At 45.7% G+C, this 57,671-nt stretch carries 58 protein-coding genes (1 of these 58 only partly in view); 26 read left to right on the plus strand and 32 right to left on the minus strand.

Annotated elements, in window-relative coordinates; genetic code table 11:
- A protein-coding gene (locus tag PBN151_RS02785; RefSeq protein WP_072727552.1) for a hypothetical protein crosses the window boundary here: on the minus strand, positions 1 to 218 show its 5' portion. The gene continues 271 nt to the left of window position 1, outside the view; the window shows 218 of its 489 coding nt (coding positions 1-218); the start codon lies at positions 216 to 218; its stop codon lies beyond the left edge, outside the window.
- A gap of 246 nt (positions 219 to 464) precedes the next feature.
- Here PBN151_RS02785 and PBN151_RS02790 point away from each other — a divergent pair, with 246 nt between their 5' ends.
- Positions 465 to 1,868: a chymotrypsin family serine protease gene (locus PBN151_RS02790; protein ID WP_175560587.1), complete on the plus strand. Its 1,404-nt coding sequence runs from the start codon at positions 465 to 467 to the stop codon at positions 1,866 to 1,868.
- A 256-nt stretch (positions 1,869 to 2,124) separates the two neighbouring features.
- Complete coding sequence (locus tag PBN151_RS02795; protein ID WP_072727554.1) at positions 2,125 to 2,685, plus strand: RNA polymerase sigma factor; 561 nt, start codon at positions 2,125 to 2,127, stop codon at positions 2,683 to 2,685.
- Positions 2,686 to 2,726: 41 nt separating this feature from the next.
- On the opposite strand, the gene PBN151_RS02800 is transcribed toward PBN151_RS02795, so the two are convergent.
- The gene (locus tag PBN151_RS02800; protein WP_072727555.1) at positions 2,727 to 3,881 is read right to left on the minus strand and encodes an epoxide hydrolase family protein; all 1,155 of its coding nucleotides are present in this window, start codon (positions 3,879 to 3,881) and stop codon (positions 2,727 to 2,729) included.
- Between the two features lie 243 nt (positions 3,882 to 4,124).
- Here PBN151_RS02800 and PBN151_RS02805 point away from each other — a divergent pair, with 243 nt between their 5' ends.
- Positions 4,125 to 4,688, plus strand: a complete 564-nt coding sequence (locus PBN151_RS02805; RefSeq protein ID WP_072727556.1) for a CGNR zinc finger domain-containing protein — start codon at positions 4,125 to 4,127, stop codon at positions 4,686 to 4,688.
- A 94-nt stretch (positions 4,689 to 4,782) separates the two neighbouring features.
- On the opposite strand, the gene PBN151_RS02810 is transcribed toward PBN151_RS02805, so the two are convergent.
- The gene (locus tag PBN151_RS02810) at positions 4,783 to 6,042 is read right to left on the minus strand and encodes a serine hydroxymethyltransferase (RefSeq protein ID WP_072727557.1); all 1,260 of its coding nucleotides are present in this window, start codon (positions 6,040 to 6,042) and stop codon (positions 4,783 to 4,785) included.
- A gap of 191 nt (positions 6,043 to 6,233) precedes the next feature.
- On the opposite strand from PBN151_RS02810, the gene pdxR reads away from it, so the two are divergent.
- The gene (pdxR, locus tag PBN151_RS02815; protein WP_072727558.1) at positions 6,234 to 7,664 is read left to right on the plus strand and encodes a MocR-like pyridoxine biosynthesis transcription factor PdxR; all 1,431 of its coding nucleotides are present in this window, start codon (positions 6,234 to 6,236) and stop codon (positions 7,662 to 7,664) included.
- A gap of 76 nt (positions 7,665 to 7,740) precedes the next feature.
- On the opposite strand, the gene PBN151_RS02820 is transcribed toward pdxR, so the two are convergent.
- From PBN151_RS02820 to PBN151_RS02845, 6 genes are all read right to left on the minus strand, one after another.
- Positions 7,741 to 8,484, minus strand: a complete 744-nt coding sequence (locus PBN151_RS02820) for a YggS family pyridoxal phosphate-dependent enzyme (protein WP_072727559.1) — start codon at positions 8,482 to 8,484, stop codon at positions 7,741 to 7,743.
- Between the two features lie 13 nt (positions 8,485 to 8,497).
- Complete coding sequence (locus PBN151_RS02825; protein ID WP_021254134.1) at positions 8,498 to 9,034, minus strand: pyridoxamine 5'-phosphate oxidase family protein; 537 nt, start codon at positions 9,032 to 9,034, stop codon at positions 8,498 to 8,500.
- Positions 9,035 to 9,285: 251 nt separating this feature from the next.
- The gene (locus tag PBN151_RS02830; protein ID WP_021259638.1) at positions 9,286 to 9,858 is read right to left on the minus strand and encodes a hypothetical protein; all 573 of its coding nucleotides are present in this window, start codon (positions 9,856 to 9,858) and stop codon (positions 9,286 to 9,288) included.
- A gap of 2 nt (positions 9,859 to 9,860) precedes the next feature.
- Complete coding sequence (locus tag PBN151_RS02835; RefSeq protein ID WP_072727560.1) at positions 9,861 to 10,193, minus strand: PadR family transcriptional regulator; 333 nt, start codon at positions 10,191 to 10,193, stop codon at positions 9,861 to 9,863.
- 200 nt (positions 10,194 to 10,393) lie between these two features.
- Complete coding sequence (locus PBN151_RS02840) at positions 10,394 to 11,284, minus strand: GNAT family N-acetyltransferase (protein WP_072727561.1); 891 nt, start codon at positions 11,282 to 11,284, stop codon at positions 10,394 to 10,396.
- Positions 11,285 to 11,450: 166 nt separating this feature from the next.
- Entirely contained in the window at positions 11,451 to 12,206 is a 756-nt protein-coding gene (locus PBN151_RS02845) for a cyclase family protein (RefSeq protein WP_139295256.1), read from the minus strand.
- A 270-nt stretch (positions 12,207 to 12,476) separates the two neighbouring features.
- On the opposite strand from PBN151_RS02845, the gene PBN151_RS02850 reads away from it, so the two are divergent.
- Positions 12,477 to 12,950 carry a GNAT family N-acetyltransferase gene (locus PBN151_RS02850; protein ID WP_072727563.1) on the plus strand — a complete coding sequence of 158 codons (474 nt, stop codon included), beginning with the start codon at positions 12,477 to 12,479 and terminating at the stop codon, positions 12,948 to 12,950.
- 334 nt (positions 12,951 to 13,284) lie between these two features.
- Here PBN151_RS02850 and PBN151_RS02855 read toward each other — a convergent pair whose 3' ends face one another.
- Together PBN151_RS02855 and PBN151_RS31725 are read right to left on the minus strand one after the other, a co-directional pair.
- A complete protein-coding gene (locus PBN151_RS02855; RefSeq protein WP_072727564.1) occupies positions 13,285 to 13,614 on the minus strand; it encodes a DUF6054 family protein in 330 nt (109 codons plus the stop codon).
- A 138-nt stretch (positions 13,615 to 13,752) separates the two neighbouring features.
- Positions 13,753 to 13,941 carry a hypothetical protein gene (locus PBN151_RS31725; protein WP_227774320.1) on the minus strand — a complete coding sequence of 63 codons (189 nt, stop codon included), beginning with the start codon at positions 13,939 to 13,941 and terminating at the stop codon, positions 13,753 to 13,755.
- Here PBN151_RS31725 and PBN151_RS02860 point away from each other — a divergent pair.
- Entirely contained in the window at positions 13,923 to 15,950 is a 2,028-nt protein-coding gene (locus PBN151_RS02860; RefSeq protein WP_227774322.1) for an ATP-binding protein, read from the plus strand. The genes PBN151_RS31725 and PBN151_RS02860 overlap by 19 nt on opposite strands.
- Positions 15,951 to 15,978: 28 nt before the next feature.
- On the opposite strand, the gene PBN151_RS02865 is transcribed toward PBN151_RS02860, so the two are convergent.
- Entirely contained in the window at positions 15,979 to 16,167 is a 189-nt protein-coding gene (locus tag PBN151_RS02865) for a hypothetical protein (protein WP_072727566.1), read from the minus strand.
- Positions 16,168 to 16,380: 213 nt separating this feature from the next.
- On the opposite strand from PBN151_RS02865, the gene PBN151_RS02870 reads away from it, so the two are divergent.
- The 4 genes from PBN151_RS02870 to PBN151_RS02885 are packed head-to-tail and all read left to right on the plus strand — an operon-like array spanning position 16,381 to position 19,167.
- Entirely contained in the window at positions 16,381 to 17,298 is a 918-nt protein-coding gene (locus PBN151_RS02870; protein ID WP_072727567.1) for an ABC transporter ATP-binding protein, read from the plus strand.
- Positions 17,295 to 18,044, plus strand: a complete 750-nt coding sequence (locus PBN151_RS02875; RefSeq protein ID WP_072727568.1) for an ABC transporter permease — start codon at positions 17,295 to 17,297, stop codon at positions 18,042 to 18,044. Before PBN151_RS02870 ends, PBN151_RS02875 begins: the two co-directional genes overlap by 4 nt.
- A gap of 13 nt (positions 18,045 to 18,057) precedes the next feature.
- Complete coding sequence (locus PBN151_RS02880; RefSeq protein ID WP_072727569.1) at positions 18,058 to 18,789, plus strand: ABC transporter permease; 732 nt, start codon at positions 18,058 to 18,060, stop codon at positions 18,787 to 18,789.
- Positions 18,790 to 18,813: 24 nt separating this feature from the next.
- The gene (locus PBN151_RS02885) at positions 18,814 to 19,167 is read left to right on the plus strand and encodes a YxeA family protein (RefSeq protein ID WP_072727570.1); all 354 of its coding nucleotides are present in this window, start codon (positions 18,814 to 18,816) and stop codon (positions 19,165 to 19,167) included.
- A 200-nt stretch (positions 19,168 to 19,367) separates the two neighbouring features.
- Here PBN151_RS02885 and PBN151_RS02890 read toward each other — a convergent pair whose 3' ends face one another.
- Both PBN151_RS02890 and PBN151_RS02895 read right to left on the minus strand, forming a co-directional pair.
- Positions 19,368 to 20,768: a sensor histidine kinase gene (locus PBN151_RS02890; RefSeq protein ID WP_072727571.1), complete on the minus strand. Its 1,401-nt coding sequence runs from the start codon at positions 20,766 to 20,768 to the stop codon at positions 19,368 to 19,370.
- On the minus strand, positions 20,761 to 21,498 hold the full coding sequence (locus PBN151_RS02895; protein WP_072727572.1) for a response regulator transcription factor: 738 nt from the start codon (positions 21,496 to 21,498) through the stop codon (positions 20,761 to 20,763). The genes PBN151_RS02890 and PBN151_RS02895 overlap by 8 nt, the downstream gene beginning before the upstream one ends.
- A 285-nt stretch (positions 21,499 to 21,783) precedes the next feature.
- Here PBN151_RS02895 and PBN151_RS02900 point away from each other — a divergent pair, with 285 nt between their 5' ends.
- Complete coding sequence (locus tag PBN151_RS02900) at positions 21,784 to 22,338, plus strand: DJ-1/PfpI family protein (RefSeq protein ID WP_072727573.1); 555 nt, start codon at positions 21,784 to 21,786, stop codon at positions 22,336 to 22,338.
- A gap of 177 nt (positions 22,339 to 22,515) precedes the next feature.
- Here PBN151_RS02900 and PBN151_RS02905 read toward each other — a convergent pair whose 3' ends face one another.
- Positions 22,516 to 23,988 (minus strand): stalk domain-containing protein, encoded by a 1,473-nt coding sequence (locus PBN151_RS02905; RefSeq protein ID WP_072727574.1) that lies wholly within the window; start codon positions 23,986 to 23,988, stop codon positions 22,516 to 22,518.
- Between the two features lie 195 nt (positions 23,989 to 24,183).
- Positions 24,184 to 24,570: a winged helix-turn-helix transcriptional regulator gene (locus PBN151_RS02910; protein ID WP_072727575.1), complete on the minus strand. Its 387-nt coding sequence runs from the start codon at positions 24,568 to 24,570 to the stop codon at positions 24,184 to 24,186.
- Between the two features lie 146 nt (positions 24,571 to 24,716).
- Between PBN151_RS02910 and PBN151_RS02915 the strand changes: the two genes are divergently transcribed.
- Complete coding sequence (locus tag PBN151_RS02915) at positions 24,717 to 25,529, plus strand: alpha/beta fold hydrolase (protein WP_072727576.1); 813 nt, start codon at positions 24,717 to 24,719, stop codon at positions 25,527 to 25,529.
- Positions 25,530 to 25,616: 87 nt separating this feature from the next.
- Here PBN151_RS02915 and PBN151_RS02920 read toward each other — a convergent pair whose 3' ends face one another.
- The 4 genes from PBN151_RS02920 to PBN151_RS02935 all read right to left on the minus strand — a co-directional run bounded on the left by PBN151_RS02920 (position 25,617) and on the right by PBN151_RS02935 (position 32,204).
- Complete coding sequence (locus PBN151_RS02920; protein WP_139295257.1) at positions 25,617 to 27,329, minus strand: fibronectin type III domain-containing protein; 1,713 nt, start codon at positions 27,327 to 27,329, stop codon at positions 25,617 to 25,619.
- A gap of 219 nt (positions 27,330 to 27,548) precedes the next feature.
- The gene (locus PBN151_RS02925; protein ID WP_072727577.1) at positions 27,549 to 30,131 is read right to left on the minus strand and encodes a metallophosphoesterase; all 2,583 of its coding nucleotides are present in this window, start codon (positions 30,129 to 30,131) and stop codon (positions 27,549 to 27,551) included.
- The gene (locus tag PBN151_RS02930; RefSeq protein ID WP_072727578.1) at positions 30,115 to 31,407 is read right to left on the minus strand and encodes a class I SAM-dependent methyltransferase; all 1,293 of its coding nucleotides are present in this window, start codon (positions 31,405 to 31,407) and stop codon (positions 30,115 to 30,117) included. Before PBN151_RS02930 ends, PBN151_RS02925 begins: the two co-directional genes overlap by 17 nt.
- Positions 31,407 to 32,204, minus strand: coding sequence for a nucleotidyltransferase domain-containing protein (locus PBN151_RS02935; RefSeq protein ID WP_072727579.1), 798 nt, complete (start codon positions 32,202 to 32,204; stop codon positions 31,407 to 31,409). The genes PBN151_RS02930 and PBN151_RS02935 overlap by 1 nt, the downstream gene beginning before the upstream one ends.
- A gap of 298 nt (positions 32,205 to 32,502) precedes the next feature.
- Between PBN151_RS02935 and PBN151_RS02940 the strand changes: the two genes are divergently transcribed.
- Positions 32,503 to 33,813: a helix-turn-helix transcriptional regulator gene (locus PBN151_RS02940; RefSeq protein WP_072727580.1), complete on the plus strand. Its 1,311-nt coding sequence runs from the start codon at positions 32,503 to 32,505 to the stop codon at positions 33,811 to 33,813.
- Entirely contained in the window at positions 33,800 to 34,606 is an 807-nt protein-coding gene (locus tag PBN151_RS02945; RefSeq protein ID WP_072727581.1) for a WYL domain-containing protein, read from the plus strand. Before PBN151_RS02940 ends, PBN151_RS02945 begins: the two co-directional genes overlap by 14 nt.
- 79 nt (positions 34,607 to 34,685) lie before the next feature.
- On the opposite strand, the gene PBN151_RS02950 is transcribed toward PBN151_RS02945, so the two are convergent.
- Complete coding sequence (locus PBN151_RS02950) at positions 34,686 to 35,264, minus strand: tubby C-terminal domain-like protein (RefSeq protein ID WP_072727582.1); 579 nt, start codon at positions 35,262 to 35,264, stop codon at positions 34,686 to 34,688.
- Between the two features lie 193 nt (positions 35,265 to 35,457).
- Positions 35,458 to 37,449, minus strand: a complete 1,992-nt coding sequence (locus tag PBN151_RS02955) for a methyl-accepting chemotaxis protein (protein ID WP_072727583.1) — start codon at positions 37,447 to 37,449, stop codon at positions 35,458 to 35,460.
- Between the two features lie 535 nt (positions 37,450 to 37,984).
- Here PBN151_RS02955 and PBN151_RS02960 point away from each other — a divergent pair.
- Genes PBN151_RS02960 through PBN151_RS02980 form a run of 5 tightly spaced genes read left to right on the plus strand, consistent with a single transcriptional unit; the run spans position 37,985 to position 42,284 of the window.
- Positions 37,985 to 39,247, plus strand: coding sequence for a threonine synthase (locus PBN151_RS02960; protein WP_072727584.1), 1,263 nt, complete (start codon positions 37,985 to 37,987; stop codon positions 39,245 to 39,247).
- Between the two features lies 1 nt (position 39,248).
- Entirely contained in the window at positions 39,249 to 39,914 is a 666-nt protein-coding gene (locus tag PBN151_RS02965) for an amino acid ABC transporter permease (protein ID WP_065290056.1), read from the plus strand.
- The gene (locus tag PBN151_RS02970; RefSeq protein ID WP_072727585.1) at positions 39,895 to 40,551 is read left to right on the plus strand and encodes an amino acid ABC transporter permease; all 657 of its coding nucleotides are present in this window, start codon (positions 39,895 to 39,897) and stop codon (positions 40,549 to 40,551) included. The genes PBN151_RS02965 and PBN151_RS02970 overlap by 20 nt, the downstream gene beginning before the upstream one ends.
- A 48-nt stretch (positions 40,552 to 40,599) precedes the next feature.
- Positions 40,600 to 41,367, plus strand: coding sequence for an amino acid ABC transporter ATP-binding protein (locus PBN151_RS02975; RefSeq protein WP_072727586.1), 768 nt, complete (start codon positions 40,600 to 40,602; stop codon positions 41,365 to 41,367).
- The gene (locus tag PBN151_RS02980) at positions 41,364 to 42,284 is read left to right on the plus strand and encodes a transporter substrate-binding domain-containing protein (protein WP_072727587.1); all 921 of its coding nucleotides are present in this window, start codon (positions 41,364 to 41,366) and stop codon (positions 42,282 to 42,284) included. The genes PBN151_RS02975 and PBN151_RS02980 overlap by 4 nt, the downstream gene beginning before the upstream one ends.
- An 88-nt stretch (positions 42,285 to 42,372) precedes the next feature.
- On the opposite strand, the gene PBN151_RS02985 is transcribed toward PBN151_RS02980, so the two are convergent.
- Together PBN151_RS02985 and PBN151_RS02990 are read right to left on the minus strand one after the other, a co-directional pair.
- Positions 42,373 to 43,119, minus strand: coding sequence for a Fic family protein (locus tag PBN151_RS02985; protein WP_083544831.1), 747 nt, complete (start codon positions 43,117 to 43,119; stop codon positions 42,373 to 42,375).
- Between the two features lie 75 nt (positions 43,120 to 43,194).
- Positions 43,195 to 43,887, minus strand: a complete 693-nt coding sequence (locus PBN151_RS02990) for a YjjG family noncanonical pyrimidine nucleotidase (RefSeq protein ID WP_072727588.1) — start codon at positions 43,885 to 43,887, stop codon at positions 43,195 to 43,197.
- A gap of 363 nt (positions 43,888 to 44,250) precedes the next feature.
- Between PBN151_RS02990 and PBN151_RS02995 the strand changes: the two genes are divergently transcribed.
- Entirely contained in the window at positions 44,251 to 46,836 is a 2,586-nt protein-coding gene (locus PBN151_RS02995) for a TPM domain-containing protein (RefSeq protein WP_072727589.1), read from the plus strand.
- Between the two features lie 198 nt (positions 46,837 to 47,034).
- On the opposite strand, the gene PBN151_RS03000 is transcribed toward PBN151_RS02995, so the two are convergent.
- The 4 genes from PBN151_RS03000 to PBN151_RS03015 form a co-directional block, all read right to left on the minus strand.
- Positions 47,035 to 47,208, minus strand: a complete 174-nt coding sequence (locus PBN151_RS03000) for a hypothetical protein (RefSeq protein WP_083544834.1) — start codon at positions 47,206 to 47,208, stop codon at positions 47,035 to 47,037.
- A gap of 74 nt (positions 47,209 to 47,282) precedes the next feature.
- Positions 47,283 to 47,732: a DMT family transporter gene (locus PBN151_RS03005; protein WP_072727590.1), complete on the minus strand. Its 450-nt coding sequence runs from the start codon at positions 47,730 to 47,732 to the stop codon at positions 47,283 to 47,285.
- A gap of 13 nt (positions 47,733 to 47,745) precedes the next feature.
- A complete protein-coding gene (locus tag PBN151_RS03010; protein ID WP_072727591.1) occupies positions 47,746 to 48,447 on the minus strand; it encodes a Crp/Fnr family transcriptional regulator in 702 nt (233 codons plus the stop codon).
- 28 nt (positions 48,448 to 48,475) lie between these two features.
- Positions 48,476 to 48,901: a DMT family transporter gene (locus tag PBN151_RS03015; RefSeq protein WP_072727592.1), complete on the minus strand. Its 426-nt coding sequence runs from the start codon at positions 48,899 to 48,901 to the stop codon at positions 48,476 to 48,478.
- 407 nt (positions 48,902 to 49,308) lie between these two features.
- Here PBN151_RS03015 and PBN151_RS03020 point away from each other — a divergent pair, with 407 nt between their 5' ends.
- Positions 49,309 to 50,004 carry a winged helix-turn-helix domain-containing protein gene (locus PBN151_RS03020; RefSeq protein WP_175560588.1) on the plus strand — a complete coding sequence of 232 codons (696 nt, stop codon included), beginning with the start codon at positions 49,309 to 49,311 and terminating at the stop codon, positions 50,002 to 50,004.
- A 31-nt stretch (positions 50,005 to 50,035) separates the two neighbouring features.
- The gene (locus tag PBN151_RS03025; RefSeq protein ID WP_072727593.1) at positions 50,036 to 50,869 is read left to right on the plus strand and encodes an MBL fold metallo-hydrolase; all 834 of its coding nucleotides are present in this window, start codon (positions 50,036 to 50,038) and stop codon (positions 50,867 to 50,869) included.
- A 53-nt stretch (positions 50,870 to 50,922) separates the two neighbouring features.
- Here PBN151_RS03025 and PBN151_RS03030 read toward each other — a convergent pair whose 3' ends face one another.
- From PBN151_RS03030 to PBN151_RS03040, 3 genes are all read right to left on the minus strand, one after another.
- Positions 50,923 to 51,348, minus strand: coding sequence for a GNAT family N-acetyltransferase (locus PBN151_RS03030; RefSeq protein ID WP_072727594.1), 426 nt, complete (start codon positions 51,346 to 51,348; stop codon positions 50,923 to 50,925).
- 167 nt (positions 51,349 to 51,515) lie between these two features.
- The gene (locus PBN151_RS03035; RefSeq protein WP_072727595.1) at positions 51,516 to 52,388 is read right to left on the minus strand and encodes a pentapeptide repeat-containing protein; all 873 of its coding nucleotides are present in this window, start codon (positions 52,386 to 52,388) and stop codon (positions 51,516 to 51,518) included.
- 125 nt (positions 52,389 to 52,513) lie between these two features.
- Positions 52,514 to 53,164, minus strand: coding sequence for an MBL fold metallo-hydrolase (locus PBN151_RS03040; RefSeq protein WP_072727596.1), 651 nt, complete (start codon positions 53,162 to 53,164; stop codon positions 52,514 to 52,516).
- 431 nt (positions 53,165 to 53,595) lie between these two features.
- Here PBN151_RS03040 and PBN151_RS03045 point away from each other — a divergent pair, with 431 nt between their 5' ends.
- The 4 genes from PBN151_RS03045 (at position 53,596) to PBN151_RS03060 (ending at position 56,294) form a co-directional block, all read left to right on the plus strand.
- On the plus strand, positions 53,596 to 53,967 hold the full coding sequence (locus tag PBN151_RS03045) for a hypothetical protein (protein WP_072727597.1): 372 nt from the start codon (positions 53,596 to 53,598) through the stop codon (positions 53,965 to 53,967).
- Positions 53,968 to 54,317: 350 nt separating this feature from the next.
- Positions 54,318 to 54,779 (plus strand): BC1872 family protein, encoded by a 462-nt coding sequence (locus PBN151_RS32475; protein ID WP_072727598.1) that lies wholly within the window; start codon positions 54,318 to 54,320, stop codon positions 54,777 to 54,779.
- Positions 54,780 to 55,139: 360 nt separating this feature from the next.
- Positions 55,140 to 55,886 carry a hypothetical protein gene (locus tag PBN151_RS03055; protein ID WP_072727599.1) on the plus strand — a complete coding sequence of 249 codons (747 nt, stop codon included), beginning with the start codon at positions 55,140 to 55,142 and terminating at the stop codon, positions 55,884 to 55,886.
- Between the two features lie 225 nt (positions 55,887 to 56,111).
- A complete protein-coding gene (locus PBN151_RS03060; protein WP_072727600.1) occupies positions 56,112 to 56,294 on the plus strand; it encodes a hypothetical protein in 183 nt (60 codons plus the stop codon).
- A gap of 800 nt (positions 56,295 to 57,094) precedes the next feature.
- On the opposite strand, the gene PBN151_RS03065 is transcribed toward PBN151_RS03060, so the two are convergent.
- Entirely contained in the window at positions 57,095 to 57,508 is a 414-nt protein-coding gene (locus tag PBN151_RS03065) for a hypothetical protein (RefSeq protein ID WP_227774327.1), read from the minus strand.
- Positions 57,509 to 57,671: the final 163 nt, after the last annotated feature.

Raw genomic sequence — 57,671 nt, forward strand, 5'->3', positions numbered from 1 at the left:
TTCTGCTCAGTTTCTTTCTTAAAATCAGCTTTAACCGTAAATTCCTCATTGATTCCAACTTTTTTCGGAAGCGAGATTTGCACCGAAAAAAGCCCCTTTTCAATACTTGTCATCGTCGACAAAGCTCCTCCTGTACTCGACGCCATAGATTGATCCGGCTTCAACGACTGACAGCCGAGCAACATCAAAACAATTATGGCAACCATGATTTTTTTCAAATTTTTTACACCTCCCATTAAACAAACGTAAAAAAAACACTTTTTGTTTCATACGGTAATAATTCTTTTCTTCACTTGATCTTAGTTAAATAACAGATCTAAAATTACTCATTTATTTTCTTGAATTTTTCGTCAGAAAATGGAAAGTTACAACGTTTAATAGTATAGCTCCTCTTTCTAGTATCCTTTCAGAAGAAGGATGCAAACAATTTAATCGAAGAGTACTACAAAAAATCATAGGGAAGGATGAAAACAATGAGAGTTAAAAGGTTATTAGGCTCAATTGCACTGGCTAGTTTCCTACTCTTCAGTTCAAGCATTAGCGCTGCAGAAAGCACAGATAACGGATATCAATGGATAACAATTAAGGGAACCATTTCAGAAATCGCAGAAATCACTCAAAAAAACAGCCTGAATGAAACCCCCTATCCATTACTACTGACCGAATCTTCCGATAATCTGAGCAACACGGCGCTTTTGGACAATTATATTGAAAAGCAAAGAATCAAACAGGACATTCCCACTATTAAAAAGATAATCGAAAGTGCACCTACTATGTATTCAGGCCATTACTATGATGCGGATAAAGGAAAAGTAGTCGTCCAAATTACAGAGGATTCATCATCACTAAAAACAAGAGTTCAAGATTCAATTCAAAACAATGATAAAGTTGAATTTGAAATCACAAAATTTTCCTGGGCTGATATAGAGAATGCAAAGGAAATAATTAGAGAAAATATTAATCCTGGAACGGTCCGTGCCCTCATTCCCGATGTGAAAAATAACAGACTAATCATCGCATTCGACGAAGAAAAGCTTGCAAAAAAAGAATCCGTTTCATCACTTATCCCCCAATCGGAAATGCTTGTGTTTACTACATTTCCAGACTCAGCACTTACTGTTGAGACAGATGACACACAATACGGCTCTCAATTACCAATTGGATCTAAAATAGGAGGAAATTACCGAAAAGTAGAAGAAAATAAATATAACTACAGTGTATGTACGGCAGGTTACTTCGGAATAAATCAAAATGAACAGGAAGTGTTAGTTACATCTGGTCATTGCCAACCCCCAAACACAGTTAGCGAATGGTATCAACCTACATGGGACAATACTACCATCGGCAATTATACTTTTAGAACCACATCTTCTGGTGATGGTTCGAATGCATTCTCTGATTCCGGATATATAACATTAAACTCAAGCTATATCGGACGCCCAAGAACCCCTTATCCTTCTACTTCAAATATGGCTATGATCACGGGAGTCTACACTAGTGATACTCCTGGTGATACCATTTATTTAAGGGGCTCAAACAGTGGAACTACTACATCAGGTACAATTGCATATTCCAATGTTGATATTTATTGGGGTGGTGACGGCTATGGCTATAAACGTGACGAAGTGCTCGCTAAAGGATATTCTTCCATAACAGGTGACAGCGGGGGTCCAATTCTAACAAATTATACTTATGATAATACTCTTCAAGGGTGGACTTTTGATTTGGCTGGAATTCATACAGGATCCGTGACTCTCAACAGTACAGAAAGTCCGATCCCACCTGGAACCTATAAAGTATATGAACCTGTTTGGACAACTTTCACCGATTTAAACCTTGCAGGAATCAAAGTAATTTCAAAAAAATGATGATTGTACAAGAAATACAAGCGCCGCAAAGTCTGGAAATAGGCTACGCGGCGTTTGCATTTGTCGAATTTCCGAGCACACCTATTGCTTTATTCTAATTCTATCTACCTACTCGAAATCCCCCCCCATAATAATACATAGAATCTTAAATCATCAAAATTTTATTTTATTTCCTCCTCATTCCCCATATTTGATGTATACTTATAAAAATATAGTTTCCATTATTTACTTTATTAACAAAATAGAGGAGAGTATTATGGAACAATGGTTTTATTTCCTACAAAAACCATTTGGTAATCTTGATACTACGATTCAAAAACTAATTTACAATTCCTATTATCAATTCGTCTATAAGGATATCTATTGCATGGTTTATGATCATTCGCTTACAGAGGATATTATTCAAGATTCCTTTTTAAAAGTTATATCGAATGGCCCCAAAATGCTGTCGGAAACGAATATTCGAGCTTGGATTAAACAACTTACTCGAAATACAGCCTTAGATCATCTAAGAAGGCTAAAGCGAGACCGTCAAGTTTTAGTAGAACCATACGTTAATATAAGTGATACAGTCCTGAATAAGATCAGTGTAGCTAGCGAAGTAGAAATCAAAGAAAGAGATAATTTACTCCATCGGGCAATTGCTGAATTAAAGCTGGAATACCAAACAATTTTACTTCTGTTCTATATAGAGGGAAAATCATACCGGGAAATCTGCCAAGAGTTGCACTTAACCGAACAGGTACTTACCCAACGTTTGGCAAGAGCACGAAAAAAATTGCGTCAACATTTTTTAAGAAAATGGACTGATGAATGAATGTAATAATCTAAAATCATAGTGTAGTATCTTTTTAATTCTTATCTGAAAATCTTGTTAAAAAATGAACGTATCGATTCTGCAACCAGCCCAGGCTGCTCCAGCGCAACAAAATGCCCCCCTGCATTCAGTTCTTGCCATTGCAGGATGTTCGGGAACAATCGCTCCACATATTCTCGCGGCGGACGCTCATGAGGCTGCGTCTTCGTTAGCGATACGCCATGCGGTACAGGGCATGTCTCTCCTTCGCCCGGCCACTTGATATGCCTGCCTTCATAATAATAGCGGTTCGCTGCATTGATCGTCTGGGTAAACCAGTAGATCGAGACATTCGCCAGCAAGTCATCCTTGCTGAAATGGTTCAACGGCTCACCCTTTTCGGTTACCGTCCAGTAATACCACTTTTCCAGAATAAAGGCTGCCAGACCTACAGGCGAATCATGCAGTCCATACGCCGCAGTCTGAGGCTTCGTCCCCAATAGATGCGCATATCCGCCCTCTTCGCGATACCACTGATCTCCACATGTAAGAAAAGCACGCTCCGCCTCAGTCATCTCCATGCCCTTCCCTATAAAAGGACTCGGATTCCCCGGTGAGGTCGTATGATACCCAATGACCTTCTCCGGATGATCCAGGCATAGCAAGCCAAGCACGCTCGCTCCCAAATCATAGCCATATCCCCCGAACTGCTCATAGCCCAGCCCCTCCATCAACTTGACCAACACATTCGCGACCTGTCTATCCTCATAACCCGGCTCCAATGGTATACTCGAGAACCCATGCCCCGGAATCGAAGGAATTATGACATCGAAGGAGATGGAATCATTGCCTCCATCGTTATCCGGCTGTGTCAAAAACGGAACCAGATCCAGCATCTCATAAAATGTGCTCGGCCAGCCGTGGGGAATTAGAATCGGTAATGAGCGACTTCCCTTCCCTTTTTCGTACACAAAGTGAATGTCTGTCCCGTCAATCGTCGCTTTGTAATTAGAGAAGGAATTGATACGCCGTTCCACCATGCGCCAATCGAAATCGTGCAGCCAATAATGAACTATATCCTTCATATACGATATCGGAATCCCGTAATCCCATTCTGCTCCTGGGATTTCATCCGGCCATCTCGTCATTTGTAGTCTTTGCTTCAATTGTTCAATCTCTTCGTCAGGAATACACACTGTGAGAGGATGCATGTTCATCGTTATCTTCGCTCCTTGGCAGAATAAATACGAGAATAGATAGAAAGGACTTGGGGAAGCTAGGCCGCGAGTTCATCAATCTATAATTTAGAACGACCTAGTGATACACTGATAATGAAATCATGAAGCACGAATAAGACATCGCCCACAAACATAACCGTTAAAGTAGTTTAAACGGTTAGATAACTGGTAAATAAATCTTAATGGTTAGCATGCGATGTGTCAATAGGAGCGGTTGAGCAGATGACGAGTGGATATGATCAGCTTGAAATGATTGCTGATTTCTTCAATACACATGATAGACGAACGCGGTACGAGGGAGATCCCGGGATCGAGCATTTAACAGAGCCTAGCCGTTTGGTCGAGTGGCTCTTGCAGCACCAGCTTATCACAGAATCAGATAATGCTGCTTCAGAGGAAGAATTGCAATTGGCGCGCGAGCTTCGCAATGAACTTCGCAAAACAATAGTGAACAACGAGCACGATGGAATTGTAGAACAGGCTAAGATGGAGCAGCTTACGAAGATTTTCCAGTTCGGGCTCGTGTTCCAGGAGAATGGAGAGCAGCTTGTGCCTCTGCAAGTAAATGCAGCTAAAGGATTAGCTCAACTACTCATTATTGTGTACGAACTGAGACGAACGAAAATGTGGCATCGCATACGTGTATGTACAGCGGAGGATTGCCAGTGGGTATTTGTGGATCGATCCAGACCCGGAACGGGAAGATGGTGTTCGATGAAGGCATGCGGAAATCGAGCGAAGAATAAGACTTTCCGCCATAAACATAAAAACGAATCGTCGCTGTAATGGAGTAGAGTAAAGTAAAGGGCTGGCTTCCCAGCCCTTCGCATCAGACCGGACGTGAGGTTTCCGCTTACCGGCCTTCCTGCAATGAAGCAATTTACATGCTATCTAACGAATGAAGTCCTTCATATAAAGGAAACTGAGACGTCATTTCACGTACACTTTCTAGTATTTGATTTTTAATCGTCGAACTCTTGGGATTCTTAAAGGCCAGTCCAATAAGCCGGGCAATTTCTTTCATCTCCTCGGATCCTAATCCTCTTGAAGTCATTGCAGGAGTTCCGAAGCGAATGCCACTCGTTACTAACGGGCCAGCCGTATCATGAGGAATTGCGTTTTTATTCGCCGTAATCCACACTTCATCGAGTATGGATTCTGCTTCTTTGCCCGTAAGTCCAATTGTGCGCAAATCAACCAAAACAATATGATTGTCTGTCCCCCCCGATACAACGGTTAACCCTTCATTCATTAGTGCTTCCGCCAATACGTTAGCATTTTCAAGCGTTTTTGCTATATACGTTTTGAAATCCGGTTGCAATGCCTCGCCTAGCGCAACCGCTTTTGCCGCGATAACATGCATAAGCGGGCCGCCTTGCGATCCAGGGAATATCGCTTTATCTATTGCTTGCGCCCACGGTTTACGGCACATGATGACACCGCCTCTTGGCCCTCTTAACGTTTTATGCGTGGTCGTCGTAACAAAGTGTGCGTGTGGCAGCGGGTTTGGGTGCAATCCTGCTGCAACGATTCCTGCAATATGTGCCATATCTACAAAGAAAAGAGCCCCAACTTCGGCCGCGATTTGGGCGAACAACTCAAATTCAATCGTTCGTGGATAGGCGCTGGCACCAGCCACGATGATGCGTGGAAGGTGCTTATGGGCGAGTTTTCGCACCTGGTCATAGTCAATGCGCCCTGTTTGTTCATCGACACCATAAGAAACAAAATTATAGAATCTTCCAGAAAAATTCACCGGACTCCCGTGTGTAAGATGGCCGCCATGGGATAAACTCATGCCCAATATCGTGTCACCAGGCTTTACTGATGCAAAATATACCGCCATATTCGCCTGTGCACCGGAGTGAGGCTGCACATTGGCATGCTCGGCACCGAAAAGCTCTTTAACTCGGTGAATGGCAAGTTCCTCGATCCTATCGACATGCTCACATCCGCCATAATATCTTCTTCCCGGATACCCTTCAGCATATTTGTTGGTCAGTACTGTGCCCGTCGCTTCCATGACAGCTCGGCTTACAAAATTCTCCGATGCAATCAGTTCTATTTTATCCCGCTGCCGTGTAAGCTCTTGCCGAATTGCATTAGTCACCGCTTTATCTTGCTGCTCCAAATAATTCATGATCATCTTCCTCTCTGCCTGTCTATTTCACTATTGAAATCTGATATTTCCGCCATAAGAAGAGAATTAAGTTGTGTTGCACAATCAACAATTGTCGTGCTAGTATACCAATCAATGGAGTGTTGATTAATATCCATAGTTGAGTAATTATAGTAATCCATAATCATGCCAAAAACGCGGGAGTTGTCTGAATGTTACAAGTCAATCGAAATGATAAACGTCCCATCTGGCAGCAGCTTCTGGATCAAGCGATACATAATATTACATCCGGAAAATGGCCTCCCGGGGAATTACTGCTTCCAACCCGTGAACTCGCTCCATTGATTGGTGTTTCACGCTCAACCATCCAGATTGTTTACGAGGAATTATTCAGCCGCGGGTATACCGTAACCTCTCGTCGCGGCGGAACAAGAGTTAGCGATTGGACATATGCAACTCGTCCTTCTGAAGATGCTGCCACACAAGGGCCGATCCCTCCTGAATTGCCATCATTAAATACCGGAATCGGCCATTTACACAATTGGTTTGGAAACAAAGATCATCGTCAAGTAGAGATCGATTTCACCCCTCATGAGCCATACCTAGACGAGCATTTCCGAAAAAATTGGAGACACTCCTTTTTGCACGCCTCTACAGAAACAGACCTGGACAATTGGGCTTACGGAAATGCATATGGATTTCTACCGCTGCGAGAGCAGATTCAACGTTATTTGTCGCTTGAACGGGGAGTTCATGTGGATGTCGATCAAATCATCTTGACCTCAGGTGCACAGCATAGCATTGATTTGATTGCCCAAGCTCTGTTACAGGAAGGAGAAACGGTTTCGGTTGAGGATCCCGGCTTCCCTGCTGCCTGGATGGTGATGAAGTATCGGCGCATGCAAGTTGAATCCGTTCCGGTTGACGAACACGGACTATGCGTTGACCGCATTCATCCTGAGTCCAAACTTGTATATGTTACGCCATCGCACCAGTGTGCGGTTGGAGCAATTATGTCGGAGCCGCGCAGGCAGCAATTGTTACATATGGCTGCTGAGCAGAGGTTCTGGATTGTTGAGGATGATTACGATAGTGAATTTCGATATCGCGGTGACCCGCTCCCAACGCTGTTCAGTCAGCGACCTCAGAACACGCTATATATGATGAGTTACTCCAAAATGGTCGCTCCTGGCATTCGATTATCGGCAATTGTCGGACCCAAAGAGGCCATTCGTCAAATTGCCCAAGTCCATGAATTAACCTATCGGCATCTGCCGATTATGGAGCAATTAACACTAACGCATTTTATCGAGCATGGTCATTTTATGCGCCATATGAGACGAGTTCGGAATGTATATCGTCGTAGACATGAAGCCATGACGAAGGCTATTATCGCAACAGGTCTGAGCGACCACTTCACACTAAGCGGCGTAGAAACGGGATTGCATATGCTTCTCGAGGCTGATAAATCGTTTGACGAGGAAGCCGTGACAAAGTTAGCGTTCGAAAATGGAATCCGCGTGTATCCGCTTAGCACGTATTGCTTGGAAAGTAATCGAAAAGGTTGGGTACTCGGTTTTGCTAAAGTAGATGAAGCAGCTATTGAAGAAGGAATTTATCGTCTTGCGGGGATGCTTTTATAAGCCAAGCATCCCCGTCACGACCCTCGCTTGCTCACAACAACCATGTTGTGTTCGTAATCGCTCTCCTGTCTCTCTCCTAATCGTCCTGGCGCGCATTTTCGTTCCAGTAATAGCTGTCCGGCAAGTAACGCTGCCCGAATACGCTTGTCCCTACGCGGATGATAGTAGCCCCTTCCTCGATAGCCACCTTGAAATCACCAGACATGCCCATCGAGAGGATATCCATTTCTACACGCGGAAACTTTTTCTCCCTAACTTGGGTTTGAATCGATTTTAATAATCGGAAGCAGTGCCGGGTCTCGTCGTTTGTCGCATTTAGTTTTCCAATCGTCATTAAGCCCTTCACGTTCAACGTGTCGAACTGGGACAATTGTTCCACCAACTCCAGTGCCGTTTCCGGAGAAGCACCAAATTTACTTTCTTCGTAGGAGGTGTTGATTTGCACCAGAATATCCATAGTCTTGTTCTCTTTGGCGAGTTGATGGTTCAGGGCCTGCCCCAATTTCAGACGGTCTACAGAATGAATGAGCGTAACATATTTAACAACGTCCTTCACTTTATTCGTTTGCAAATGTCCGATAAAATGCCATTCCACCTGATTAGATTGCTGCATAAGCGGAAATTTGTTCCGAAGTTCCTGCGCTTTGTTTTCCCCAAATAGAGTCTCCCCCGCCTGTATGGCTATTTGCAATTTTTCAAGCGGTACGGTTTTGGTCGCCAACAACAATTTCACGTCCTCTACCTTGCGCCCTGATGCTTGGCAAGCCAATTCCATCTGCTGCCTCACGGTATTGAGATTCTCTTCAACTAAATGTCCCATGTCTCTTCCCTCTTTACACCGTTTTTCCAGGCTCAAACATTTTCCCTTCTTCAATCGGATTTTCTTTGGCGGTAATATGATGTGGATCTATTCGATACACCTGAACCGGGCCACCGAATACAGCTGATCGGTATTTATCCACGTGCTGCTTGGGTAATGGACGATTATAGTAATCTGGCACATACTTATCAATCATTTCCTGCAGCATATGTGTAGCTTCATCGAGATCGACGATAGGCTGTACCTTGCCAAAAATCATTACGCTCATATACGCTGTGTCCGTCTTGGCTGGCACCGGATTTGTAATCGTCCCGTACTCTTCACAAACCGTAAAGCAGACCTCCGGGTTTTCACCTATAACCTGATTTCTTCTCCCGCCAGTGGCTCCATGGAAATAAAGCTTGCCATCTGTCCAAACGAAATTAAGAGGAACAACATACGGCAGATGACCATCGACCATTCCAAGATGTCCAATTCGAGCTTGCCGCAGAAAGGTCTCAATCCTGCTCTTATCCAACACTTCTCTTATTTTGTAACGTACTCCATTCATGGCTTCACCTCTATTGAATTGAATGATTATGATGTGAGTTTATCAGCCATTGGAATGAGGTTAAATGTCCATAAACATATAATTAATGCAATCCATATTAGACAGTAAGCAATCCCTCTTCGTCAAACCTGATAAGGAGCTCATCCGTGTTTAGTTCTATTCCGCTTAGCATAAGCTAGGCGCACTCCATAAAAAAACCGGAATGAAAGTCATTCATTCCGGTTCTCTCTGGCTCCACATGAACTGCCAGCTTATTCTATTCGATCCCGCCCCAAGCTGATCTGTGCGTTCTTCATCATTCCGAGTGCCAAGCCAAGCATCAGGCCAATACCTGTGACGATAAAGAACAACACGCCTATCCCCTCCTTCAGGACGACCATTTGCAGAATAACGCCAACAAGAGCACCAAGTGCCAAGCCAATGAACATGAACGCGCCGTAGTAGAGGCCTATCGCCTCCGCAACAGCAGGCTCCCCATAATGCAGCCATTTCGCTTCACTGTGCAGCAGCGGATTATCTGGATTCTCCACAGAGAACGCGGCCTTCGCGCGCTCGAATGCATCCGCTTCCGATATTCCCTCTTCGGCCACAAGATCTTGAATGTAATCAGACATATAACCCATCAGATCTTCTTGCGCTTCCCGATTTTTCTGTGATGTCCATTTGAATTTGGCTGCCTGCTTCTTCGCTTCTCCTAACGTAGCGTTCGCTTTTTGAACCAGTTTCTCAAAGTATGTTAGTTCATCGCTACCCGCCATGTTTAATTGTGTATTTTGCTTAATGAATTGCTTCATTTTATGTTCTGTATCTTTGCTCATCGTCATAATCATTCCACTCCTTCTAAAAATTGATCCATTAATTTCCTCATGAAGAGCCATTCTGTCTTCTTATGACTCAGATAGGCTCTGCCCGATTCCGTGAGGTGATAGTACTTTCTCCGAGCTGCCGCACTTCCCTCTTGCCAATAGCTTGTCACGTATCCATTGTTCTCAAGACGCTTGAAGGAGAGATACAGCGTGCCTTCCTTCAGCTCGAAGGAACCCTGGCTCTGCTTCTTCACTTCCTTACTTAAATCATATCCGTACAAATCCTGATGATACAGCAGACTCAGGATGATCGTATCAATGTAACCGCGCAATATTTCCTTATCGACGTTCAACAAAGTCACTCCTCGCTTATACCTTTCTTTATTAGGTACAGAAACAGTATAAACGATCTATACCTTATAAAGCAATGTATAATTTAAAGTAAGGTATCATTCATCATTCTCCCAATCAAAAAACCTCCACGAATGCCGCACCTTATAAGGGTCAACATCCAGTGAAGGTTAATTGGGTTTATTGTGGATTATCCATATATTTATCGGGTTATTTTATAAAACAATAGCCGATGCTTCTGCTGAAAACCTGCCTTCTGATAGAGGGAAATTGCCTTCCCATTCTCTTCCTCCACACATAAGGAGATTTCGTCAATCTTCCTGTCTAGGAGCAGGAAGCGCAGTGCCTCTTGTATCAGTGAAGTACCGAGACCTTGTCCTTGCGCATGCGGTGATACAGCGATGAATTCGATATTTCCTTCCTGCGCGTCGCAGTCTGCTTCCACATATACGTAGCCAAGCAAGCTCTGCTGGTGATCGACAGCAATAAATATCCGATGATCGTCCTGAAGGCGGCTCATAATTTCTTGTCCGCTGTAATATGTGTTCGGGAACGAAGCATCATGCAGTGCAATGAAGGCATTAACATAGTCTGGTGTGATCTCCTGTAGGGTATGGGCCGGCGCATAGGCAAATGCAGAGCGGGTACATACCAATACCAAATGGGCATGCAAATATGTTGACGACGATATGCCATCCATAAATTGCAGAGCATGCTTGTTCTCCTCATTATAAAAGCTGTGCAGTGTCGTTACCTTGTCACCGAGTTGGTTAATTCCCGCTCTCCACAGCTCATGTGCAAGGTCGTTCCATCTCGCTCCCTCATCGATGAACGGCCCCCATACCTCTGCCACACCGCGTTCCAGGTCGACATCAAAGCCAAGGGCTCCTATGATTCGTTCATGTTCATAGGCAACCACGAAGGATGTATCTAACTCAAGATCAGAGAACTCCTCGGAAAGCGTGCCCGCAATTTCGTCTTCCTGATCCCCACAAAATCCAACATGATGCTGCTTCTCTTGATTCAATCGAGCGATAAAGGCAGCTAGTTCTTTGATACGTTCATATGAAATGGTATGAATTATGATCGACATGAAGTAATATTCTCCTTATCATCTATCGTAATGCTCCAGCACCGTGCCCATTCCCTACGCGACATAATATCGGTCGGTAAGGTCTGTATTCAAAAGCCCAGTAGTGAAATGAAACTGCGATCTCCTGAACCTCTTATATGTAATGCGATTCTAGTCTCGTTGCCGTTCATTCGAAAATAGCAACCGGGCGCGCCCAGCCTGCACTCGCCTTTTCAACTTTTACCGGGAAGCAGCACACCTTAAAACCGAACGGCTTCGGCAACTGCTCCAGATTCGCCAGCTTCTCAATCTGGCAATATTCATGCTCTTGGCCGACAAAGTGAGCCGCCCATAACACTCCATCCTTCGGTTCACGCTTATACGCCTCAGCTTGAAGGTTCAATGGAATATCCCAGCCCCAGCCATCTGTACCTACTACCTTAATGCCCTGCTCAATCAGCCAACGAGTCGCTTCTGCAGATACCCCAGCGTGCAGAAAGGCATAATGCTCCTCATAGAGGCGCTTGTCCGCATCGGTACGAATGAGCACAATGTCATAAGGTTTCAACGTGTAGCCGATCCGTGCCAGCTCAGCAACCAAATCATCCGTCGTAATCTCATAGCCGGTCGGCTTCTTGCTGAAATCAAACAGCACGCCATCCGAGAAGAACCATTCTAGCGGGAGCTCATCGATCGTCCTTGCCGGCTTGCCCTCCGAGGTTGGCCAGTAGTGCCACGGCGCGTCAACATGTGTACCGGCATGCGTGTTCAAGGTCACCGTTTCGGTAGCCCAGGCTTGGCTCTCTGGAAAATCATCTGGCTTAAGACCAAGAATGGCGGCTGCCTGCTGAGCGCCTTCCTTGTGACTGGAATATTCAATCTTAGCCGGGAGCAGCTCGCAAATGCGCGGACTAATCGATACGCTTAAGTCTATTATCTTCATCTTCATTCCATCTCCTTCGAATGATCGGATATATCGAATGTTAGATGCAGCACGACTCGCAACGAGACGAGGCTCTATAACCAACAACTCTTGTCCTTACATTCAACAGAAAGGGAATAGTATCCTCCATATATCAAAAAGGTTCATATTTCATGGAGATGAATAGCTTCCTTGATTCAGGTTTTTATTGAGAATGTGCATCCAAATTGCTACACTGATTCCAAAAAGGTTAATCCAAATTCCTGTATAAGTTGAGGTGAAATCGAGAAGATGAACCAGCTTACAGTAGAACTGCAATTTTACAAGCCTGCATATTTGGAGGCACTCCAATCCTATCAACTCCCTGCGGAGCAAAAACAGTTTGCTGCAATGCCGAATCAACGATTGGATACCTCTGATGGTCAGCACCCTATCGTCATAACAGCTGGCAATCAGCCGGTAGGGTTTTTTGTATTGAATAGGAATGCAAGAGTTCAGGAATATTCCGAGAATCCACATGCGCTGCTGCTTACGTCCTTCTCTATCGATTATGCGAAGCAGGGGCAGGGATATGCTTCAACAGGGTTAGAGCTTTTAAAGAGCTTTATACCTGAACATTTTCCGGATTGCAACGAAATTGTACTGGCTGTGAATCATAAAAATATCCCTGCACAACGGTTGTACATCAAAACCGGATTCACCGACACTGGACAAAGATGCGAGGTCACCATTGACGAGCAATACATTTTCTGTTTATCAATATAATCTCCTCCTTCCCTAGCAAATAAAAAAGCACGCGTTCCGCGGCATGCAGTATGCTCGAACGCGTGCAGTTACTTTCATGTGGCATCTTCTTCTAATCTCCGAATATAACGATAAGTTTGCTAAGCAAAAAAGAGGTAAACAGGATAATTCCCGTTCACCTCTCGATTCATTAAAAAGGGAAACTATTCTTGACTACTCGTTACTACACCGTCATCCAGATAAATATACTTAAAACCATTATAGACCCACTGTTCATGAATATAATAAAAAGAACCGAGGATGCTCAGGAAATACTCCTGATACCGCTCGGCTCTACACCGTTATGATGTTAAAGCTAATCGATAATATACTCCTCAAGTATGCTCTCTACAGAGGATGCGAAATCGTCCGCAGCACCCCAATCGAAATTGAAGATCAAACCCTCGGAGCTGCCTGTCGCAACTACACGTACATTGGTTACTCCGCGTAAATTATCGATCATGACAATGAGAGCTGCCCGGTTTTTGGAACGGAAATAGTATTTCTCGTATACCTGCGTACCTATCTCTTTCCCTTCCCCCAGCGGGTGATATTCCTCATGCACTAAGTCCGCATTTTGCTGATTCATGACGAGCTCCAGAGCTCGATAAGGCGTAATGCTGACATTGAAGCTGCGCTTGCTCATGGGTAACATCCTCCTATAGCCCTTAATTGTAACGCCAGCTGCACAGGCAGTGTATTGGTATTTGGATTGGCATTACAGCTACATTCAATGTTACCAATGATTCAAAGAATGTGTAAATACCTCACAAAGCCAAAGAGATCACGATTCATACTCCCCATCCAGCACCCACGATTCGCTCCGACTCTTGGCGATCACGAATAAGAAGCAGTCTGTTGTCTTATCGATATTGCCAGATGAGAAGGGAATCGTTAACATGAGATATAAATGAATCACAAGGAGGCGCAGCCGATACCGTGCAGCTCCATTGGTTGGAACATACCAAACCATTCATCGGGCGCAGCAAAGAAATGAGTCACGTCATCGACTGGCTCGACGATCCCCAAGCCCCTTCCCGTATTCTATACATATCTGGCATGGGCGGCATAGGCAAGAGCTCGCTCATGACGGAGATGATGCTTGCCGTTCAGCAACGACATTGGACGAGCATCTGGCTGGACGGACGCTCATGCTTGACAACGCCCGTAGGATTTTTCGAATACTTAGCGTCCGCCATTCAATTAGAACGATATAATCGTCAGCCTGTCGATCCGCTCGAAGTACTTATTTCTGCTCACGCTTCCCATCGCATCGCTATCTTTATTGACAATTCCGAGCATATATCACTGCTGGAAGGCTGGATTATGAATGCATTTTGGCCAAAGATGTCGTCACAGGGTGTCCTCCTCGTATTCGCCTCACGCTCCCCTATCCCACTTGTATGGAAAACGAATCCGCACAGGGGAAGACACATTACCGAATTGCCGCTGGCCCATTTTTCGTTTGCGGAGACGATGGACTATATTTCACACACAGGTGCATTCTCGAAGGAGATAAGCGGGGAAATTGCTCGGAGCTCAGATGGCCACCCGCTCGGTCTGGCACTTGCCGTAGAAGCTGTTCAAAAGAAACAAGTGCTGTCGAACAAGGATACGAGTATTGTCTCCCAGACGATCAGCGCCCATTTACTGCGTGAACTCACAACCGATGAAGTTCAGCCATGCGTCGATGCATTGATCGTGCTGCAGCAAGCCAACCAAGAGATGCTCTCGAAGTTCCTGGGGCGCCCTGTCACGATTCAGCAATATCGGCTGCTGCAGAGCATGTCTTTTATTCGAACCGTGCCTGATGGCATTGCTCTGCATGATATTGCCCGTATGCATCTGCATCGGGATTTCCGAGCAAGAGAGCCCGAGCGATTGGAAGAGCTTCGAACGAAGGCAGCCAAGCTTCTCTATCAGCAATTTCGCCATGTAGATCTTCATCATAGGCGCGAAATAGCGGCTAAGCTGCTCTATTTGTGCAAGGATACCCTCCAATCTGATCGCCTGTATGCGGACTGGACGGTAGATTCGCCAGACTCGCCGCTCGAAATTGTGACCGAAGCCGATCTGCCTGTGCTGCATGAGCTGCTGGATCAGTGGTGCGACTACAGCATCGATCCATGGCAGCGTAGCATCTACCATCAATTTATGGATGAACTCGTTGAACAATTTCCAGAGAGTATTGTGGTTCTGCGCGAAGCGGATGGCAAGCCTATCGGCATGTTCATGTTGCTGCTTATGCATCGGGATACAAGCCGACTGATGGAACAATACATACCTTCCGAACTTCATGAATGCTTCACGCAAGAGGAACTAGCCTGCAGCGCGGATCAGGCGGATACGTACTACGCTGTCTTAGCAGCAGCAACAGACAAGCATCCCATGTTCACTCGAGAAGAGATTGTCGGCCTGCTTACCCGAGATCGGCTCTCCTTACTCGGTCAAGGCTCCCGCGCAGTGCTTGTTGCCACCAATCCGAATTTGAAGACATTCCTGCAGCAGGTTGGGTTCCAGCTTCGTCCCACACGTACAAGGAATTGTGATACTTCATACGCAAGAGCGGATATTTTGGAGCTTGATCTCAGACAAGAACGATTCGGGGAATGGATCATGTCCTTCTTCACGGAGCAGACAAGCGAGTCCAGCGAACAAGGAAGCACGATCACCATACAAGATGTTCGGAAAATGCTATCCTGCCTGCACGAGCCCGGCAAACTGAATCACTATACCCGCTTCTTTCCTGCAATTGCGAACGGAGTCGCTCTGCAAGCACGCTTGCTATCTATCTTGGAACACAACACATACCGCCTTCAAGAGCAGGATCTGCTTCTCCTAAATACGGCCTACAACTTGCATCCTCATAATCACATCGCTGCTTCGCTTGCCTGCAATATGAGCCGCGCTACCTATTATCGCTATTTAAACAAGGCTGTTCAAAATATGACCGAGATGATGAAAAGCAAGGGACTTCATTAACAGCACAGCAGGGCCTTGGGCTGATGATTCAATACATCTCAGCCTTAAGGCCCTCCTTATGTATCTTGACCTCTTCCCGCAATTCCTCCAGAACGGCTTCCTCATCTAACCCTAACTGCTCGATAATGTCCTCGACACGAACGACCACTTGTTTTATCGACATTGAACTCATATCTACTCCTCCATCTCCCATATCTGTTCCATCTTTTCCTCTCATCTTCAACCTCGTACATTCGAGAGCACTTCCTTGTTGCCTTTACTATAATTCAGAAGCCCGGTTCCTTCGTCTCAACTTTTTCTCATCTTTCTTACATACACCGTCATTTAAGGTTGGCGTAAGGTAAATTTCAGCCTTATGAAAGGTTCGGGACTTACATTTGAAGCATGAAATCATAATTTGAATGATACGAAATGGAGTTGAAGATACTCGATGAATACCCAACCCGTCGTTGCTACTTGCGGCCTTTCGAAATTTTATAACCATGTATGTCGGGTGAACAAAATTGATCTTGAGGTTCCTGAAGGCGAAATATACGGCTTCCTCGGCCCGAATGGGGCGGGGAAATCCACAACCTTGAAGATGCTGCTTGGTCTAGCCAAGCCCACCGATGGCCGCATCACCCTATTCGGTCAGGAGCTCGGCAAACACCGGCGTTCTATCCTTAATCAGATCGGTTCCTTGATTGAATCTCCTTCTTATTACGGTCATTTGACTGGACTTGAAAATATGAGGGTCATGCAGACATTACGCGGGGTTCCGAGAAAAAATATAGATGAGGCACTGAGAATTGTCCGACTTGAAAACCAAAAAAACAAAAAAGTAGAGCATTACTCACTCGGCATGAAGCAACGGCTGGGCATAGCTATGGCTCTTATCTCCTACCCCAAACTGCTCATATTGGATGAGCCTACGAACGGGTTAGACCCGGCAGGCATCGGGGAGATTCGCGAGCTGATCAAATCAATGCCGCGGCAGTACGGAATTACCGTGCTTCTTTCCAGCCACCTGCTCTCTGAAATTGAGCAGATCGCCACCTCCGTTGGCATTATTAATGATGGCAATCTACTCTTCCAAGGGAAAATGGAGACACTGCAGGAGCGAAATAGATCGTCCCTCGCAATTCGAACGGGCAATAATGCCGCAGCCGCAGCATGGATGCAAACTCAGGGCTATATGTCCAATCTGCAGGACGAATGCTTATTTATCGAGCATATGAGCGATCAACAAGTGGCGAGGCTGAATAAGGAACTCGTGCTGAACGGCATTGATGTCCTTCGTATCGAAGAACGCAAAAGAACACTGGAGGATATATTCTTGGAGCTTACCGGAAGGGAGAAGAGCTTATGATTAGAGCTTTGTCCCTAGAATATTTCAAGCTTCGCCGCAAGCGTATCTTCGCAATGACAGCCTTATTTCTGGGCGCCGAAATGCTATGGGCGTTGGTATCGACAACGATGTCGATCGCTCGTAATCCCAGCAGCGCGGACTGGAAAACGATAATTGCAACAACAGCTTCCATGAACGGCTTATTTCTCCCGATTATCTCGGCTATCGTCGTATCGCGCTTGTGCGACATGGAGCACAAAGGAAACACATGGAAGCTGCTAATGGCAACGAGTATGAATCGGAACAGCATCTATGCTGCCAAATTCATATGCGCTGCATCAATTCTCTTCCTTTACCTCGTCCTGCAGGCTGGCATCATTTTCGCATTCGGCATGATGAACGGTTTCGATTCAATCCCGTTGCGGCTGCTCATTTTGCATATTGGAGGAGCACTTCTGACAAGCATAGCCATCATTGCCTTGCAGCAATGGATTTCCCTTATCGTAAAGAATCAATCCTTTGCCCTGTGCCTAGGCATGATTGGCGGTTTTATTGGCATGACAGCGGATCTATTTCCTGCATTCGTGCGCCGGATATTTATATGGTCTTACTATTCCGGACTGTCTCCTGTCTCCTATCTATATACAGAGAACACCGCAACATACGTGATGCAGCCGCCAAGTCCCGTTCTGATAGCTGCGGTGCTGCTCATCGCTGCCGCATGTTACGCGGCAGGTAATATACATGTCTCTCGCAGGGAACTATAGGAGGTTAATCGATATGTTACGAAGCGTTTCCGCCGAAGTTCTGAAGCTGCGGCATTCTCGAATTTGGATCATTCTTGTTGTTCTTCCCGTTATTAGTCTCGTAATTGGCTGTGCGAATTATTATTTCAATCGAGAGGTTCTGCAGCAGGAATGGTACAGCTTGTGGACGCAAGCTGCTCTCTTTTATGGCATGTTCTTCCTCCCTGTGCTAATCGCTATCTGTTGTGCCTATGCATGCAGATTAGAGCATATGAACCGGAACTGGAATGCTGTACTGACGGCCCCTGTATCCATTGCCAGCGTCATCATAGCCAAGCTGATTGTCGTTGGAGCGCTCCTGTTTATTGTTCAGTTGATATTTTTCACTCTATATTTCGGTACGGGGTATTTGCTTGGTATCTCCTCGGCCTTTCCTTCCGATGCGATAGGATGGATATTTCGAGGATGGATATCCTCTCTCGCGATAGCTGCCATCCAGCTTGTGCTCTCACTGCGAATCCGCAGCTTTGCGGCACCGATCGGCATCTGCTTATGCGCTGTTTTCCTTGGGTTGGGGCTGTATGTCGCGAAGTTCGGCATGCTGCTGCCGTATTCCATGCTGACGATTGGTATGGGTGTAATCAGTCAGGAAAGTCTAAATGGTGCAGAGCTTATCCAATTCTATGTGATCAGTGGCATTTATATTGTTCTATTCATTAGTCTCGCCATTCGCAGCCTGCAGAGGAATGATGTCATACAAGCCTAATTCGCTCCAGAAAGGGAATCTGAAATGAAAAAAATAATTCTTATCGCCGCGCTGTTGTTCGCAGCCGTCGTAGCATTCGGTATATTCTTCCTTGCTCCGGAAAGACTAGCGCCGGACAACCCGGAAGGGAAGACGATATATTATGTACAAATCAACAGTAACGAAGCGATGAAAAACAAGAACGGCAGATATGAATACAGCCTCCTTGCTTTTGATAGCCAAGGAAGCCAAAAACAACTGGACTTTACCACCAGCAAGCAATTACGCGAGGGAGCTTATCTGGAGCTGTATACGACAAGGCTTCGAGGTGCTACCTATTGGCATGAAGTTCCGTATGACACTCTTCCCGAGAACATAAGGAGAATTTATAAGCCATAGAAGTATTATGCCAAACAAAGGGAAGCTCTCTAGATCATACGCTGATCAGAGAACGGCCCTTTTCGTGATTGCTTAACTGAGGAGTATTAGCATATTCATTGATCAAGAACGTTGAACGTCATGATGTATATTCCATAAATACTAGAACACCATTATACAATTCTACTAACTGTCTATGTTCGTCTTTATGTTAGCTTAGATTAGCTACTAGCTGCTTTATCCGAACAGCTTGGCAGCTCAATTGTAGCGCACATGCCCTGCCCCGTGTCACTCTCCAGCAACAGCTGTCCGTGATGTGCCTCGGCAATTCTAGCCACCATAGGAAGTCCCAAGCCATGTCCGTTCTGACGCAAGTGTTGCCTCTCCGCGGAGTATGGCAGTTTCAACAGATCCTCCAGCGATTCACGCTGAATCCCTACTCCGTTATCCAACACTGTAAATTGACAAGCCGAACCATCGGCCGATTGATTGACAAGGAGCGAAATGTCGCAGCCATCGGGATTATGGTCGATGCAATTCTGAACCAGATTCGTGATGGCACGAGTCATCAGCTTGCGATCAACTTCAGCCTGAATATGCTCTTCCTTGATCTGCAATTCAATCGCATACTGCTTATCCAGCCCTTGATTCAGAAAGTCCGCAGCAACCTGTCTGGCTAGAGCCGCCAATCGCATAGACGCCATGTTCAAGGGCTGCATCTCATACTCCAGCTTGGAGACAAGATTCAAGTCACTAACGAGGGAGCGCAGCTTCTCTCCCTGCTTGCGAATAATTGCCGCCTGCCGCCTCTGCTCCTCAGGCACCTCTGCATGTTCCTCCAGAGCACTGGCGTAGCCAAGAATCATGGACAGAGGCGTGCGAATGTCATGGGAAATTCCCGCAATCCAATTCGACCGCGCCTCATTGCGAGTACGAAGAGCCGCCTGCCTTTCTCGAAGCATTTCAGAGGTGTCATTGATGCTTCGTGCGAGCTTGCCGAATATCCCCTTCTCTTCTGCACGGACGGCCTCTTCCTTGCCTAGCGCGTTAACAACGCCTGTGAGCGGCTTCAAGGATCGGGCAAGCCGAGTACCGATTATGATAGCCAGCACGCAGCCGAGCACGATGTTGCCCAGCAGCAGGATTAAGGCCCTCTGCGGTAAAGAACGTATCCATGGCACGAGAAAGTCAAAATGATACTTCGCATAGCTATCCTTCGGATAACCAAGCACGACCAATCCATCTGTATGTTCCCATACGTATACCGGATGCTCCTGCAGATAATGACGGGTGAACTTGGCAACCTCGGTTAAGGAATATGCACGCTGGACGTCTTCAGGCAGCTTGTAATCCCATATAACCTGGCCGCCCTTATCAAGCAGCATCGCCCATGCTTCGGTACCCTCCAGCATCTGCCGGGAGGAGGCGTCTAATACATGTGTCTGTCCCGTCCGCTGCAAATGATTCGCTACAAACTCCACGACATGCTGTGGGGATTGTCCGGCGTTAATCTCCTTGAACACGAAGAAACCGAGCATGGCCAAATTCAAAGCAATGATCCCGGCAAAAATGGCAAACGTGATGCCCGTAAAACGACGAATAAGGCGGATAATGCTATCCATCGTTCTTATGCTCCTTCACCACAAGCTTGTATCCGAGCCCTCTAACCGTTAGAAGACTACAAGGCTTGGAAGGATCCACCTCGATCTTCTCCCGAATTCGCCGGATATGCACCATTAACGTATTTTCATAACTGGCGCCATCATCGCCCCAACCGGCCTGGAACAATGCATCAGTCGTCACAATACGTCCTCTATTCTCATATAGCTTCATAAGAATGGCATGCTCCTTGGCCGTAAGCGGCTGCTCGCGTTCTCTATCCCCATCAGTCTCTCGATACACTACCGCGCTCTCTAAATCCACTGTACATCCTTCCAAGTGGAAGGTCGGCAACCTCTCCTCCTGATGCGTCTGGTACACTCGCTTCAAAATGCCGTTCAGACGAAGAATCAGCTCCCTTGGCAAAAAAGGCTTCACAATATAATCATCGGCTCCTAGACCTAATCCGAGCAGCCGATCCTCATCCTCACCCCTCGCAGATAAGAACAGCGCCGGCATGCTGGAGAATTGGCGGATGGCCGTCAGCAGCGCAAAGCCGTCCTGATCCGGAAGCATTACATCCAATATGGCGATGTCAGGCTTGTCCCTGCGGCACGCGGCTAATGCAGATTGGCTGTCGGATGCCGTATAAATTCGATAATAGCCCTCTTTGCGCAGCAGCATATCGATCATGGTGCGCATGTCAGGCTCATCGTCCACAATAAGTATTTTTTTGCTTTTTAGATTGTCCACACTGCTCCCCTGCCTTTTCTTACGATAAGTAGTTCGTTAAGCATATCATTGGGTTGGAATCGACCGAGGGAAAATAATATCTTCGACAAGAAGATGTATATAACCTGCATAACAGAGATTCCAAGGCCCTGAAAGGAAGCTTAAGAACACTAGAATGTGGAATAACGGGCAGGATAGTTCAAAAGTTTCGCGAATACCCCACATATGGAGTTATTTACGGAATTCGTAAATAAGACGTTGTGCGTAATTACAGTAAAACAATATAGTGAGGATGATTATTCGAAAATGAAAAAAACAGGTGTTTTACTATTTCCTCTATTCAGTGAGTATGAGCTAACCGTTGCATTGTCCATTTTGAAACAAGGAAATAAACCTATTACAACAATAGGGATAACTGCAGAACCGATCTTTGGAGAATCCGATTTGAAGTGTCTGTCCGATTATACTATTTATGATGTAGATATAGAGACATTGGATAGCATTTTGATTCCTGGGTGTATGGATATTACAACGCTATTCGATAATGATGATTTAATAGAATTTATTAGAAGATGCGTTGAGTTTAATAGCGAAGTGATTATTGGTTCAATTTCAAGCTCACCCTATTTATTAGCTAAAGCAGGGATATTAGAAAATCGGAAGTATACAATCGGTATGCATGAAGCAGGCCGAAGTCAAACAGGAGTTTTTAATGAAGAGAATTATTGTGATGATTTAGTAGTACAAGATGGGGGCATATTAACAGCTAGAGGAAGGGCATTTATAGAGTTTGGAATTAGATTCGGACAACTATTAAATTTAGATTTTGATTCCAGTTGGTATAAAGGGAATCATAAATAACATATAGTATTTCGAAGAGGACTGTAACTACGCATAACACAGTGTTCACGCTGCGGGGGACAAACCTCTTTGATCTCCGGCAGCCCTAATTTAACTATTCTCTTCTGAACACAAGTTATATAAAAAGAGCCCTGCCCGGTATTTGTCATAACCGGAGCAAGACTCTATTCATACTCCCTATTTCATCGTAATCGAAATTTTATCTTCCTTTTGCACCCATTCTGCCTTCGCTCCCAGCTTCTCGCTAATGAAGCGAAGCGGCAAATAAGAGGTTCCTTTAATCGCGAAAGGCTTGTTGTCCAACTGAACTTCCTTGCCGTTCAACGTCATTGTCCCCGACTTATAGTTGACATCAATGGTCAATTCCGCGCTGCCAGTACCCGCATTGGAGCGGCTGACCGTGACAACCTTGCTTAGTATATCAAACTTGATCGTGGCACCCAGCTTCTCGAATATCGAACGAATCGGCACGAAGGCTTGACCGTTGCGAATAACAACGCCGTTGTTCATCTTAACAGTCTCTCCATTCAACACAAGCGATATCGCACGGTGTACCGGCACGGCCTGCGCATGCATAAACTCATAGTCCCCGTTTCCCAAATCCGCATCATTGTTAACGCCCCAGCCCCATAGAGAGCCGTCTGCCTTCTGCATGATGATATGTCTCCAGCCAGCCTTTACCGAGCTGATATTCGAAGCAATAAGTTCAAACTTGGCGCCGCTTGACATCGATTCGGTTTCAATAGACGCTTGATATACGTTTCCGCCATTCGTGAGCGCAATGATTGAACGTTCCACAACATACGCTTCTTTCACATCAGAGATATTCTTCAACTGAATCGGCTTCGGATTGTCATGAACCGTCGTTACGTCGGACACCCCCGTCCACGTACCACCCCAAAACCAGAGGCGAGATGCAGCGTCGATTGCCAGATTCGCTTCTCTATTTGAATAGATGGATTGGATCGCAGCCAATCCATCAACTTGCGAAGGAGCTGGGGTGCTTCCCGCCGGAAATTGAAGCAGCCAGCTCCACACCGTGCCGTCCTTTTTAAGCACCAGCCTGCTCGCCACGGACTTCACCTGAGGTAAGGAAGCAACCTTCTCAAACGAAGTTAATTTATTCGTTCCCTCCCATACAGTACCGTCCTTCTTCAGGAAAAACCATCGTTCCGGGTTCGGATGTTCAGGGGAGTACGCAGCTATTTTTTCAACCTGCTCGATGCCGGACAGCTCCTTGAATTGGGCATTGTCTTCGTCTGCAACAATATAAACTTTGCCATCTGCATCAATAGCTAAATCGCCATTCCAGAAAACCATATCATTTATGCCGGCCACAGGGTGAATTTTAATTTCTGGCGATACCGCGCTATCTTTCAAATACCATACCTTCTTGTCATCCGTCACCACATAAGGGCCAACGATCCGTGTTACTGAACCAATTCCATGCAATTGAGTCGGCACAGCCTGGAAATTTCCCCATACCCAGTAGGTTTTGTCTTTCTTAATTAACGAGTTCGATCCATATTCTTGAATTGCGTTGCTTGATTTCTGCTCTGCCGATACGACGGATGCATTGGATACTCCAATTATCCCTAAGCTCAACACCGCTGCCAGCATCCATTTTCCCGCATGTACTATTCTTTTCATTGCAACATTTCCTGTCTCTATGAAATTGAAAGTTTTCTATCCATTTATATACCATATTCTACCATTTATTCAGCATGATTTTCCACAGATTTTATGGCACAATTTCATGAAGCTCAGCCTGCTATATCTGTAAAAGAGCCAATGTATCCTGGCATTCTTACATTTTGCCTCTCTCTCGATCGCCACATGGCATGGTTAAAGGTCAGTTACAATATTATTCTCTGCTGGGATCACCTCTCGCGGATTGGCCAGCTGGAATAGCTCCCCCCACTCTTGCAATTGATCGATAATCGGCTTTAATTTCAACCCAAGCTCAGTTAATTCATACTCTACCTTAGGCGGAACTACAGGATAGGCATGACGGAGAATGATTCCCGCAGCCTCTAACTCCTTAAGCTGTTCTGCGAGCATTTTATGATTAATGCCTACAATCCCTTTCTTCAGTTCCCCATAACGATGCTTGCCTGCAAACAGTTTACAAATAATAGTCGGCTTCCAGCGCCCCGAAATGATAGAGACTGCCAACTCGATTGCACACTGGTACCGCTTCCCATTGATTTCATACATAGACGGACTTGTCATCTCATACTCTCCTTACGGTAAGTATTTCACCAAAAAGTGCGTACTTACATTATTTATGTTCATCAATTATGATTAGCATCGAAAAGATAAGCACCAATCAAAATGATCAGTCGACAGCCTCAATATATCATATGGTGGTGGATACAATGGATAAAATTGTGAAGAAGGATTCTGTAGAGGTGTTATATTCCGTTGAAGGCAGCGGATCAGGCTTATTGCTCATCCATGGGACAGGAGCAACCCATCAATTGTGGGAAGAATTAAGTCATACCCTGTCCTCCCACTTCACCGTCATGTCACCCAACTACGGTCAGTTGGGAACAAACTCACGCCTGGAGCTGGACGATGTGGTCGAGCAGCATCTTGCCGTCGTTTCCCAGGAAGGATTCGAGCAATTTCATGTCATTGGCTACTCGCTAGGAGCAGAGATTGCCGCAGCTCTGGCAGCCAAATACCCAAGGCGTGTACAGTCGCTTACGCTGGTTGCAGGATGGGTAGAGTCAGACGTGTCGGTACATTTCCAATTCGATTTATGGCACAAGCTGCTCAAGTCCGATCGTACCGCATTCGCCCAATTCCTAATGCATACCGGCTATAGCTCCGATTATTTGAATCGGTATTCTATTCATGAGCTGCTGGCGATGGCAGATGATCTCGCTCAAAATCTTGCGCCGGAGATGAACCATCACATTGAACTTGATACCCGCATCAATCTGCGTCCGCTCCTAGGCAGCATTACCGCTCCAACTCTCATTATTGGATTGACCCATGACCGCATGGTGCCTGTCGAACAGACGAAGGAGCTTGCGGCCCTGATCTCCGGTTCACAGTACCGTGAAATTGCTTCTGGACATTTGATCGTTACCGAGAATGGTGTCGCTTTGCTAGAAGAACTGCTGCTTTTCCTCGTTCAAGTAGATGAGCGGCTTAGATCAGTGCTTGACGGTATTGTGCATTAATACAACCCACTTCGAACAAAAACGATAATGGAATGAAAAAAGATGACTTCTGAGTAAATTCAGAAGTCATCTCTGTTTTGAGTATGATTAATATTCTTCTCCCGGATTAGAGTGGTTCTCATCTCCACTATTACTAGTAGAGCCACCATCCGCATCATATCCATTCACTTCGAAGGTAATGATTTTATCAAAGAATACATATTCCCTACGGTTCTTGAATGGCCCTTTATTATTATTATGCTTGTCAAACGCAAACATCACGGAGCCATTTCCAGAAGCTCGACCTTCATACCATGCAATAAATGCATTTACTTCCTTCATGGAAAGATCGAATTCTTTTGAAATCCCGTTATTTAATACAATATTTAATAGAGCGCGATTCCCATACTCTCCCTCATCAGTCCCCGGTGGTGTAACTTCATCTGAGTTCGGAGTAGCAGATGCTTCATTGGACTGCCCAATCTCACCACCTTGTGGACTTACAGCGGTTACTACATAATAGTATTTAGTGCCGTTGGTCACTAGTGAATCGACGTAGTCATAAGTGCTCCCTGTAACAGTTGCAATTGTCTTATATGAGCCCCCTGCAACATTGCTCCGCTTGATGTTATAACTGGCTGCACTATTTGTGCTATTCCAATGTAGTGATACTTTTTTATTACCGCCTGTCGCAGTTAATTGAATGGAAGCAGAATTTGGTTGTTCTGTTGATTCTCCAAACACATTCCATTCCATAATCCTAAGGGACTTCAACACTACTGTTGAAACATTTTCATATTTTTTAGGAAGTGTTTCTACTTTATCTTTCTCTAAAGGTTTATAGGAATACAACAAATTATTATCTGCATCATAAAATTCCATAGTTCCTAGGTCACTTGCATTTAAAATAACAGCCGAGACTTCTACCGGTGAAGAAAAGGTGTACCATGCCATTTCCCCAGCAGCAGCAGAGAGCTGCCTTGCACTAGAAGGATTATTATCCGTCATCCTGCGTTCAGTTGATGTAGGTTTATCCAGTTCCTTCCCCAAGCTGATCGGTACACCATCCAACAATCCGCCCGTATACTTCGTTGCATTCGGCGTGACTCTACTATTATTGGTGGTCATGGAATTGGTGCTTTCCCCCGCTTCGTTTACAGATGACACGGCATAATAATAAGTAGTTCCGTTGTTGACCGATTTATCTGTGTAAAAAGTATCTGTAACATTAGAAGCAATTACCTCAAAGGGGCCATTTGTAGACTCGGAACGTTTAACAGTGTATGTCTTTGCTCCAGTAGAATCCCACTCCAAGTATACAAATTTATCACCGCCCTGAATCCAAGTGATCGTAGTAGGTGAAGGTGCGGCAGAAGGCTTAGTAAATACATTCAATTCCCTTATCAAGCTGCCTTTTTCCGGTTTCACTACGACAGTGGATACTTTATCATCGATTGGTGGAAGAGACTGAATTCCATTAGTGTTTACAGCGTGATATGTAAGTAATAATTTTTTGCGGGAATCGTAAAATTCCATAGTAATATTTTTGTCGCCGTGGACGATAACGGCCGAAATTTCTTGTGGCGTGGTAAAAGTATACCAAGCAATGCTCTCTGTTCTAAAATATTCAACTGTTGAGGTATTATCATCTGTCATATTTTTTGTGCTTCCTGAAGCTTCTCCAACAGTCTTACCGATTTGAATAGGTACATCGTCCAATAATCCGCCCTTATACGGGCTTGATGCAGCATTCGCCGGACTCATTGCAATCATGCCCAACATAAGCATAAGCATCATAAAAGATAGACCTAATTTTTTCACTTTTTAGTTCCCCCTAGAAAATATTCTTTACTTTTCGAGCTGCTCTAGAGGTTAAATTATCATCAAATTTCATTTATGTCTAAACATAAAATTGAAAATAATGTAAGTATACACATTTAATTTAATTTATTCTTATGTACCAAACTAAACTGGCAAATAGGCAAACCGTCCAGTTCCTCCAATGAGACTGAACGGCGATCACCTAATTAAATATGCGACTTACAGTCTTGGATCAAGCTCCTTCTCTCTGCCTACTTCGAATAATAGGTTTGCAACCAGTTCCTTATACTCCGCATGCTGAGGTGTTATCTCATCAAGCCTTACAGCCAGCATTCGCTGTCCCAGACGATACTCATTGAGCGATGTCTTCAGCTTCTGGCGCACGTTTTTCTGCTTGATCAGCTTATCGTACTTATGCGGAAATTGATAATCATAGCCGTAAACAAGAGACAAATAATCTGCATTTCTGACCTTCATATAAGGTACGGCATTGTTTACCGTACACTCTGGTTTCATGACTACGCCCTCCATATGTTTCTCCGTTGTCAGCTTAGAGAAATAGCGCTCTGCTTGCTCAACATAATCAGGCTGTGTTAGATCCACGATTACGTATTCATCATCGGACAAGAAGCTAAAGAGCACAGATGTATTCTCCGTTGGAATACGTTCCTCGCCCGACTCATCAATCACTTTAAGCAGGCCAAACGGTTTATATTCCAACTCCCCGTCCTCCGCGTACAGTTCCAGTTGCTTCTGATAGGTCTTGTATGCTTCCTCATGCTCGCTCAGCAGGACATGCGTCTTGAGCGCATCGTGAACATACTTATAGCTTTGATAGATATGACTGCCGTACTTTTCACTAAGGACCGCTTTCGACATATGGTACTGGTCTTTTTCAAATTCCGTTCTCCGATACGTCTCCGTGAGGGTTTCCCACGCACTTTCAAATCCATGCTCCTGTAGAAATTCAAGTTCACTTCCTAAAGCTGCCGCAATCGGCTTGAACTGCCGTTCGATCAGCCCTTCCCCCATCGCTCTCCAAGGCAGCAATTCACCGTCCAACAGAAGCATCGCGATCTGGTTCTCCTCCATAAAAGCCCGGAATCTGTAAAGCAGCTGCTCGTATACGTCTGTTAGATCCACTTGCTTGACTCTATATCCGTTCCGACTCACTGCGAAACACTGCTCAACGTCACGATACAGATAAATATTGCATCTCGAGCCCATATACTTCGGCTGCAACACTACCTTCTCCACTTGATGTTCTGCAAAGTAATCCAATCCCCGCTTCAACGATTCCAGCTCATGCGCATCTACATCTTTATCCGAAGGCGACATCGTTCCAGATATGAAATTGATCTGATTCCGTGTACAGTAATGCAGTCTCCGCACTTCCTCATCGCTTAGCTCCTGCAGGGATACCTTCCGCTGAACTTCAAACAGTGTCGGCAGCTCATCTTTAATAACCGCTTGCTTGGCAGGATGCGATTTGTAGAATGGCTTGTAGGAGATACTTACAGCGGTCAATCGATTGCCATGCACACTGCCCGTGTCTACGTGAATTTTGTTCTTGATACGAAAAGCTGTCTTAGCCGCCACATGGCCGAATATATGATATGGTTGATTGCTAACCGATTCTTCTTGAATAAAGCGCAGCTGCTCTTCGAGCGGCGCATCCCGATCAATGCGGAAATTGCGCTGACGACGAACAGCCTTCACATCCAGCTTCCCAATATACTTATTCCTACAAGGCGCGTGGGTCACATAGAATGATGGCGCATTAGGCGAACGAAATTGATAGAACGGCTGCGATAGAGACACCAAGTGATTAAATCTATCCAACAGTTCTCGATCCCCCATTAACACCTGAATCGAATCAAAATACGTGCGTACCAGCTCCTGGTCGACACCACTAACCTCTCCCTGCAAGTACTTGTATACGAAGTTCTCATGGTTGCCGAGCACGAACCGGAAGTGCTCCCGATTGTTATATAAAAAGTCGATGGTTTCTTTAGTCGCCTTGCCTTTATCAATCCAATCCCCTACCAAAATAATGTCCGTATCCTGCACCCGCTCCGTGGCGCTGAGCTTGCCGTCCTCGATTCGGTAGCCGCAGCTGCGCAGCAGCCCTTGCAGGTCATGAATACATTCATGCACATCGCCCACAATCGTATAATTGCGTTCATTCGGCAGGAATGTAGCTGCATATTCGCTTCGATTGTGAACAATGACGCGGTATTCCGGATTGGCAGCCCCCTGTTCAAGCCAGTAAAAATCCTTACTGCGCACCCGATGGATATTGGCATACCCTTCCCGCGCAAGAGAACCGAGCACATCCTTTTTCAACCGATTCATATGGTTCGTGATCAGTCTCTTCGAACGCTCTGATGCATAATAGTCCTCGCGCTTGCGGTAGTCGAAGAGGATGACCTCTACGTGGTAGTGATTGCGGTCAGCAATCTCTCGAACCTTGGCCCTGAAATCCTCGGCTAGTCCGGTCGTATCCAGGATCACGAACTCCGCATTCACCGGAAAAGAAGTGATCATGTCCAGCTTCGTATATAGCAGATTGAAAGCTTGGGCGCTGGCCTCCAGCATAACCTGATCATATTTATCATAGTCGTGACCGAGTATTTCTTGCCGCATGCTGTCCGAGGACAAATATTGCACATTCATTTGCATGGCCCCTGATGCATCTCCACTTAACTGCGGCATCAGCACTTCCTTGGCAAACGTCGTCTTGCCGCACTCCGTCGGCCCAATCATCATATAGATGGTATGAACGTTAGTGACAAGCTCCACATTCTTCCCCTCCCTTCCTGATAACGACGCCTTGCGTCGTCGATATTCCATTCACGCGATCCCCGATCGCTACGAACTCGTATGTGTATGCCGCTCCATAAGCGCTCATCGCTTCCGCAAACCAAGCTTCGAACTCCTCTTTTCCCATTTCCCATCGGTGGTCGAGGTGCCGGAACGCCGTCAGTTCGTAGAAGACGTTAAAGTCTGCATTCGGTGTCGTAATGACGAAATGTTCAAAATCAATATTCGTGCAAATCGACTGGATCAGATGTTTCGCTTCATCCTTACTCATATGCTCAATCACTTCTGTCAACATCACGTCGACCTGCTCCCCGTTGTAATGCTCCATGAAGTGTTCAAGCGACGGATAGGTTACAATGTTATCCCGCTCCTTGGACTCGGCCTTCCGTTGTACAACCGCAAGCAGATCTTCATTAATATCTATTGCATAGTAGCTGCTGTTTTCTACTTTCGAAGCATAAGGGATTGCATAGAATCCCTCGCCGCAGCCAACATCGAGAATCGATTTGTTGAAAGGCAGTATGCCTGCAATGAAATTTCTGCGCTGCATCGCTGTTCCGCCGTATTCGAACTGGATCGTATAACGATCGGTGCGTTCCAATTCCATCTTATGTTTGCGGAAATCCTGCTTCGAGGACAAGAAGATGCGTGCGAACAGGCTGCGAATATAGTACGGGGCATCGATAATGTTCATGCTCTTCACATATTTCACGATCATACTGTCCGAAATATCAAGACTCTCATTGCCGAACATAGACAAGAATAAGCACAGCACACTCACAACATGAAGCAGCTCATGCAAGCTTCTCTGTGTCGTTATCTTGATAGAATAGCTCTTATCCGTCCGGTGATGGAGGTCGAAGGTATATGCCGTTACATGTTTTTGAAAAAAATGAATGTACTGCATGCGATCCACATGAATCATGTTGATGGTAAAGGAATGCTCATAACCCGCGACATCCTCTTCGCTCTGCGCCTTGAAGGGTGCCGAGAAAAATTCGCCAATCGCATGCAGCGGGAAAATCGGCGTATTATAGCGAGATACGTTCAAATATTCAAAAACTTCATCCTTATGCTGCTTATAGGAAACCTCATTGTCCGCATCCTTGAAATATACGTTATACTTCGCTGCATCGCTGTACCACCCGTATGCCATCCCCTTGCGAATCTGTCTCAAGATCATTCCGTTATGCGGGTTTTTCCGAATGAGAAATGAAAACTGTGGATGCGTTGACGATAATTGCACGATTGCCATTATGCTTCTTCTCTCCTTACATCTGCGGTTGTAATCGACCTGCGGAATAATTCATCAAGCCTTGCAACATATCCGCCTGCTGCAACAGGCTGCTGTGCGGCAATCCGTTCATAGTACCCGATGGATTGTTCGATAAAGGCATTGATGACTTCGATTCTCGGCTCCATATTCAACTCTTCTCCCGCAATCTTGCGCGCAAGCAATTGTTGAATAACGGCATGAAGATCACTGTTCGCCGGCACAAGCCGTTCTACCAGCACCGGGAATTCAATAGGCGGCATCTCGTGATAACGCTCAATCCACTGGCAGGCCAGCAGCGGGCGCAGCACGTAAAAGTACTTTTTGATCTTCACGGACTCCCTCTGCAAATACTCTCTGTAGTTTCCTGTGGCCATGTGCAAATAGTGATACATACAAGCTCTCGGCGAAAAGGTATGGGAGGATAGGGCACGTATCTGCTCCACCACATCCGATTCTTCCGCATATACAATCGGAGATTGCAGCCATTCAAGCAAAGGCGGATTTGACTTGCGGAATAAGGACAATGCTTTCTTCATATCCCAACCGTTGATGTCCAGCATATTGCTGATCGGCCGCTCAATCACGTCTCGTTTTTCGAATAAGGATAGATAGCTGTCCACAGGCCTTACATAGATGAATCGAACATCATAATCACTATCCCTCGATGGAAATCCCCAAGCCCTGCTGCCTGATTCGCAAGCATATACTATTCGTACCTGTTCTTCTATCTCGATATTTCGTAACGCATCTATAATTTGCTGCCGTATATTTTCCATATAGGTTTGACTCCTTCCCTATCAAAGCTATCCCATTGCAAGCTGCTCGTTTCGGTGTATCACTGCTTCGATTGATTTCCATCAACGCGTGTACTCAGGCGTTCCAGCACTTTAGCCATTCCCTAACCGTTGAACCGATGCGCATTGCTTTGTGCATTCATCATCTCTTATTTCCGGTTTTGCGAACATGGCGAAAGTATTACGACCTGCCGAGATTATTTCGTGCTTCCGCAAATGTTTACCTGATACAATAAAAGAGAACTGCATGGGTTACTTGGGAGAAGGAAGGAGATTCGACGTGGCTAAGGAGAGTTTCGATAAGGAGATTCAGTATTTGCGCACGCTCATGCTGATGAGAGGTGCGTTCAATAGACAACAGCTTGCAGATAGGCTGGGCATTTCCGTACATACATTGGACAAAACGGCTCGACGCTTGAAGGAAGTTGCCGCTGCCTCAGAGGTACAATCTAAGCATGCGTCAGAAATGGAACTGGCAGAAGCTGTTCATCAACGCAATGACGATTCATCCGATCCTGCCCTATTGTTCTTGTTTCGAGCCAAGTCATTGAAGGAATCCGAGTCGGTTCGGATATCGATTATTTTAGAGGCGCTGCAGGAGCAATCTATGACTGCTATGGAGCTTATGGATGAATGCTGCGGAAGAACGCCGGAAGAGCTGTCGCTGCCCGATGAGAAGACAATTCGAAGCGACCTGAAATATCTAGAATCGGTTGGCGTCATACGCAAAGCGAATGTATCCCGTCCATATCGCTACCGCTTGAACGATGAGCTCATACAGCAACTATCGGATGAGGAGCTGCTTGATTTATACGATTTCGTGGATGTAATGGCGAACACGCAGGTGCCTTCTGTCCATGGCTATTTGCTGCGGGACAGCTTGAAGAAGCAATTGCTGCTTGATCATGAGGGGCAATATCTTACCGACACCTTTTTATATAAGTATCACTATCATTTTCGCATATTGGATGAGGCCCATCTGTTTACCTTATTAGGCGCGATCAACAAGCGATGCAGAGTGCAATTCCAATACTTCACGCCCAAGGCAGAGAAGAGCTATGCCGCGCAGCAGACGAATCCGCGCTTCGAGAGGGATGGCGAAGGAACTTGGCATAAGGCTCTGCCCTTAAAGATCGTATATGACCATCAATATGGAAGATGGTATATGCTGAGCAGCGATAGAGAGGGTGTCCGCAAGTTCCGCATGGAGGGCATGACCCACATTGAAGAAGTGGAGGATGTATCCGAGGACGTGTTCCAGATGAAGACAGCGGCGCTCATGGAGAAGCTCCAGTACAGCTGGCTCATTGATACCGGACGGCCCGTGAAGGTGCGTGCCCGCTTCTTTAGTCCTCGCCCAGGAGAACCGGACTTCATTAAGCAGCGTGTACTGCTGCAAGGGCAGTGGGGGGAAATTGTTGAGGAGGATGATCAATCCTTCCTATACGAAATTACGGTAAATGGAATTACGGAGATTAAGCCTTGGCTGCGCAGCTTCGGATCGAGCTGCGAAGTGCTTGAGCCCAGACATCTACGCCGCGAGCTGATAGAGGAATGGAAGGAGATTGCTGCTTACTATGAACCCATTTGAGAAAATCTTTGGCTATCAAATTCTATCCCGTCTCGAAGATGCGGGTACATTTGTGGTTACCTCTCATGAACGGGCATGGTTGAAGACGATGCTTGCGCATCCAGCAGCGAACGATGCCTTTTCCGAAGATACGATAACCAAATTAAATGGAATCCTGTCCTCAGAGATGCTCATGGATACCTCCCATAATCTTATTGAGAAGGCCAAGAGCAAGGAAAAGCATGTCTATCATCCGATGCTAAAGCCGCTCCGGAGGTACATCTCTTCCGGAACAGGAATACGCATCAGCTACGCAATCAAGGGCGGTCGTATCAACGAGGAGCATGAGGGCTTTCCATATAAATTAGAGTATTCCATTATTAAGCGAGAATGGTACCTGCTCTGGTACCATCGTCAGCACCGTGGTCTCATGAACACCAAGCTGCGCAATATTACCTCATTAACAGCAGAATCGCTCCCGCCTGCGGAAGCGGAGTACATTCTAGCGAAGCTTGCCAGCTTGCGCGATCGTCGCAAATCTGAGGTTGTGATTGAGGTCATCCGTGAATATAACCGCGAGCTGTCGCGCATCTTGTATGCCTTCTCCTGCTTCGAGACGGAGGTGATGTACGATGAGGAACAGCGCAGCTACCAGATTCGAATCCGGCTGCCGTGGAATGAGCATGAGTTCCTCTTATCCAAGATACGCTTTCTCGGCAAGCGCGTCCGTGTGAAGGATAATACATACCTGCAGAAGCGCATGCGCGAGACGGCCGCCATGGCACTGGCAAGGTATGAAGAAAACAGTGTATAGACCTAAGATGGTGTGGGGCGGGCTCTCGCCAATCCTACACCAGAAGGTGTTCGTTTGTATAAATAAGCTTTCAGGGCTGTCACGTATAATCTCTCAACGAAAATAAATAGTAGATACACGCTAAAGTATAAACGTCCACTTCATCGTCTAAAAGCTCGATCGTAATCGTCCGAGGAGGTATAACCTTATTGTAAGTAATCAAAGCTATGTCTCTGTCAGATTCAGATGAGCATGTTAACTTAGTGGTTCGATCCATGAAGTCCTTTTTTAATAAGTAAACCTTATTATCAATCACGAACTCCATACTAGGATTTGGTTTGACCCTCGTTTTATCTTTCAGCACAAATCTTCCGAAATGTTTAGAATCCACGTTCCATTCCGACCTAATCATTGTCTGGAGCGACCAAACTTCAACCGCCTTACTCATTGACCTTCCTTCGTTATCAAAAACTTCAGCATTGATCAAGTAATCACTAAAAATAGTATCAACAACATAATGGAGCGTACTATTATAGTGCCTTTGAATTTCCCCTACTCGATTCCCGTTTGCATCTATTAATGCGAATTTTTTTCTGCTTTTGCGATAGATAGGGGATACATATTGATAACGGGGCATTGGATCACCACTTTGCAGATTATAATCAACATTCAATGTCAAGAAAATATTTCCTTTTATTTACTATCCCCCAGTATGAATGACCTTGTCAATACGCTGCCAACCATTCTATTTCGCGTTTCCCCAACAATCTCCATTCAGCCTAACTGGCAGGTTTAAGGCCGTCCTAATAAAAAACGGCGGCAGCCGAATCCATAAGGATCAGCGTACCGCCGCGTAACATCACAATGATAGCTTATATTTTAAATTTCTTCACTAGCAATTCCAATTCGCTGCTGGACCGGCTTAAATCTTCAGCCGACTGCGAGACCGTATCAATTGCTTTCAACTGATCCTGCGTCGAAGCGCTGACTTCTTCCGCGGCGGCTGCGGATTCCTCCGAGATCGCGGACAGATTTACGATGGACTGAACCACGTTTTCTTTCAGCTCGGACGCCGTCTGTATTTTATCCGACATTTCCTTAATCGCCTCGATCACTTGCTGCATCAAGCTTTGAATGCTTGTAAATGCAATCTCTGTCGACTGCACGGCCACATTTTGTTCCGAGGTGATTTCCTTGGTCCGGCTCATCGCACGGGTGGCATTCGCAGCCTCTTCTATAATGCCCTGAATGGTGCTGCTAATTTGCTCTGTCGAATTAGCGGATTGTTCTGCTAGTTTACGCACTTCTGTGGCGACGACTGAAAATCCCTTGCCAGCCTCTCCCGCTCTTGCCGCTTCGATCGACGCATTTAAAGCAAGCAGATTGGTTTGAGCTGATATCGCTTTGATCATTTCGGCCACAGCCTGAATGTCGTTGATTTTGGTTACGAGCAGGTTCAATACTTGTTCGATCGATTGAATTTCACGGAACGATTCATCGGAACGCACTTGCAGCACAGCCAACGTCTCTCTTCCATCGATGCTTGCCTGCTGCGTCTGGTTTGACTTCGCCTGCATGGAGGACATCGTTTCTTCCACCGATCTAAACTGCGAGTCCAGCTTGCTTGTGACCTCCTGCATAAGATCCAGATTTGCTGCGCTTTCGGCCGAACCTTGCGCGACATCTGACATGGCGTGGGCAATTTCTTCGCTTGCCGCTTTTGTTTCTTCTGATACGGCACTCAGATTTTCAGCCGACTCCGTGAGCTGTTCAGAGGAACCAATCACACGGGATAAGACTTCCCGCACGCTTTGTACCATATGATTAAAGTGGCCTGTTAATTGGCCAATCTCGTCCTTCGAACTTACCTTCCCTTCCACGGTCAAGTCTCCATCAGCCATTAGCTGCACCTGCTTCGTCAATTGAACGATCGGCTTCGTAAAGAAACGGGCGACAAAGTAGATGATGACATTTGATACAACAATGGCACACAAGGTTATGATGATGTTCATGTATTTAATATGGTTCGTGAGCTTTAACAGTTCGTCTTCTTGATAGACAGCACCGATTTTCCACCCTGTAAGACCGGACGTCGTATAATACAGAACTTCCGCTTCGCCTTTATCCGTGTAGTTGACCTTTCCTGCACTCTCATTTGAAGTGTAAATTTTGTCGACATATGGTCTTTCCCGTTGATTTTTCCCGGCTGCATCTTCTGTATCCGGCAGTACTATCGAGTTTCCTTCTGCATCCAAAATAAATCCAAACCCATTATATCCCACATTCGTTTCACTGATTTGCTTTGTCAATTGATCCAGGTTCACATCAAGCGAAATAACTCCGAGGATCGTGTTGTTTTCCACAATGGCCTTAGAAATCGCTATTTTCATTTTCTGACTGACACTATCCTTATACGGAGGGGTGAATTTCACTTTATCCTTGTCATCATTAGCCAATTTATACCATGGGCGAATACGAGGATCATAATCTTTTTTGAATACATTAGCTTCGGGATCAAACATCTGCTTCGATGAATTTCCCATATAAATAGCAGATATTTCAGGATTGATTTTTGTATAAGATTTCATCACTTGAATCATGTTAGGAGTTAGCTTGTCTCTATTTTTTACAATGTCTTTGATTTCTGGATTTTCACTAAAATGCAAAATATCATTTGCATAATTATGTAGACGCAAATCCGTAACTTGCAATAAGGCCTTCGCTTCTTCGCTTCCTAACTCATCCAGCTCTTCTTTAAAGCTGTTAGTCATCTGCAGGTTAGTTGTCAATTGCAGAATGACCAAGGAAGAAACCAGCAATACTGCAAAAATTAACATAAGCTTGTTCTGTAACTTTTTAAACATGATGTCGACCCCCTATGAATTGTAAACGTTACAAAACTCATACTGGGATCGGAATGAAAACCCCAGATTAGACGTTATAACGTCTTTAACGTGGAAATTTTAGCACATGTTTAATATGTATAAAGTGATATAATTCCGAACGATTATGCGGAATTATACAAAATTATTGATAATTTTACGGCGTATTTACTAGAAGTAGATACGGATCTCCCAGCTCCAATAGTATCGAGAATTATTCCTGTATATTAATATTTCGGTTCGTTTCATTTAAACTATAAGCACTTCATGAAATTCTACTAATTTTTTATTAATTCCAGAAACTCCGATAATTTATAACACAAGAACAAAAGCATAAAATTTCATGTACTAGAGTACGAGTTTCAATTTCTCAGTTGACAAATTGGATTACTCAAATTTATTATTAATTTATCATGTTACATATTTTGGATGTCTGTCAAAAGTTTCATCATTCCGCTGACCGTACCGACGGAGGCCCCTATTATCATCGCTGCATGTGCAGAAAGGGGAGCGTACCGTGTCATTCAGTTATATCTCTCATTTGCATTGCCCGAAATGCAGAACAAGTTATTCCCCGCACAAGCAGGCGCATCTATGTGCTTGCGGTTCCCCATTACTTGTAGTCTATCGGTTGGATGAACTGAAGGAAACCGTCCAACGCTCCGAACTGGCTGCAAGAGAACCAAGCTTGTGGCGCTATCATGAGCTGCTCCCCATCGAGCTGGAGCAGAATGTGATTTCTTTAGGAGAAGGCCTTACTCCTCTCCTCCCCCTGACCAAGCTTGGACACCGAATTGGTATTTCCCAGTTGTATATGAAGGATGATGGGCTTCAGCCGACTGGCTCTTTCAAAGCCCGCGGCGCGGCTGTTGGTGTATCCAAAGCCAAGGAGCTTGGCGTTCAGGAATTAGCATTGCCGACGAATGGCAATGCAGGAGCGGCCTGGGCACTCTATGCAGCTCGTGCGGGCATACGCTCCACGGTTGTCATGCCTGTGGATGCGCCGGCCATTACACGCAGCGAATGCGCGATTGCAGGAGCCCAGCTCCATCTGGTCAATGGCTTAATTAGTGATGCTGGCAAAATTGTCTCCCAAGCGATCAGCGACGATGACAGCCTATATGATGCCTCTACACTAAAAGAGCCTTACCGGATCGAGGGCAAGAAGACGATTGGCTTCGAAATAGCCGAGCAATTAGGCTGGAAGCTGCCCGATGTCATCCTGTATCCAACAGGAGGCGGTGTCGGCCTCATCGGCATTTATAAGGCATTGACAGAGTTGCTGGCACTAGGCTGGGTTCAAGGCAAGCTCCCTCGGTTCGTCGCTGTTCAATCTGCTGGATGTGCCCCCATCGTCGAGGCATGGAAGAACAAGCAATCCGAGTCGATACCTTGGCCAAATGCTTCTACCCTTGCGTTCGGCATCAATGTACCGAAGGCACTAGGAGACTTTCTAATATTGGATGCCATCTATCAAACTGAGGGCTGCGCGATTGCGGTGGATGATCGCGCTCTGTTGGGCGAGCAGCGCCTTATTGCTGAGCTCGAAGGAGCCTTCATCTGCCCGGAAGGCGCATCTACATTCGTCGCCGCACGCCGATTGCGGGATAGCGGCTGGATTCAGGACAGCGATACCGTCGTTGCGATCAATACCGGGCTCGGCTTGAAATACCCGCATGTCGTCCAGACCAGCATCCCTGTCTTGGAGCCTGGTGATTACCTAAACAGAAGGAGCACTATCTCCGGCAGGCAGTCCACTTCAAGGGAGGAAACTGGCTAACATGACACTCGATACCTCCTTCATGCTGGAGCATGTGCCCGACTTCGTACACGCAGCCCTTGTCACGATCGGAATTGCTGGTGCGGCCATCGCTGCTTCTCTGCTCGTTGCCGTGTTCAACTCGATTCTCTTGTATTTCCGAGTACTGATATTAACTGCCATTGTACGTGCCTACATCGAAGTAGCTCGCAATACACCCTTGTTGATTCAATTGTTTTTCCTGTACTTTGCACTGCCGAGTATCGGAATTCGAATGTCCAGCTACACCACTGCCTTATTAGCGATGACGTTTCTCGGCGGCGGATATTTGACTGAAGTGTTCCGCGCTGGAATCGAAGCCGTCCCCAAGTCTCAGTTGGAGTCAGGATTGGCACTCGGGCTGTCTCGTTGGCAGTTGTTTCGTGACATCGTCCTACCGCAAGCGCTGCGAATTGCTACGCCGTCCTTATTTGCCAACTTTATTTTTCTACTGAAAGAGACGACGGTTGTATCTGCAGTTGCCGTGCCGGAAATTTTGTACACGACTACGAACTACATTGCTCTTTACTACAAAACTTATGAAATGCTGCTCATGATGACGGTCTTATACTTGCTGTTGTTCCTGCCATTATCCTTTGTGCTTTCTTGGCTGGAAAGGAGGTTCCAGCATGGCCAGTTCGGGACTTGATTTGCTTGTCGTATCACTTCCCCAGCTTGCTAAGGGGTTGTATCAGACAGGGCTTATCGCCATCTGGAGCATCGCGCTAAGCACGATTGGCGGCCTTCTATTCGGTGCCCTGCGCACCTCTTCTAGTCCGTGGCTGCGGTTGATTACCCGTACTTATCTGGAATTGTTTCGCTCTATCCCGATTTTGGTATGGCTGTTCTTTTTCTTCTTCGGGCTTCCAATCTTCTTCGGTCTGAATGTCCCAAGCTCTGTATGTGCGGTGCTGGTGCTGACACTATGGGGCATTACGGAGATCGGCGAGGTCGTGCGAGGTGCCTTGATCTCTCTTCCGAGGGGGCAATTGGAGGCGGGCAAGGCGATCGGACTCAGCACGGTTCAACTGTTCCAATACATTCTGTTCCCACTAGCGCTGCGACGCATGATCCCACCTACGATTAATGTGTACACGCGCATCATCAAGACGACATCATTGACCGTTCTAATCGGCGTAACGGAGGTGATTAAGACGGGGCAGCAAATCATAGAGCGTACAGGAGAGGCCGTCCTTATTTACGGTGCATTATTCCTACTTTATTTTATACTGTGCTTTCCGTTATCGGCCTTATCAAGAAGGCTGGAGCACAAGCTGCTTTCCTAATATCCAATGCTAATATCCTACTGATTGAATAGAAAGGAGGAAGCATTCATGCCCGACGCATTGCTTGAACTATCCAATGTCGGCAAGTCGTTCGGCAAGCATTGGGTACTGCGGGATATCAACCTGCAAATTGCTCAAGGGGAAGTGACCGTTATACTCGGACCAAGCGGCTGCGGCAAGAGCACGCTGCTTCGGTGCCTGAATGGACTCGAGACAACGCAGAGCGGCAGCATTCAGTTCCACGGTCAAGAATTGACCAGTCCAGCAACGCGCTGGCAGCACATTCGCCAACAGATTGGAATGGTGTTTCAAAGCTATCACCTATTCCCCCATCTGACGGTACTCGATAATATCCTCCTCGGGCCAATCAAAGCCCAGCGGCGCCCCCGTGTAGAAGTGATCGTCCAAGCCGAGAAACTGCTGGAGCGCGTCGGCTTGCTAGACAAGAAGGATGCATATCCCCGCCAACTGTCGGGCGGCCAGCAGCAGCGAATCGCGATCGTGCGGGCACTATGCATGAATCCCGAGGTCATCCTCTTCGACGAGGTGACAGCCGCACTTGATCCCGAGATGGTGCGCGAGGTGCTGGAAGTCATGCTTGCATTGGCGGAACAAGGCATGACGATGGTCATCGTGACCCATGAGATGGGGTTCGCCCGTGCTGTGGCAGATCGGATTGTGTTTATGGATGAAGGCCGAATATGCGAGACAGGAGCGCCGGATACTTTTTTTGCAGATCCTAAAACCGAACGAGCCCGGCGTTTTTTGGATAAATTTTTGGACATTGAAACATGGAAAAGGAGAGAGATTGGATGAAGAACAAATTGGGGCTCACATTATTAATGGTACTGCTCATGGTCGGGTTGTTGTCCGCATGCGGTTCAAGCAGCAGTGGAAACGATGCCAGCAGTGGAGCGAAGGAACAACCAACCACGGCAAAGCAACAAGAGAGCGGAAAATCATCGAGTGCCGATACCGGTGCCCTTAGCAAAATTAAAGAACGCGGCAAAATTCTCGTAGGTGTGTTCTCCGACAAGCCTCCATTCGGGTTCACGAATGAGAAAGGCGAGTTGGTTGGCTTCGATAATGACCTGGCAAGACGCTTCGCGAAGGATTTGCTTGGAGACGAGAGCAAAATTGAGTTCGTCGTCGTGGAGCCAGCAGGCCGTATCCCGTATTTGCAAAGCGACAAGGTAGATCTGATTGTTGCCAACATGACCGTGACCGATGAGCGCAAGGAAATTGTTGATTTTACAAACCCAAATTTGAAGGTGACCACACAGGTACTCGTAAATGATAAGAGCGGCATTAAGACGGTGGCTGATTTGAAAGGAAAGAAAGTCATCGTAACGAAGGGAACGACAGCGGATATTTTCTTCACCAAAAACTATCCCGACGTTGAACTGGTCAAATTCGAGAAAAACACCGAATCCCTGCAAGCGCTGAAAGACGGACGCGGCGACGGATACGCACAGGATAATTTCATCCTGCTCGCTTGGGCACGAAAAAATCCTGGCTTCTCCCTTATTCCAGAGAAGCTGGAGAAGGAAGCGCCGATCGCGCCAGCTGTCAAGAAAGGCAATAACGAGCTGCGCGATTGGGTGAATCAAGAGCTGGAGACGCTGGGAAAAGAGAAATTCCTGCTGCAGCTGTACGATAAATACGTGAAAGAAGAACTCGGCCCAGATGTCTCTCCAGACGATATTATCGTGGAAGGTGGACACTGGAAGTAACACAAGCACCGTACAATAGCATCCGAACATAGAACGAGGCTGCCTTGCCGTCATGATTAACATGACCGTAAGACAGCCTCGTTTTTTATTATTCCACAGCGAATAAATATGCCTGGAGACTATCTGCAACACACTCCATAATCAATTGAATAAAAGGCTCCAATTGACCTTGGACGCTTGCTTCCTCCAACGTCTCATAATATAGCATTCTGACAGCATCCGCCGCCTTCACAATGGCAGGAGGATATCCGTGCTTCATCAGAATTAGATTCATAAGGAGTCTTGCAGTTCGGCCGTTTCCATCTGAGAAAGGATGAATACATACAAATCTAAAATGGAATTCCGCAGCCAGCATCACTGGATGCATCAATCCTTGTTGATTCTCGTACCATTTCATGAGCTCTTCCATCTTCTCAGGAACAACCGTATAATGGGGCGGAACATGCTGTGAACCTGATATACGAACATTGACCATTCGATATCGTCCTGCGTCGTCCGCAATATTTTTAAGAACAAGATGATGAATTGATTTCACCACATACCCAGTTAGCTCCTGATCCTGACGAATGATCTCTTGAATGTAGGCAATCGCTTCAGCGTGGTTAATAACTTCAAAGTGCTCCCGAAGCTTTTTTCCACCGATCGTTAACCCCTGTTCGAGCACAAGCTTCGTTTCAAGCAGCGTCAGTGTATTTCCTTCAATCGCATTCGAGTTATACGTCCATTCAACACGGTATACTTCCTCTAAATTCCGAACGGCTTCGGCAGGTAGTGGTCGCAGCGAATCCAATCTATTCTTTAACTCATCTATCAAAGTAAGATCCACACCTATCACCTACCTTTTCCCTCTCTATTACTAGTATTATAACAAGTCTATTGCGTTTCTAGACATTCATTTATTCCAATACCCTCACTTCACCCCCAATATCTGATACAGCTCCTGAAGCGTACGAATTTCATAGGTTGGAACAATATCTGTTTCATTTGCTTTCCCTTCGGGATTGAACCAACAGGTATCCAGACCCGCCAGCTGCCCGCCCTTCATATCCGAGCTTAACGAATCCCCGATAATCAATGCCTGCTGCGGGTCAAAATGTGGAATGCGTGCGAACACAAAATCAAAAAATTCCTTCATCGGCTTCTGGTACCCTGTATCCTCCGATACGAAAATGCTCGTAAACATCGGATGCAGACCAGAATCACGCAGCCTTCGATCCTGTGTCTTAGACACACCATTCGTCACAATGTGCAGATCATACGCGCCGTGCAGTTTCGTAATTACTTCCATAGCCCCGTCAATGAGCTGATGTCCCTGTTCCAAATAGCCTCGATATTTTTGCTCCAACAGAACACCGTCCACTTCATGCCCATATTCCTTCAAAAGTAGAGAGAATCGAGTGTTCACCACCTCGTCGCGATTGATCTTTCCCTCTTCATACGCCCTCCACAATCCCTGATTCATCTGTTTATAATGGGCTTCCATTTCTTCTGTCAGCTCGATCTGCTGTCCTTCGGACAACAAACGCAGCGCCAGCTTCTCCGCTGCCTTGAAATCAAGCAATGTATCATCAACGTCAAATAATAATGTTCGATATATGCGCATCTTATCTCCACCTATCTATGTAATAGCCTGCTCTACAGGCTATACTTTCTATTTTATTTTCATATCCATCAACACTGCAAGCTGCTCTACATCTGCACGACTTGTGTGATATTCCCTCTATTTTCACGTGCGTGCATCTGTTGTACTGGATATAGGCTACACTCCTAAATGCTCCCATCCAGCCCTGCTGGCTGCACTTTTCCTAGCTGCTCGTCCTTCGTACTTCTCCAACTCACCATGACAATCCCTGTAAGAAAAGTTCTTTTCCCGCTTCCGACTGCACCTTATACTGGTATCAAACGTAATACGTAATAGGAAATAGGCACCAATAACATAACACACGACTGGAAACGGAGGATCACCGTGAAGAATGCAATACGATGGCTGTCCGCCATCATGATGATTGTCATGTTGCTTCATCCGGGAATTGTTCAGGCAGACGCTATTCCGAGCAAATCAGGCATAGTGCGCGATATAGCCAAGATGATTCCTAAAGAATCGATTCCCTATATCGAGCGAGCTGCCAAGGGGAAGCCCTATACGTTCTATCTCCTGACTATCAATCGTTTGGATGGCCAGGATGCAGCAGAATATGCAACCGAAGTATATCACAAATGGAAGTTGACAGCGGATGACATCCTCATCCTATTGTCTAAGGAAGATCGGCGCGTAGAGATGAACTTCAACAATCCGGCTTTGCAAGAGAAGATCGACGCACTGCCCAATGATGACTCGTCTCGCTCTAAGCTCAGCGCATTCGTTGACAAACATTTTATTCCAAAGGCGAAAGAGGGCAATTTCGCTAGGGCTGCTATAACGCTTATGGAAGCGACCAAACAATTGAAGCCTGTGCCGATTGTACCAACGCCTGAGAAGCCTGCTAAAGATCTCCCATCCGGCAACAAACCATCGAAGCCCGCATCGGAGAACGAAAGTCAGCCCGTAACTGTGCCGAAGGAACCGGAAGGTCCAAGTGCGCTCGTCCTTTTCTGGAACAGCATTCCGTGGCCTAGGGTCGGTATCGCAGCAGGCTTAGCTGCATTGTGCATCTTGCTCGTTGCATGGATGTGGCAGGTTCAGCGGCTGCGCAAAATTCGTACCCAAATTCCTGCCGTTATGGCCACGGTCAGTCAAGCGCTCGAGCGTGTGCACCACTACACTGAGCTGTATCAAGGCGCGACGCAGCAGCAAGCTGCGGCTATCGAGCAGCAATTAACGGCATCCATCATTGCGCTGGAGTCCAGCTTGAAGGAAATGAAGCAGATCAGCTTCGCCCACACGCTGCTGCCGAAATTCAAAAGCCAACTCGATGCGGCAGACAACGTGCGGCAAACGCGAGAAAAAGAAGCAGCAGAGCTAACGAAGCAAATTGATCAAATCGAGGTCACGGAGCGACAGCTCGTAGACAGCATTCGTGAAGCGCGAGCGCGCCTTCAGCAGCTCGAATACGAATATCGCCAAGAAATCAGTACACGCGGTTGGACGCTTGAAGCAATCGACCAACGCTACCATACGCTCGTCAGCCGTGTGCAAACCGTGGATGATATGGATACCTTCGATCCGATGGGCGCCAATGCCATCATGGATACCTCCAAGGCAGAAATCGAGCAATTGGCGCAGGATATCGCGTCCATCGCTCATTACGCCAATCTGTACCAGCAATTTCCGAATGAGGTAGCCAGCAGTCGCGCCCGCTTCGAAAGCATCGTACAAGAACATAGACTCAAGCTAATCCGCATCGATCCTTACGGTTGTCTGGAGCAAGCTAGAGACACGAATGAACGGATGCTGGAACAACTGCGAAGCGGCAAGATTTCGGAAGCTGTGCAATTGGCAGAACGCAGAGGCCAGCACCTGACGGATGCTGTACATATGACACAGCGGCTGGCAGATTTGAAGCTGAAAAATGCGGAGGACATCCAAGCGATCGCGAATAGATTTTCCAACCTGCCAGAAGAAGAGCGGCACATGAATGGGCTGCACCAGAGAATTAGCCATACCTACCGTTCCAACTACTGGAATCATGCTTGGGAACTGTATCATAACGGGCTTTCCGTCATTGCCAACATGCGTTCCAGACTGGACAATGTGCGTTCCCTCTCTTCGGAAGAAGTGCAGGAATACGAGATGGCTCGTCAGGAACTTGATGGCATACTGCAAGCTTGGCAGGATCAGGATCGCAATCAAAGGCAATATGAAGAACTTGTCATGAAATTGGATCAGGCGCTCGAACTAATCAACAGACAGATGAAGAGCGGTGAACAAGCTTACACCCGCGCCCAAGATGTTATTAAGCGCAATCGTCTCGTGCAAGCATGGCGATATGCGGAAGATTCTTTGATGAAGCTGGACTCCGGACTGAAGCAGTTGCTCGCCCAGCCTCCTTATGACATTGACTTACAATCAGAGCTAAGCTCACAATATGCACGCGAAGCGGAAGCCTACTTGCAAGATGTCGAGCGAACTGCCATTGTGAAGCGCGATGCAGAACGTACGATGAACGACATGGAAGCACGGTATCGTTCCACGTATCATCGTACAAACCGAAAAGTAAGATTATCTCACTTTGACTCCCAATATTCGCAGATCATGTCCTCTGCGAATGACTATATGTACCGCGGCGAATACGAACGCGCCAGTCAGGAAGCTGCTGCGGTGGCAGGCATTATTAGCGCTATGAATGCCGCCTATGATGCTGTGATAGCAGAGGAACGGCGCCGGGAAGAAGCCCGCCGGGCGGAGGAGCGAAGACGCCAAGAGGCTCGCCGAGCAGAGGAACGCAGACGCGATGAGGAACGACGCCGAGAGCAAGCCAGTCGATCGAGCAGCTATCGTTCCAACTCGAATAGCAACAGCTCAGGTGGTTCCAGCTCGAACAACTCCAATAGCTCGGGCGGGTCTAGCTGGGGAGGCGACAATAAGAATTCTTCCGGCGGATCGAATTGGTAGTAGCGGAAGTGAAGGTGCTCCTAACTTCAATTTTCAGTCTTTAATCTTCAACCTGCAATCTGCAATAACCTTTCACGCATACAAGGGCCACAACATCCACGGCAAAGTGGATGTTGTGGCCCTTCCTTCCTTTTCAACAAAAATCCAGAACGAACACTAAGCCAGCCCCTTCATCACCCCAGAGAAACCATCAACCCGCTACTTCAACACAACAAGCGATTCAGTGACCGTTGCCATCACATGTCCGTCTATCTTCTTATAGAAATCATTCCACTGGTATCCATCCTCTACATCCAGCATCGTATCCAGCGCGTATACCGTCAACGTATAGACATGATTCCGATCTGGTGGGGTTGGCCCTACGTAGCTCATCAACGCATCCCGACATTTCACAACTATAGCCCGACAACGAAGTCCTATCTAAAAAACCGCAGCAGATAGAGAATCTACAGCGGTTTTACTCTTCTCCCCATCTTAAATACAACAATACCGCCAACAATGATTAATACCCCAATCGCTTGTTTCCCCGTAAAAGGAACCTTATCGAGTCCAAGCAATCCCAAGGAATCGAACAACAGGGCAAAACTGATCTGGGACGCCATCACAATCGAGATCGCAAACGTCGGACCAAGCCGCTTCACGCCCTGTACCACACTAAGAACAACTCCAACCCCGATGATGCCGCTGAACCAGTACCATATCTTCATATTAGGCAAATCGAATAGCTGCTTGCCTTCCACGGCCAAGCCAATCGTAAATGAAGCCAGAAACCCCATGCCCAGTACAATGACCGTAGTCGTCCACGTTCCGATGCCCTCGTTTGCTCTGCTGTTGAATATATTTTGGATGCCCACAAGCGAGCCGGCTATGAGCGCCAATACTAAGCCTGTAATCATATGCGTCCTCCTCTCACTTTTCGTATATATTATGGCCTGCTAATGCGCGCAATTGTTCCCTGTCCTTTATCGAAATGAATCCTCGATTGCGCTCGACCAAACCTTCTTCGCAAAACTTGTGAATGACCCGATTTAGATGCCTATAGCTGGTGCCGATGAAATTGGCCACATCCCGCAAGCTTACGGCACGAAGCTGACCATTAAATCGCGAATCCGATTCATCATATGTGATGGACAAAAGATAACTCGCCAAGCGCGCTTCCACCGGATACATCAAATTAAAGCTCAAAGAATCGGATTTCATGCAAAACTTCGTCGTAATGAGCTTCAACAAAAATTGAAGCAGCTTTGCGTCTTCTTTCGCATACTGATGCAGCCAGCGGTAATGGACGACAATCATATGAACCGTTGACACCGCCTCAACCGTATTCATGAAGTCGATGCCTTGCACATATTCAATGTCCCCGACTGCTTCTAGTGCGGTTTTGAACGACACGATCAGTGCTTTGCCCTCTGTCGAGGTGTTATACACCTTAACCTTTCCCTTTACAAGCACGGATAAATACTCGGCTGGATCACCCTGCGAACAGATGAGTTCACCTTGATCATAAGTGTACAATGTCAAATGCGGCATTATCTGTGCATTAAAAATTGATGTTATCTGATGTATCTCCAAATAATGAGCCAGTTGTTCACGATCCTTGATCTCTTTCATAGCGCACCTTCACCCCTGCCGCAAAAAATTACAGCTTCAATATAATTACTCCAGCGATCATCATCCCGATGCCGATGAACTGTGCCAGCTTCATCTTCTGCTTCGCTACGCCGAACCATCCTTTGCTATCGATGATAAAGGTTACGCTGAGCTGAGCAATCAACACAACAGCGATCGTCAAGGTAACACCGACGTGATGAATGGACGTAATATTGCTGGAAATGATGATGGCCGCCAAGGCTCCACTCGTCAAATAGAGCGGCTTCACTTGCTTAATCTTTCGCCATTGACCGTCGCGAACAAGCAGGAGAAGAACGAAGGCCAATACGAATCCGGTAAACTGGGTAATCGTTGCTGCTTGCCACGTGCCAATATCTTGACTGATTCGGGAGTTCGCCACGCCTTGCAGCGTAATGAACGCTCCGCCTAACCATGCAAATAGGATTCCTGCCATTTTTCCCGCTCCCCTAAACTCGGATTTCGATTTCCTTATTATTTAAAATCAGACCCATGCCTCCGGGGAAGGACATATGTCCCAAGTGTATCAAAAAAGTAAAAAACAGCGTAGAGGCGGACTATTGCATCAGCATCCGCGTTCACGCTGATTAGGTAAACAAACCGCTATTGTATGTATGTCTTTCTACTACCTACTGATGGACGGCGCGCAGAAGTATTTTGCTTTAGAGCTAATCCTAGTAACGCAACATGTGTCTCAATTCCTCTATTTCTAATTTCTCTTTTCCTGAATCATAGTATCTTATATCCAAAATGGAATGATTGACCAATTTTGTGACTCATGTTAATATAAACACACTAAACTGTAAATTATAATTTACCGGTAAATTGTAGTGAGGTGTTTCGATGACTGTGACTAGTGTCTATAAAATTCAGACTCATGAGCAGCTAAAGGCAATTGCTGATCCTCTTCGGACGAAGATGCTTATGAACCTTGTCAAGCAAGAGTATACCGGGCAGCAGCTTGCTGAAATGCTGGGTATAACACGAAATAATATTTATTTTCACCTAAAGGAGCTGGAGAAGCATCAGGTGATTCATGTTGTCCGCAAAGAGGAGAAGAACGGTATCGTTCAAAAATATTACCGTGCAGTTGCGAGCCGCTTCATTCCAGAAGATCATTTGCTGCCGAGCATGGATCTGATCGAGACATCGCGACAAGTGTTCATGGAGACCGTCGAGGTCACCCGCACTAAGATTGAGAGCGCACCGGCTGCATCATTCGCTCTGAACAGCAGCAATATGGATATGCGTAAGAACATCGCATCCACCTATCAAGTGATGGCAACGGAAGAGAACTTCCACGCCTTCGTCGAAGAATTCAAGCAGCTGCTGGACAAGCATTTTACGAAGCATGAGAAGTATGGGAAGCAAGAGACTAATGAGACTAATGGGATGAATGAAGGAAATAAGGATCAGAATCGAGAGCAGGATGAGCGTAAACAATATGTCCCGCTGACAGAGAAAACAAAAGATCAAAAAAGCTACTATATTTCCTTGATCGCATTCCAAGATGACAGCGAAGAGATCGCCATTCAATGATTACATTCTTCACTTCCTGGAGGGATACCGCATGCAATCTAACACAGCAAATCGTGAGCAGCACGCAACAAAATATCCTATCGTTATAGACGATCCTTGGTTCACCGTCTCGAAGCTTGACGACTCCACGTTTGCAATCAGCGAATACGGGCATTGGGAGAGAGTTCATTCTTATCTGCTCATCGGCAGTGAACGAGCCGCTCTCATCGACACCGGACTCGGTATCGATGATATTACGCGAGTGACTAGTCAGCTAACCAGCCTGCCCATCACGGTGCTTACCACCCATGTTCACTGGGATCATATTGGCAGCCATGGCCAGTTCGAGCGGATTTACGTCCACGAACTGGAAGAAGATTGGCTCATTAATGGCATTAAGGGGTTGCCGATTGAGCAGATTCGCAAAGATGTGTCGCGTGATATTACGAGACCCTTACCGCCTACCTTCGATCCTGCTGCCTATACTCCCTATCAAGGCAAGCCAACTGGTCTGCTGCTAGATGGAGATACCATCGATTTAGGGAATCGTAAACTCTTCGTTTATCACACGCCCGGCCATTCCCCCGGACATATCGTCGTGCACGATACAAGCAGAGGCTACTTATTTACTGGCGATCTGCTGTACGATGAAACACCGATCTATGCATTCTATCCTACGACGAGTCCAGAAGACCTTGTGGCCTCCTGGCAGAAAATTTCGGGGATTGAGGGTATTGTACAAGTATTCGGCTCCCATAATCGGCTTGGGCTGGAGCCCGAATTATTAGGTGCGTTGAAAGAAGCGGCTGCAGAGCTGCGAGGGAAGGATCTTGTCCGCTTCGGAACCGGCGTTCACCAATTCCGTGGTTTTTCGGTTCAGTTCTAAGGGGCTGGGCGACTTTCTTATGCAAAAAAACGCTTGGGCAGATGCCCAAGCGTTTACTTAGCCTCTATTTCCTTCTGATTCCCAGCCTGCATGCGATAATTCCGGAATATCATCCCGTTCGCCTTCATCATGCCGAAATGTTCATAATAGGGAATCAGATCATCGTCGCAGCATAAATCAATCATATAGATGTCATCCAACGCTTTCAGCATTTGACTGACTAATTCTTTGCCGATCCCCTTGCCTTTATATGCTGGCAGCACTTCAAGCAGTGGAATATAGGCAGACAGTACACCGTCACTTATCGCCGTGATAAATCCTACGACCTGACCCGTTTGTTCATCCATCGCTAGAACCACTTTGCTGCTGTTCTTCAATAACCGCAGGTGAGTTTCCGGGCTTGGCGGATTCGGCCAATCTACAAAAAAGCCTTCCAGCATTTTATCTGTAATTCCGTCGACTGAGTGTTTGTATATCATATTCGATCATCTCCTCATGTAATTGGTCTGAGGTAGATCGACAATATCAATAGTAAAGTAACAAACCAATACCCTCCGTATCATCATAAGAAGCACTATACACCATAATACGGACGATTCATACATTCCGCAACCATAATTTTCTTCTCTAGCCTGCCTTCTGCTGGCTATGCTGTCCAATGGGCCGGCCGAGACAGCCTTCCCGGCAGTTGAGTATGCAAATCTCCCTTCGCTGCGTTAATCTGTACCTGAGTCAGAAAAATACTGTCTCTCAAATCCGCGCCGCGAAGATTTGCATCGCGCAAGTCCGCTCCGATGAGATCGGCTACACTCAAATTCGCATGCTGCAAGTCAGCCGCGATCAGATAGGCTCCTCTTAAATCTGCCCCTCTGAGATCAGCTGCTTTTAATTTCGCACCCATGAGATCGGCTCCGCGGTAATTTTTCCGTCTCTCCTTCGAATTACCCTTCAGAATGCGATGCACGTCCATCCAGACCAGCTCACTCGTTTGCAATAACAGCCTATTTACATTTGCGCGATGTGCGTGAACATCCACCTTCAGAATTTCATCTGCACGGAGCTCTGTCAGACGTATTGTCTCCTCCACCATCATATTAAGCTCTTGACGAATGGAACGCGCTGCCTCTAGCACAAGTGCTTCATGTAAATACCACAGCATTTCGTGGAGCTGATGCATAATCGGAAAGACGTTATACATGGTTTTCGCTCTCTCCGAGCTTTCTCGCCAATCAATGCCTTCAAACGTAATCTGCGACACTTTCTGTCCTGCGCCGAAGCACTCGAACACGGTGCACCCTTTACATCCTCGTTCCCGCAAATTCGCGTGAATTCCGCACCGATAGTCAGCTTGCAAGTTCGAGCAGGGTACTCCCGCATCCTTGCTCATCGCAAAATCAGCCGAAACAGCAAATGGGAGCGCAACACAACAAAGCCCGAAGCAATTCTCGCAATTCGCCCGCAGGTCGTCCCAATGTATATTCTTAAGTGCATAATAGTAATCTCGGTTTTCCTCTAGCAAGTAGAGCACCTCCGATGTGCTAATAATCTGAGACGATTATAACGGATGTGCTTGGTACTTTCTAGCAAAATGTTAATAGCGTCATTTTCTACATTACCGTCAAGTTCGTTCATACTCCACTGCCCTCAATATTGCATGATGGCTACGCCCGCGGCTTGAGACAAACTGTCTTGTGTAATGTCCAGCTCTTTATAGCTTCTAATCTGCTGACCGGATGCTGCGAGAAATTTATCTACCTTATCAAAAATCAGAAATCCTAGTGGACGGAGCGCCTTCGTACGGTAATGCATCGGGATAGTTATCGTTGCCTGCAATTGGCGCATTAACTGAGCAGCTTCCTCTCCGTTAATGGTCATTCTTCCGCCTACCGGAGCCATAAGAACGTCTACCTTGCCGATTGCTTGGCTTTGCTCTTCAGACAATAGATGACCCAGATCCCCACAATGACAGATAGTCAGGCCATCGACTTGAATGCGGAATACAATATTATCACCCTTTTTCGCGCCGTTCACTTTATCATGAAAGGTCTTAAAGCCGCTGATCAGCACCTCACCGTCACCATAGGAGTATTCCTTCGGCTCATTCACAAGCAAGTAATCGCCAACCGCTACCTGAATCTGATTATGATCGCGATGTTCATGCGTAACCAGAACAATATCCGCTTCTACCTCAGGCATTCGATAACGAAGCAGACGTCCGTATGGATCAATCAAAATCCTTGTTCCTGCCTGCGAAGTCAATAAAAAAGCCGATTGCCCGAACCATTTGATTCGCATAAACATACCACCTTTCATTTATAGAAGCCGCTTCCGTCCTTATTGATCTGTTATATTCTTAAGATATTTCCCTACCCTGTCGAAGTCAACTGGACTCTCTCGTTTGCAATCCCTTCCATGCCGTGATTGCCCGATAGCAATATATATGCGCGTCTCCCCTTCGGCAAAAACCGATCGGACACCTTCCATTTGCTGCTAGGTGTGATAAGCTGAATACCGAATACATAGTACAAAATGTTATCTTAGAGTCAAGTGAATCGCACTCCAACTCTTCCAATGTGTCTGAGGCTGCGAAACAGGGTTGCTAGGCTCTATGCAAGTACATGATCCAATATAGTTAGCAATAAAAAAGTAACTTCCTCGCAAGCACTGCTCTACAAAAGAGAGCTATCAACTAGTAGATAAGGGATCAACGTACAGGGAGGATCAACATGACCAAGCAAAGCAAAATTCGCATGGCATCACTTTTTGCAATACTCGTTCTGATCTTAACAGCTTTATTTATGTATGGGTCTACACAGCAGGAAGAACCAGCCGCCACTTCAAGTGCTGCTCAAGACGATATAAAAGAGGCAGCTTCTGTACCACCAGCCAAGACATTAGAAGATTGGGCGCAACAATATAAAGATATAAAACTAATAGACGCTCACAATCATAGCGCATCAAATCGGGCATACGATTGGAAGCTAGATATGATGTGGGATAAATACGGTGTGGATCGTATCGTACTATTTGGAAACGTATCCGAACCAAGTGCTGTCGGAACAGATAAAATCACATGGAAGGCCTATCAGCAAACCTGAATAATGCTATAACAATAGAGTCGAGGGAATCCGCAATTGATTCAGCAAAGAGAAAAATAAATGCCCTTCGCTCTTGCGTAACCGCTTTATTAAATGGAACGGATGTGCCTTGTCCATTATGTTCTGTCAATACGGTAGCGTTTTGTAAAACTTGTGGAGGCAATAAGTATATTCCGACAGTCCACTCTGTGCTACGCAATTTAGTTCATTCAGAACAAACTTGATAGCAATCTATATTGGAGAAATTCAAATCTCATGGATGTAGACAAAATAATTAGTTAGGTTTAATAAAATCAAGGAAGTAGTTTCCCTATTCGTCGATTTTGACGAGTAGGGAACATAATTATATTATGATTGAATTTAACTCTGGTTTAACAAACATCTACGAGCTCACCCGCTCCAATCTTCTTGAGTTAATCGATAATAATGAAATTTTATCGTCTCGATCACATTGTAGGAAATTTATACAGCACTTTGAACTTTGGCCACATGAAAAGCAAAACTACTATATTGCCGTTGAAGTAATGAGATGGATTCCAAACTCTCCCGACATAGGCTACTTCGCTACTCAGGATAAGTTCGTGAGCATGCATTCCTTTAAACCTAGTGAATGTATCTTTTCAGCATTTAGTGTTTATGAGCATATCCTTATAGAGAACAGAACCTCACTAATCCCTTGTACAAATAAGGGGGGGAGATGTTGGGCATTAAAATTTGATGATTTAGTCATTGAGACTAGCAAAACAGCTGAAATGGCTATCTGTAAATCCTCAATCATCATAAATTACATTCTTCGGACAAAGTGTGCATAGAACAGTTAAACATAAATGTAGGATAAACTTGAAGTAAAGGCGAGGTAACAAGAAGAACGCATAGAATTAACAAAGCGGTCTTTTCGTTTATACTTGGCATATCTGGTTACATCCAAATAGTTCGACACGTACGTCAGCATATGCATGGGTAGTCTATGGCTTCAAAACCTTGTTGAATATTCTAGAGGAATTGACATACTCTTGCCTTAACCTTAACCTAGAAACAGACATCAAGTTGACCTAAGTAAAGATAAGATGATCGGGTGGCGATTTTGATGAACTTAGAAGTAAACTATCACAGTTCTCTTGGAGTTACAAAAGACAAGCTGGATCCTATTCTCGCAAAAATGAGAGAATAGGATGAGGGGCGATGGAGAGTTATTGCCTGGACAAGCTCCCTTTCAGAAGCTTCCTAGCATTATTAGGCCGGCAAGCGCATTAAGTAAAATATCACTACCTACATTACCGATTATTGGGCCTGTTGTGTCTGTGGTATTGGGTTGGCCTGTGTGGATTACTGTTTCCATTGGTATAGCCTTCGTATTTATAGTGTATTTCATATTGGTACAACAATACATAAATAAAATGATCTCAATTGCTAGTCCAGAATTTCATATAGGAGCTCTAAGGGCTAAGCGCCCAAATGAATATGAACTATGGAAACCAATAATCAACTTCAATACTTCATTTAGTTCGTTATATGATTTCATCAACGCAACGATGAATTCAAAAGATGGTCAAGCAATAAAAAAAGCTATAGATTTCGTCAAAGGTCAAACCGATATATTGCAAGACACTAAAGATTCACAGGATTTATCGATAAAATATTTAGAAGAGGAGATTGAGAAGCACGAGATAGCAATCAGCTATCTCGTCGGACTTATTAAAGACACGAATAAATCTCTGTTCCGACTTGTAAATGGATGTATGAACTATCATGAACTTGATTTTGTTTGTTCATATACAATTTACGAGATTCGTAATGGTACGCTTGTCAAAATAGTTGACAAAGGTACAACTGGCAGCAGCCCAAAGGAGCTTGAAATCACAAAGGATAATGCAGAAGTTTACTCTGTAGTAGATGTTGCAATGAACCCTGTGAAGTAAAATATAATAACCCGTATCCAGGACGTACTGTTCTTTCTACCTATATGAAAATGGAGAGCGGGAGGGACTGGATATATAATTTCCACTTTGATGAGAGTAATGTTAAAGCATTGTATCTCGCACTTGGTGGTGATATTATAGAAATAAAAGAAGTCTACCGATTAATTCACGCATTCTGTCTCATACTACAGAGGACTTCTTTATCTGGAAAGGAGGGTACTCTCAATGTTGATGCAGTATCAGATGGAAGTCAAACCGCAGAAGGTTGAGATACACTCACAAAGAGAGCTATTACATCTTAACCGACAAAAAAGAGCACAGGTTCTTAAAGCAATCCAAGAGATCACTTTGGCCCAAAGAGAAATTGCTACCGCAGTAGAGTTTAAATCAACTACTTCAAAAAAATAAATCCCGTGTTTGATAGCACCTTTGCCTAGGCAAAGGTGTTTTATTTTTGGAGCTGATAAGTATACATTTACTATGAAAAACCGACAATGCTACTAATTAAACCTCAGATTATATAGGAGGGCTAGGGCATTGGATAATAAATCAAAAATTATTTCGTACAACAAAAAACCTAAGAAAATACATTTAAAAGAACAAGCTCAAATTCTAAAAGAGAATCGAATTAAAAGAAAAACTGTTTTAAATAAACTGAATAAACGATCGTAGTTACTAATATATTTTCTTCCTGATAAACGCTCGCCCGCTCTACGCAGCTGTCAGAAGGAAGTAATCTGTGGGATGCTGATTTCTGCAGCTGCTCCACACATTCCCCAACGGGGTACGGGCAGCACTACGACGCGGGTCCGGCCGACTTCCTCTGCAGCCGGAGCCTCTCCGTACTGGTGCTCTAGGCCGGGTGAATCTGACGAAAGAAAATAAAGTTATAGACTGAAAAATAGAGTATTAGACTAAGAAAGTATAGTTGTATACTAGAAAAGTATTATAGGGACGGCATACCGGTGACAGCGATGGCCGGTTTTACCCTGCTCGCGCTCCTGATCCTTCCGGATGCGGCCATGCTGCCGGGCGACAAGCCGGTAACGGCGATGGTCAAACATGACTGCAGCACTCAGTCTAATGTAGTGTAGTGCTTATGAAAAGTAAATAAGCCCATAACCGTATTTGGAAGCAAATTAATTTTCCTATTTATAAGGGTATGGGCTCTCTTTGATCCTAAATAAGGCAGTGTAGGTTCTTATCACTTATAAAACATCATCGTCTGCTAGTTGATCAGCCTGGAGTTCGAAATCTTCTAAATTAGCCGGAATCTTTAATCTTACTTTATTGCCTTCTAAAGTCACTCCCATTTTACTAGCATGTTTGACAGGATCGTACGTTTCATTGTTTTTAAGGCAAGAGTATAGTACATGGGCTATTTTGCCACAAACATGACCAATTGCTTTTCTCTTTGCCATTCCTCTTTCAACTAATCGCTTATAGTAAACACGAAAACTATTTTCGCTTATCTTCGGAGATAATAACAGAAGGGGCATTAAAAATAGTACTCTTCGAGTATCTCTAACGCCTTCGTATGTCTGCCTACTCTTAAAAACTGATGTGCCCGAGACTTTATTTTCAGCGGCAACACCAAGATATTTTTTGCACACTATGCCCAATAGCGGCCCATCTTTTGCCTAATGTCCCTCCCATATTCCCAGAACCAATTGAAGCGATTTTCATTTTATTTCTGCCCCCTTTTCTAATATCTCATTGTAGAAATCCAATTTCTCTCGCGTCCGCCCGATTATGCTTGCCAGCGCTAAGTACTGAGCCTCCATT

The organism is Paenibacillus sp. NAIST15-1 (assembly GCF_001894745.1).
GTDB classification, from domain to species: Bacteria; Bacillota; Bacilli; order Paenibacillales; family Paenibacillaceae; genus Paenibacillus_B; species Paenibacillus_B suaedae.

What these genes read in the sequence shown, in the direction of transcription:
- PBN151_RS02845 (WP_139295256.1), bottom strand. Translation starts at nt 12,206, where the DNA reads ATGAAGATAATAGACTTAAGCGTATCGATTAGTCCGCGCATTTGCGAG.
- PBN151_RS03025 (WP_072727593.1), top strand. Translation starts at nt 50,036, where the DNA reads ATGCAATCTAACACAGCAAATCGTGAGCAGCACGCAACAAAATATCCT.
- PBN151_RS02855 (WP_072727564.1), bottom strand. Translation starts at nt 13,614, where the DNA reads ATGAGCAAGCGCAGCTTCAATGTCAGCATTACGCCTTATCGAGCTCTG.
- PBN151_RS02805 (WP_072727556.1), top strand. Translation starts at nt 4,125, where the DNA reads ATGACGAGTGGATATGATCAGCTTGAAATGATTGCTGATTTCTTCAAT.
- PBN151_RS03005 (WP_072727590.1), bottom strand. Translation starts at nt 47,732, where the DNA reads ATGATTACAGGCTTAGTATTGGCGCTCATAGCCGGCTCGCTTGTGGGC.
- PBN151_RS03055 (WP_072727599.1), top strand. Translation starts at nt 55,140, where the DNA reads ATGAGGGGCGATGGAGAGTTATTGCCTGGACAAGCTCCCTTTCAGAAG.
- PBN151_RS31725 (WP_227774320.1), bottom strand. Translation starts at nt 13,941, where the DNA reads ATGGTTTGGTATGTTCCAACCAATGGAGCTGCACGGTATCGGCTGCGC.
- PBN151_RS32475 (WP_072727598.1), top strand. Translation starts at nt 54,318, where the DNA reads ATGATTGAATTTAACTCTGGTTTAACAAACATCTACGAGCTCACCCGC.
- PBN151_RS02990 (WP_072727588.1), bottom strand. Translation starts at nt 43,887, where the DNA reads ATGCGCATATATCGAACATTATTATTTGACGTTGATGATACATTGCTT.
- PBN151_RS02795 (WP_072727554.1), top strand. Translation starts at nt 2,125, where the DNA reads ATGGAACAATGGTTTTATTTCCTACAAAAACCATTTGGTAATCTTGAT.
- PBN151_RS02930 (WP_072727578.1), bottom strand. Translation starts at nt 31,407, where the DNA reads ATGGCAATCGTGCAATTATCGTCAACGCATCCACAGTTTTCATTTCTC.
- PBN151_RS02880 (WP_072727569.1), top strand. Translation starts at nt 18,058, where the DNA reads ATGTTACGAAGCGTTTCCGCCGAAGTTCTGAAGCTGCGGCATTCTCGA.
- pdxR (WP_072727558.1), top strand. Translation starts at nt 6,234, where the DNA reads ATGTTACAAGTCAATCGAAATGATAAACGTCCCATCTGGCAGCAGCTT.
- PBN151_RS02945 (WP_072727581.1), top strand. Translation starts at nt 33,800, where the DNA reads ATGAACCCATTTGAGAAAATCTTTGGCTATCAAATTCTATCCCGTCTC.
- PBN151_RS02910 (WP_072727575.1), bottom strand. Translation starts at nt 24,570, where the DNA reads ATGACAAGTCCGTCTATGTATGAAATCAATGGGAAGCGGTACCAGTGT.
- PBN151_RS03010 (WP_072727591.1), bottom strand. Translation starts at nt 48,447, where the DNA reads ATGAAAGAGATCAAGGATCGTGAACAACTGGCTCATTATTTGGAGATA.
- PBN151_RS02965 (WP_065290056.1), top strand. Translation starts at nt 39,249, where the DNA reads ATGACACTCGATACCTCCTTCATGCTGGAGCATGTGCCCGACTTCGTA.
- PBN151_RS02975 (WP_072727586.1), top strand. Translation starts at nt 40,600, where the DNA reads ATGCCCGACGCATTGCTTGAACTATCCAATGTCGGCAAGTCGTTCGGC.
- PBN151_RS03015 (WP_072727592.1), bottom strand. Translation starts at nt 48,901, where the DNA reads ATGGCAGGAATCCTATTTGCATGGTTAGGCGGAGCGTTCATTACGCTG.
- PBN151_RS02915 (WP_072727576.1), top strand. Translation starts at nt 24,717, where the DNA reads ATGGATAAAATTGTGAAGAAGGATTCTGTAGAGGTGTTATATTCCGTT.
- PBN151_RS02935 (WP_072727579.1), bottom strand. Translation starts at nt 32,204, where the DNA reads ATGGAAAATATACGGCAGCAAATTATAGATGCGTTACGAAATATCGAG.
- PBN151_RS02955 (WP_072727583.1), bottom strand. Translation starts at nt 37,449, where the DNA reads ATGTTTAAAAAGTTACAGAACAAGCTTATGTTAATTTTTGCAGTATTG.
- PBN151_RS02865 (WP_072727566.1), bottom strand. Translation starts at nt 16,167, where the DNA reads ATGAGAGGAAAAGATGGAACAGATATGGGAGATGGAGGAGTAGATATG.
- PBN151_RS02970 (WP_072727585.1), top strand. Translation starts at nt 39,895, where the DNA reads ATGGCCAGTTCGGGACTTGATTTGCTTGTCGTATCACTTCCCCAGCTT.
- PBN151_RS02905 (WP_072727574.1), bottom strand. Translation starts at nt 23,988, where the DNA reads ATGAAAAGAATAGTACATGCGGGAAAATGGATGCTGGCAGCGGTGTTG.
- PBN151_RS03020 (WP_175560588.1), top strand. Translation starts at nt 49,309, where the DNA reads ATGACTGTGACTAGTGTCTATAAAATTCAGACTCATGAGCAGCTAAAG.
- PBN151_RS03000 (WP_083544834.1), bottom strand. Translation starts at nt 47,208, where the DNA reads ATGAGCTACGTAGGGCCAACCCCACCAGATCGGAATCATGTCTATACG.
- PBN151_RS02820 (WP_072727559.1), bottom strand. Translation starts at nt 8,484, where the DNA reads ATGGGACATTTAGTTGAAGAGAATCTCAATACCGTGAGGCAGCAGATG.
- PBN151_RS02885 (WP_072727570.1), top strand. Translation starts at nt 18,814, where the DNA reads ATGAAAAAAATAATTCTTATCGCCGCGCTGTTGTTCGCAGCCGTCGTA.
- PBN151_RS02825 (WP_021254134.1), bottom strand. Translation starts at nt 9,034, where the DNA reads ATGAATGGAGTACGTTACAAAATAAGAGAAGTGTTGGATAAGAGCAGG.
- PBN151_RS02870 (WP_072727567.1), top strand. Translation starts at nt 16,381, where the DNA reads ATGAATACCCAACCCGTCGTTGCTACTTGCGGCCTTTCGAAATTTTAT.
- PBN151_RS02900 (WP_072727573.1), top strand. Translation starts at nt 21,784, where the DNA reads ATGAAAAAAACAGGTGTTTTACTATTTCCTCTATTCAGTGAGTATGAG.
- PBN151_RS03045 (WP_072727597.1), top strand. Translation starts at nt 53,596, where the DNA reads ATGACCAAGCAAAGCAAAATTCGCATGGCATCACTTTTTGCAATACTC.
- PBN151_RS02890 (WP_072727571.1), bottom strand. Translation starts at nt 20,768, where the DNA reads ATGGATAGCATTATCCGCCTTATTCGTCGTTTTACGGGCATCACGTTT.
- PBN151_RS02830 (WP_021259638.1), bottom strand. Translation starts at nt 9,858, where the DNA reads ATGACGATGAGCAAAGATACAGAACATAAAATGAAGCAATTCATTAAG.
- PBN151_RS03060 (WP_072727600.1), top strand. Translation starts at nt 56,112, where the DNA reads ATGTTGATGCAGTATCAGATGGAAGTCAAACCGCAGAAGGTTGAGATA.
- PBN151_RS03030 (WP_072727594.1), bottom strand. Translation starts at nt 51,348, where the DNA reads ATGATATACAAACACTCAGTCGACGGAATTACAGATAAAATGCTGGAA.
- PBN151_RS03040 (WP_072727596.1), bottom strand. Translation starts at nt 53,164, where the DNA reads ATGCGAATCAAATGGTTCGGGCAATCGGCTTTTTTATTGACTTCGCAG.
- PBN151_RS02875 (WP_072727568.1), top strand. Translation starts at nt 17,295, where the DNA reads ATGATTAGAGCTTTGTCCCTAGAATATTTCAAGCTTCGCCGCAAGCGT.
- PBN151_RS02800 (WP_072727555.1), bottom strand. Translation starts at nt 3,881, where the DNA reads ATGAACATGCATCCTCTCACAGTGTGTATTCCTGACGAAGAGATTGAA.
- PBN151_RS02980 (WP_072727587.1), top strand. Translation starts at nt 41,364, where the DNA reads ATGAAGAACAAATTGGGGCTCACATTATTAATGGTACTGCTCATGGTC.
- PBN151_RS02810 (WP_072727557.1), bottom strand. Translation starts at nt 6,042, where the DNA reads ATGAATTATTTGGAGCAGCAAGATAAAGCGGTGACTAATGCAATTCGG.
- PBN151_RS02790 (WP_175560587.1), top strand. Translation starts at nt 465, where the DNA reads ATGAAAACAATGAGAGTTAAAAGGTTATTAGGCTCAATTGCACTGGCT.
- PBN151_RS02840 (WP_072727561.1), bottom strand. Translation starts at nt 11,284, where the DNA reads ATGTCGATCATAATTCATACCATTTCATATGAACGTATCAAAGAACTA.
- PBN151_RS02850 (WP_072727563.1), top strand. Translation starts at nt 12,477, where the DNA reads ATGAACCAGCTTACAGTAGAACTGCAATTTTACAAGCCTGCATATTTG.